We start from the raw sequence: 57,384 nt of genomic DNA, 5'->3' as shown, positions 1-57,384 counted from the left end.
CAGAACGTCGGTAAGCACGCCGCCTACAGATGCAGCGGCTTGCCGTGCGTGGCCAGCGCCGCCTCCTTCACCGCCTCGTTCAGGCTGGGATGGGCGTGGCTGGTGCGCGCGACGTCCTCCGATGACGCCCCGAACTCGATCGCGAGGGCCAGTTCGGCGATCAGCGTGCCCGCGTCCGGGCCCAGGATATGCGCGCCGAGGATGCGGTCGGTCGCGGCGTCGGCGAGGATCTTCACGAACCCGTCCGTCTCGCCCATCGCGCGGGCGCGGCCATTGGCGGTGAAGGGGAACCTGCCGGCCTTGTACGCGACCCCGCGCGACGTCATCTCTTCCTCCGTCGCGCCGACCGAGGCCACCTCGGGCGATGTATAGACGACACCGGGGATCGCCTCGTAGTTCACATGGCCGTGCTGGCCGGCGAGCGTCTCCGCCAATGCCACGCCCTCGTCCTCGGCCTTGTGGGCGAGCATCGGCCCCGCGATCACGTCGCCGATCGCCCAGATGCCGGGCACCGACGTCGCGAAGCCGTCCGTGGCCTTCACCCGGCCGCGCTCGTCGAGCTGCACGCCGACCTCAGCGAGGCCGAGGCCCTCGGTGTAGGCGCGCCGTCCGATCGCGACCAGGACGACATCGGCGGCGATCTGCTCCGCCTTGCCGCCCTTCGCCGGCTCGACCGTCAGCGTCACGCCATCATTGCCCTTGCGCGCGTCGGTCACCTTGGTGCCGAGCCGGAACGCCATCCCCTGCTTGGCGAGGATGCGCTGGAACTGCTTCGCGACCTCGCCGTCCATGGTCGGCACGATGCGGTCGAGGAACTCCACCACCGTCACCTGCGCGCCGAGGCGGCGCCACACCGAGCCGAGCTCCAGCCCGATATAGCCGCCGCCGATCACCACCAGATGGCCGGGCACGTGATCCAGCTCCAGCCCGCCGGTCGAGGTGACGATCACCCGCTCATCCACCTCCACCCCCGGCAGCGGCACCGATTCCGAGCCGGTGGCGATGACGATGTGCTTGGCCGCATAGGTCTCGCCGGCGACCTCGACCTTGCCCGGCGCGGCGATGCGGCCCTTGCCCTTCAGCCAGGTGACCTTGTTCTTGCGGAACAGGAACGCGACGCCATCGACGTTCGCCTTCACCACCTCGCCCTTGCGCGCCTGCATCCGCGCGAGGTCGAGCGCGACGCCCTCGACCTTGACCCCGTGCCCGGCGAGCGCATGCCCGGCCTCGGCGAATTTCTCCGAGGATTGCAGCAGCGCCTTGGACGGGATGCAGCCCACGTTCAGGCACGTTCCGCCGAGGGTCTCGCGCAGCTCCACGCAGGCCACCTTCAGCCCAAGCTGCGCGGCGCGGATCGCGCAGACATAGCCGCCGGGGCCGGCGCCGATCACGATGACATCGAAGGACGTGTCCGCCATGTGCGGGTGGCTCCTGTCGGGTGGGGGTCGCAGACTATCCGGACGGCGGCTTCGGCGGAACCGGGGTCGGTCCGCCGGCCGTTGCGTTGCGCCCCGATCCTTGTCACGCTCGCGGCGTGGTCGCGTCGGCGGAACCCGGCGCGCCCGCAACGAACGAAGGGAGGAACCACCGATGCGCACGCTTGCTGCCGGCGCCGTGCTCGCCATGGCCACCGGACTGTTCGCCGTCCCTGCCGCCGCCCAGAACGTCGACATCCAGTACGGCACCACGAGCCCGCCGGGCAACGTGCAGTACTACTCCTCGGAGGAGTTCATCAAGCGCGTGAACGCGCGGATCGGCAGCTTTGGCCGGATCGTGCTCTACCACTCGAGCCAGCTCGGCAGCGACGGCGAGATGCTCCAGAAGCTCCGCCTCGGCACCCAGGACATGTCGCAGCCCTCGACCATCATGTCCTCGGTCACACCCGAGTTCGGCATGTTCGACCTGCCCTACCTCGTGAAGGACCGCGCGCACATGCGGTGCATCGCGCGCGAGATCGTCTGGCCGATCCTCGCGCCGAAGGTCGAGGCGCGCGGCTACAAGATCATCGGCATCTGGGAGAACGGGTTCCGCCACATCACCAACAACGTCCGCCCGATCGTGACGCCGGCGGACCTGCGCGGCCTCAAGATCCGCGTGCCGCAGGGCGTGTGGCGCGTGAAGATGTTCCAGGCCTACGGCGCCTCGCCCTCGCCGCTGCCGTTCTCGGAGGTGTTCGTGGCCCTCCAGACCGGCGTGATGGACGGGCAGGAGAACCCCTATGTCAACGTCGATGCGGGCAAGTTCCAGGAGGTCCAGCGCTACCTGACCGAGACGCGGCACATCTACACGCCGTCCTTCCCGACCGCGTCGCTGCGCAAGTTCCGCGGCTATCCGGAGCCGGTGCAGCGCGCGATCCTGGAGGAGGCGGCCGCCGTGCAGGACTGGACCTACGAGCTCGCCGAGCGGCTCGAGACCGAGGTGCGCGACAAGCTGATCGCGGCGGGGATGCGGTTCAACCAGTCCGACCGCGACGCCTTCGTCGCCGCCAGCAAGCCGGTCTACGATCAGTTCGCCGCCGAAGTGCCGGACGGGGCCGCGCTGATCGAACGGGCGCTCGCGCTCGCCAACGGCTGCTGATCCGCGCGACCGTGCGGGAGGCAGCGGTGCGGGGCTGCGGATACGCCGCCCCGGGCGCGACGTGATGGCCGCGCTTGCCGGCGCGCGGAGCGTCCTCGAACGGATCCTCGTCGCGTTCTGCGTGCTGCAGACGGCGCTGCTCGCCCTGCTCGTCTGCGCCGCCGTCGTGCTGCGCAAGCTCGGCGCCCCGCTCATCTGGTACGACGAAATCGCCTCGATCCAGCTCGCCTGGTTGACCTACTACGGCGCGGCGCTCGCGGCGCTGCACCGGGCCCATCTCGGCGTGCCCTCGATCGTCGCTGCGCTGCCGCGGGGCCCCCGTCTGGCGCTGCTGATCGGCGGCGAGGCCCTGGTGATCGGCTTCTTCGCGCTGGTCGCCTGGTTCGGCTTGCAGGTGATCGTCATCCTCGAGGGCGACACCCTGATCTCCCTGCCCTGGGTGCCGGTCTCGTTCACCCAGTCCGTGATCCCGGTCGGCGCGGTGCTGTTCGTTGTCGCCGAGCTGCTCACCTTCCCCGAGCGCCTCGGCGAGGCCTGGCGCGGCGAGGCAAGCGTCGATCCAGAGCGCTATTTCGAGGAGCGGCGGCCGTGACCACCCTGGTCATGCTCGCCGCCCTGTTGGTCCTGGTGCTGACCAATGTCCCGATCGCGGTCGCGCTCGGGATCGTCGCGATGGGCGGGCTCTGGTACGCCCACGGCTTCGACAACCTCGTGATGAGCGCGGTCACGCTCTACGAAGGTGCGCGCAACTTCCCGCTGCTGGCGATCCCGCTGTTCACCCTCGCCGGCGCGATCATGAACACCTCGGGCATCTCGCGCCGGCTGATCGCCTTCACCTCGGCGCTGGTGGGGTTCGTGCGCGGCGGACTGGCGATGGTGAACATCGCCGCCTCGATGTTCTTCGCCGAGATCTCGGGCTCGGCGGTGGCGGACGTCGCCGCCCTTAGCTCGATCCTGATCCCGGCGATGAAGAAGCGCGGCTACTCGAAGGAGTTCGCTGCCGCGGTGACCTCCTCCTCCGCCTCGCTCGCGATCATCATTCCCCCTTCGATTCCGATGATCCTCTATGCGGTGATGGCCGACACCTCGGTGGTGCAGCTCTTTGTCGCCGGGATCGTGCCGGGCATCCTCGGCGGATTCATGCTGATGGGGCTCGCGTACTGGTTCGCGGTGCGGCTGAACTTTCCGGTCGAGGAGGTGTTCCGCCTGCGTCAGGTGTGGACCTCGCTCAAGGATGCGGGCTGGGCGCTGACCCTGCCCTTCATCATCCTCGGCGGCATCTTCGGCGGCTACGTCACCGCGACCGAGGGCGGCGGGCTCGCGGTTGCCGCGGCACTCCTGATCGGCGGGCTGATCTACCGCGACCTCGGCCTGCGAGAACTCTATGCCGGGCTGAAGGACGGCGCGATCCAGACGGCGGTGGTGATGCTGCTGGTCGCCACCTCCGCACTGCTCGGGCAGTACCTCACCCAGGCGCAGGTGCCGCAGGCGTTGACCCAGGCGATCATCAGCCTGACCCAGAACCGCTACGCCGTGCTGGCGCTGCTGAACCTGCTGTTCTTCGTGCTTGGCTTCTTCCTGCACGGGGCGGCGGCGATCATCCTGATCGTGCCGATCGTGCTGCCGATCGCCCATGCGGTCGGCATCGATCCGGTGCATTTCGGGCTGATCGTCACGCTCAATCTCGCGATCGGCCAGCAGACCCCGCCGGTGGCGAGCGTGCTGATGACCGCGTGCTCGATCGCCAAGGCGGATGTCTGGGCGGTGACGCGGATCAATGTGTGGTTCATCGGCGTCCTGATCCTGTTGCTGCTGCTGGTCACCTATGTGCCGGCGGTGTCGCTGACGCTGGTGGAGGTCTTCTACCGCTGAGACAGGAGACCACTCCGGGACTTGTCGGCCTGCACGGGCGTGCGAGAGTGGCGGCCGATCCGCCGCAGATGGACGCTGCATGCGCTACTCCGCCCTCGCGCTCCTCCGCGGCGCGCTCACCGGCCAGAGACACTGGACGCCCGCCTGGCGGGAGGCTCAGCCGAAGCCCGCCTACGACACGCTGATCGTCGGCGGCGGCGGGCACGGGCTCGCCACCGCCTACTACCTCGCCAAGGAGCATGGCATCACGAATGTGGCGGTGCTGGAGAAGAGCACCATCGGGTCCGGCAATGTCGGGCGCAACACGACCATCATCCGCTCCAACTACCTGCTGCCGGCGAATACGCATTTCTACGAGAAGTCGCTCCAGCTCTGGGAAGGGCTGGAGCAGGACATCAACTTCAACGCCATGGTCAGCCAGCGCGGCGTGCTGAACCTGTATCATTCCGATGCCCAGCGCGATGCCTATGCGCGGCGCGGCAATGCGATGCGCCTCGCCGGCGTGGACGCCGAACTGCTCGACACGGCCGCCGTGCGCGCGATGGTGCCCGGGCTCGACATGGACAACGCGCGTTTCCCGGTGAAGGGGGGCCTGCTGCAGCGGCGCGGCGGCACGGTGCGCCACGACGCGGTCGCCTGGGGCTACGCGCGCGCGGCGGATACGCGCGGTGTCGACATCATCCAGAACTGCGAGGTGACCGGGATCGATGTGGTGCAGGGTCGCGTGACCGGGGTGCAGACCACGCGCGGGCCCATCCGCACGCGCCGCATCGGGCTTGCGGCTGCCGGCAATTCCTCGCGCGTCGCCGCGATGGCCGGGCTCCGTCTGCCGATCGAGAGCCACGTGCTCCAAGCCTTCGTCAGCGAGGGGATCAAGCCGGTGCTCGACACTGTCGTCACCTTCGGCGCGGGGCACTTCTATGTCAGCCAGTCCGACAAGGGCGGGCTCGTCTTCGGCGGCGACATCGACGGCTACAACAGCTACGCGCAGCGGGGGAACCTGCCGGTGGTCGAAGAGGTGATGGAATGCGCGGTGGCGCTGTTCCCCGCCTTCTCGCGCCTGCGCACCCTGCGTCAGTGGGGCGGCATCATGGACATGTCGATGGACGGCTCGCCGATCATCGGCACCACGCCGATCGACGGGCTCTTCCTCAACTGCGGCTGGTGCTATGGCGGGTTCAAGGCCACGCCCGCCTCGGGCTGGTGTTTCGCGCACACGATCGCCACCGGCGCGCCGCATCCGCTGAACGCGGCCTTCACGCTCGATCGTTTCCGCACCGGCGCGATGATCGACGAGAAGGGTGCGGGTGCGACGCCCAATCTGCACTGATGCGGGTTCCCTGCCCCTGCTGCGGCCCGCGCGGCAACGAGGAGTTCACCTATCTCGGCCCCGCCGGGCTCGCGCGCCCGGCGCCGGACGCGTCCGACGAGGCGTGGCACGCCTACATGCATGAGCGCGACAACCCGGCCGGGCCGCATCACGAGCTGTGGTGGCACGGCCAGGGCTGCCGGGCCTGGATCGTGGTGACGCGCGATACCCGCACGCACCGGATCGAGGGCGCCGTCCTGGCGCGCGACCCGGAGGCCACGCCATGACCGGCGCGGCCGCGCAGCCGTTCCGTCTTGCCGCCGGCGGGCTGGTCGACCGCACACGGCCGCTCTCGTTCACCTTCGACGGACGGCGGCTGACGGGCCATGTCGGCGACACGCTCGCCGCCGCGCTGCTCGCGAACGGGATCCACCTGGTCGGGCGGTCGTTCAAGCTGCACCGGCCGCGCGGCATCGTCTCGGCAGGGCCGGAGGAGCCGAACGCGCTGGTCGAACTGCGCAGCGGCGCGCGGCGCGAGCCGAACACGCGCGCGACCACGATCGAACTCTTCGACGGACTCGCCGCCGCCAGCCAGAACCGGTGGCCGTCGCTGCGCGTCGATGCGATGGCGGTGGCCGGGCTGTTCGCGCCGCTGCTCGCGGCCGGGTTCTACTACAAGACCTTCATGTGGCCGGCCGCGTTCTGGGAACGCGTCTATGAGAGGCTGATCCGCCGCGCCGCCGGGCTCGGCCGGGCGGCCGAGGCGCCCGATCCGCCCCGCTACTAGCCGGAGTATCTGCACTGCGACGTGCTGTTGATGGGGGCGGGCCCCGCGGGTCTAACGCCGGCGCGCGCGGCCACGCGGGCCGGCGCGCGCACGGTGCTGGTCGAGGAGGATTGGCGTCTCGGCGGACGCGCGCTCGCCGAGGCCATGGAGATCGACGGCATGCCGGCCGCGCGCTGGGTGCAGACGGTCGAGGACGAAGTCGCCGCGGCACCGCGCTGCCGCATCCTGCGCCGCACCGCCGCCTATGGGTTGTTCGATCACGGCGTGGTCGGCGCGGTGGAGCGCGTGGCCGACCATCTGCCCGAGCCGCCCGCGCATCTGCCGCGCCAGCGCGCCTGGCGTATCGTCGCGCGACGCATCGTCGTCGCGGCAGGCGCGATCGAGCGGCCGATCGTGTTCGCCGGCAACGACCGCCCGGGCGTGATGCTCGCCGGCGCCGTGCGCGCCTACCTGCACCGCTATGCCGTGCGGCCGGGACAGCGCGCCGTGGTGTTCACCGCCGGCGACGACGGCTGGCGTACATTACCCGCGCTCGCAGCTGCCGGCGTCGAGGTCACCGCCGTCGTCGATCCCCGCACCGAGATCGCGCCGCCGCTGCGCGCACTCGCCGATCGGACGGGCGCGCCGCTGATCACCGGCACGGTGGTCGGCACGGTCGGCCGCCAGCGCCTCGCCGCGGTCGATTGGCGCGATGCGCGCGGCGAGGTGACGCGCATGCGCGCCGATCTGCTCGCGGTCTCCGGCGGCTGGAACCCGTCGATCCATCTCGCCTGCCATCTCGGCGCGCGGCCGCGCTGGGATGAGAGGGCGCGCGGCTTCCTGCTGGAGACACCGCCCGAGGGCGTGTCGCTTGCCGGCGCTGCCGCCGGACACGGGACGCTCGCGGCCGCGCTCGCCGACGGGCTCGCGGCTGGCGAGACCGCCGCGCGCGACTGCCGCTACACGCCGACACCCGCGCAGCCGCCGCGCGCGGAGGACGAGCCGCGCGACGGTGTCGCCCTGTTCCACGTGCCCTCGCGCGGCAAGGCCTTCGTCGATCTGCAGAACGACGTCACGGCCGATGACATCGCCCTCGCCCATCGCGAGGGCTACCGCGCGGTCGAGCACCTGAAACGCTACACCACCCTCGGCATGGCGACCGACCAGGGCAAGACCGCCAGCGTGCCCGGCATCGCCATCATGGCGGAGCTGACCGGGCGCGGCATCGGCGGCACCGGCACGACGACCTTCCGCCCGCCCTGGACGCCTGTCGCGATCGGCGCGCTCGCCGGCCCGCATCGCGGCCGCCACTTCCGCCCGACGCGCCGCACCCCGACCCATGCCTGGGCCGAGGCGCAGGGCGCGAGCTTCGTCGAGGTCGGACCGTGGCTGCGCGCGCAGTGGTACGCGCGGCCCGGCGAGACGCGCTGGCAGGACAGCGTCGCCCGCGAGGTGCGGACGGTGCGCGAGGCGGTCGGCGTGTGCGACGTCTCGACCCTTGGCAAGATCGAGGTGGTGGGACCGGACGCCGCCGCGTTCCTCGATTTCGTCTATGCCGGCATGGTCTCCACGCTGCGCGTCGGCCGCGTCCGCTACGGGCTGATGCTGCGCGAGGACGGGTTCGTGCTGGATGACGGCACGGTCGCGCGCCTGGCCGAGGACCGCCTCTTCCTCACCACCACCACCGCGAACGCGGGCCGGGTGATGCAGCATCTCGAACACGCGCACCAGGTGCTGCGACCGGAGCTGGACCTCGCCATGCTCTCGGTGACGGATGCCTGGGCGCAGCTCTCGATCGCCGGGCCGCGCTCGCGCGACCTGCTCGCCGCTCTCCTCGATCCCGACGTGGACATCACCGACGAGGCGCTGCCGCACATGGCGCTGACGACCGCCAGCGTGGGCGGCGTGCCCGTGCGCGTCTATCGCCTCTCCTTCTCCGGCGAGCGCGCCTACGAGATCGGCATTCCGCCCGACTACGGCACGGCGCTGATCGAGCGAATCATGGCGGTCGGTGCACCGCTCGGCATCGCGCCCTACGGCACCGAGGCGCTCGGCGTGCTGCGCATCGAGAAGGGCCACCCCGCCGGCGGCGAGCTGAACGGCCACACGACGGCGGCCGATCTCGGCCTCGCGCGGCTCGTCTCCACGCGCAAGGACTGCATCGGCGCGCGCATGGCCAAGCGACCGGCGCTCGCCGATCCCGCCCGCCCCGCGCTCGTCGGGCTCAAGCCGCGCGACGGGCGCAGCGAGATCCGTGCCGGCGCACATCTGCTCGCTCCCGGCGCCGCGGAGACGACCGACAACGGCGAGGGCTACGTCACCTCGGCCTGCGTCTCGCCCACGCTCGGCCATCCGATCGCGCTCGCGCTGCTGCGCCGCGGCCCGTCCCGCATCGGCGAGACGGTGCGCGTGTACGACCCGCTGCGCGGCGGCGACACGCTCGCCGAGGTGTGCGCGCCCGTGTTCGTCGATCCAGAAGGAGGGCGCACCCGTGGCTGACCTCGCCCGTCTCCAGGCGCTCGATGGCGTCGCGCAGCCGGGCCGGTCGGGCCGCCCGGACGGCGAGCACGGGGTGCGGCTGTCCACCCTCGACGGCGAGGGCTTGGTCGCGCTCGCGCCGCGCCGGGGGCGGCGCGACGAGCTCGCGGCGCGGCTCCGCACGGCGTTTGGCGTCGGCCTGCCCGATCCCGGCCGGGCGACCGCCGGACCCGATGGCGTGGCGGTGCTGTGGGGCGGGCTCGGCCAGTACCTCGTCATGCTGCCTGCGGACGGGCTGCGCGCCGCGTCACGGCTCGCAGCGGTGATCGGCGATGCCGGGGCGGCTACGGCTCTACCCGGCGCGCGCACAGTGATCATGGTCAGCGGACCCGACGCGACCGAGGCACTGTCACGCCTGCTGCCGATCGACCTCGACGCGCAGGCGTTTCCGCCGGGCAGCGTCGCGCACACCCTCGCCGGCCATGTCAGCGTACTGGTCTGGCGGCGCGAGGACGACATGGTGCTCGGCTGCAACCGTTCCTTCGGCGCCGAGCTCTGGCACGCCTGCATCGAGGCCGGATGCGCCTTCGGAGTCGTCACATGATCCGGACTCGCCGGAGACATCGAACCTCTGGCACCATTCACCGCAATCCGCAGAACGGGGGAGAAAAGCGATGACAACCCGACCCACACGACGCTGGACGATCGGCGGCGCGATCGCCGCCTGCCTCGCCTTCGCCGCGCCGCTGCCTGCCGCGGCGCAACAGGCGGGCGACACGCTCAGCCGCATCCTGCGCGAGGGCGTGCTGAAGGTGGGCGTGCGCGCCGACTACCGGCCCTGGGGCTTCCGCAACCCGGCCGGCGAGTTCGTCGGCATGGAGATCGAGATGGCGAAGGACGTCGCCGCCACGCTCGGCGTGCGGCCCGAGTTCGTCCCCGTGGTGGCGGCGAACCGGATGCAGTTCCTCGCCCAGGGGCAGATCGACCTGATGATCGCGACGATGTCCGACACGGCCGAGCGCCGGCGCGTGGTCGGCATCGTGCACCCGAACTACTACTCCTCGGGCTTCAACGTGCTGTTGCCCAAGCAGGTGGCCTCGACCGACTGGACCGCATTGCGCGGCCGCCAGCTCTGCGCGATCCAGGGGGCGTGGTACAACCGTCCGGCGACCGAACGCTACGGGGTGGACATCCTCGCCTTCACCGGGATCGCCGAGGTCGAGACCGCGCTGCGCCAGCGCCGCTGCGTCGGCTGGCTCTACGACGACAACTTGATCGCGGTGATGATCGCCTCCGGCCAGTGGAACGACTTCCACATGCCGCTGCCGAGCCAGAGCGACACGCCCTGGGGCCTCGCCGTGCGGCTCGACGATCTCGACAAGCCCTGGGGCCGGTTCATGTCCGGCATGGTCGCGCACTGGCACCGCTCGGGGAAGCTGCTCGCCTGGGAGAAGGAAGCCGGGATCGCCGAGAGCGCGTTCCTGCGCCGCATGCACGAGGCGCTGAAGGATCACGTCCAATAGCGCAAGGGGGGCGGGGGCATGATGCCCCCGCTCATGCATCTTGGACCTGATCGAGTCCGTCTTCCGGGGGCTGAACGAGTCCGCCGGGATCAACCTCACCATCCTCTACGACCCGTTCGACCGGTCGCGGTTCTGGGCGGGCTTGCTGATGACCGTGTACCTCGCCGCGACCTCGGTGGTGGCGAGCGTGGTGCTCGGCGTGCTGGGGGCGGCGGCACAGAAATCGCCGTTCGCGCCGCTGCGCTGGCTGACCGACGCCTATGTCGCGTTCTTCCGCAACACCCCGCCGCTTGTGCAGATGTACTTCTTCTTCTTCGGCCTCGGCTCGATCACGCCGAGCGTGCCCGATGATCTCGGCTTCCCCACGCCGCTGATCGGCAATGTCGCCTGGGCGATCGTCGCGCTTGCGCTGTTCGCCGGGGCGTTCAATGTCGAGATCTTCCGCAGCGGCGTCGAGGCCGTGCCGCAGGGCACCGCGGAGGCCGCCACCGCGCTCGGCCTCACCCGCCTGCAATCCTATCGCCTCGTGGTGCTGCCACTCGCGTTCCGCATCTGCCTGCCGGCGCTGAACAACAACCTCGTCAACCTGGTGAAGACGACCACGCTCGCCTACGCGATCGGCGTACCGGAGATGCTGTACGTGTCGAACCAGATCTGGTCCGACGCGCTCAACGTGCCGGAGATGATGACGACGCTGCTGATCCTCTATATCGGCCTGGTCACGCTGCTGGTTTGGGCGATGCATCGCTGGGAACGCGCCTTGCGCCTGCCGGGGTTCGGCGAGCGATGACGCGCGCGCCGGACGGCAAGGCAGCCGGCTTCGCGCTGCTGCTCGTGCTCGCGGGCTCCGCCTGGGCGCAGGCCGCCACGCCGGCCGCCGACGGGGTCCTGACGGCGCTGATCCGCTGGGCGCCGCTGATCGGCCAGGGCTTCGTGCTGAACGTGCTGATCAGCGTGATCGCCATGGCGGTCGGCACGCTGCTCGGGCTGTTCCTCGGCCTCGGCCAGGTCGCGCCGTCGCGCTGGCTCTCGCGCCCCTCGGTCGTCGCGACGCAGTTCTTCCGCAACGCGCCGTGGCTCGTATTGCTGTTCTACTGCATCTTCATCCTGCCGTTCCGCGTCACCGTTCTCGGCACCACCGTTGACGTGCCCAACTGGCTGCGCGCGACCGCCGGGCTGACGCTGCCGGTGATGGCGAACGTCTCTGAGATCGTGCGCGGCGCGGTGCAGTCGGTGCCGTCCGGGCAGTGGGAGGGGGCGGCGAGCCTCGCGCTGTCGCGGCGGCGGACGCTGTGGCTCGTGATCCTGCCGCAATGCGTCAAGCGGATGCTGCCGCCCTGGATGAATCTCTACGCCATCCTGCTGATGTCCACGCCGCTCGCGAGCATCGTCGGGGTCGAGGAGGCGCTGACCATGACGCGCAACGCGCTCGGCGCAGAGCGGCGGAGCGAGCTGCTGATCCCGTTCTATGGTGCGCTGCTGGTCGCGTTCTTCTGCGCCTGCTGGCCGGTCGCGCTGGCGACGCGGCGGCTCGAGGCTTGGGCGGGGCGCGAACGGACGGCGTGAGAAGGGAGTGGTAGCGGCGGGCAGACTTGAACTGCCGACCCCGGCATTATGAGTGCCGGGGTGGGTGCCTCCGCGTAATTCCGTGACGTTCCGCAGGATCGCGCTAACTCTTTGTATTTTCTATGGTTAGACCCGGCCCTCTTGCCGCACGCCTCCGCACGAATCCGCTTGCGTTCGCACCGCGCGTCCGGTCAATGTCCGGTCAGAATGCACCACGGCACTTTGGTGCATGGGGCGCGAAGCCCGTCCGGTCAGAGAGGAATTCCGCATGAAGGTACTGCGCGAGGGTCCGGTGCGGATCACCAAGCAGACGATCGACGCGGTATGGCGACGGCGCGCATCCGGCCAGCGCGTCGTCATCACCGACCTTCCCTGCCGCGGGCTGGCGTTGATCGTGAATGCGCAGTCGATGTCGTGGGTCTACAGCTACAAGCCGCGCGGGATCGATTCCACAACCGGCCGCCGGTTTCCGACCAAGAGCGTCACCATCGGCAGCCCAGAGACGCATGCGCCAGAGGCCGCACGCAGCGCGGCCGGTCAGCTGAAGGGCCAAAACAAGGCTGGCATTGATCCCGCTCAGCAGCGTCGTGCCGTTATCGCCGCGGCCGCCGAGCGGCGCGCCTTAACCGTCGATCGCTTGGCGGACGACTATGCGAAGCACCTTCCAGCAAGGGCGAAGCTCCGAGGCGCCGGACGGGTGTCGCCCGACTACGCCGCTCGAGAAGCCGCTCGCGTGAAAGCCGCGGTCGCCAACATGAACGCATCGGGCAAGGGCGTCGCGGACCTGACGGATCGCGACATCCGCATCCTGCTCAAGGCTACCGCCGGCGAGCCAGGAGCGGCACGACATCGCTTCGGTGCGCTCTCGCGCTTTCTCGACTGGTGCCGCGATGAAGGCTACGTCGCAGCCAACCCGTGTCTCGCGATTGGGAAGGATCGCCGCCCCAAGCCAATACCCGCACGCCAACATGTGTTGCGTCTCGCCGAGCTTGCAGAGCTCTGGCACGCCGCGGGAAGGGCAGAGAAGCTCGCGACGGCGCAGCGTGACCTTCTGCGGTTCCTGATCGCCGTGCCGTGCCGGCGTTCGGAGGCGGCTTCGCTCGATTGGGCGCATCTCGATCTGGACGCCGAGCAATGGTCGCAGCCGGGAACGTTGACGAAGAACGGCGATCCTCACCGCTTTCATCTTCACCCATTGGCGCTGGCGATCCTACGCGAGCGTTGGGTGGGCGCAGAACGCCCGAAGGCAGGCCTTGTGTTCCCTGCGCCAAGGTCAGGTGATCGACTCACGACCTTCTCTGCACTCAAAGGAGCAATCGTTGCGGAGTCCGGCACGGGCGACTGGCGCCTGCACGATTTTCGCCGCAGCTTTGCGACCGCGCTCGGAGAGGCCGGAGTTGCGGAGCCCGTGATCGACGCGATCCTGAACCACAGGCAAAGCGCAACCCGCGGCGGTGTGCTCGGTGTCTATCAGCGCGCGCAGCGCTGGCCGGAACAGGTGACCGCGATGAAGCGCTGGGGCGTGATGCTCGAGAACGCAATGGCTGCGGAGCCGTTACCGACGGGAGACGTGGTACCGTTCCGCGGCGCGATGGAGCAGATGCGGACCTGACGCCGTGACCTGCCGGACCGAACCAAGTGTTGCGGGCGGCCGGCAGCTCGAAGGTGCGAGGGACGGCCCGCCCCCCCGGTGGCTCAAGTCAGATCAGCGGGTCCCATCCGTGAGGACCGACACCACGAATTTTTCGGTGGCCGCAGCGGCCGAGAATGGGCAGTCCGTACCAGATGCCCCCTCTCGCGGACATCGCTCTTCGCACAGGACGGACGATCATGTTGATTTCGCGTGGCTTTCTGGAGTGGCCATCGGCTGTGTACCGTGTGTCGATGGTGCTCATGAAACGGCCGTCCAGGTAACGCAGCAGCAGGTGAGCCGACGAGGAATCGACGGCCTGGTCCGAACTGCGCCGTTGGGCGGATTCACATGCAGGACAGCGTTGGTGGGCATCCGTTGTCGATCGTATATTGCCAACGTGCCTGTGACGCCCAGGGGGGGCGATTCGCAGAGAGTGCCCATAGCTGGCACGAGCAGGTCCGGATTTGCCGGACGTTCTGCCCGCGTTGGGCTACGCCAGTGAGCTGTAGGGCATGTCGGATCCAATCGAACCGATCATCCTGCTCATCGAGGAGCTCTGGGGGAGCTGCCTCCCCGACCCAGCCCGTACTGTGGTCGCAACATGCCTGGAGGGGGCGATCGAGAATGCTCGCACCGAGAACGGGCTGGATTTCCTTCCCCGTGCCGAGATCCGGCGAGAGATCATTGCCCTGCAACGTTTAGCCAGTCGGACACGCGCTGGTTGGGATCCACGGCGGGAGGGTCTCAAGCGCCCGAGCGACGACACGCTCATGTGGCTGGGGCAACCTCTCGACGCTTGGACGACCGCCGACGGTCGCCGAGCAACTGTCGCTGCCGCACAGAGAGCGCGTCTCGACTCGTTTAACGGGATGCGCAGCGGGCCCGGTCGCCGACCCAACATGGCAAAGCGCGGGCTCGGAGCCGCTGTCTACGACCTCTTTGCTACGATCAATCATGAATTCAGCGACGCCACGTCCTCAGCGACCGCACGGGCGAATCTACAGCCAACCAGCACACCGAAGGGCCCCTTCGTCCGACTGCTTCAGGCATGCTTTCGGGCCGCAGGACTCCCACCAGGCAACGCGAAGGCAATCGCGGCAAAAATTATCTCTCAGAACCATCGCGACAGCCGTGACCATTGGGAATTGCGTGACGAACGAGAACAGGAACGCCGCAAATTGATGCGTAAGCGTTCGATTTCCGACAATTAGGTTGAGACTGTCGCACCAGTACGCGGCTGTGCGGGATGATGCGGGCCATAGAGTCCACGAACGGAGAGCCCGATGACTGCGTCTCCCCTCATCCCTCGTCGCCACGAAGCGCGGCAATCTGCGGTCGACTGGGCGCGCCTGCCGCCCAATCCCAATCCCGATCAGCTGCCACGGTTCGCCACACGCAAGCAGCTGGCCGTGATCCACCAGCGCTATTTCGGACCTCTGAGTCCGCGAACTCTTGAGAGGCTGCCGATCCCATATCGCCGGGTGCGGGGGATGCCCGCTCTGTATGACGTGAGGGAGTTCCTCGCCTGGGCCGAGCGGCGTATGGCTGGCGCGGCGCGGCTTATCGGCGGCAGCCAGCGAAGCCCCGTGCCAGACCGTGATGTTGGATAAGCAACCGCCGGGCGCAGAGCGCGGCCCGGCGGAGAGAACGCGCAAGACTGTGCTGACACCGAGTCTGTAGCGCATCTCTCGCTGTCGTTCCAGCGTCACGCGCGTCCGGTTCCCGCGATCGGGAGCCAGCCATGTACTTTCGCAGACCCATCGAGCTCACAAGCCTCAACGACCGCGCAGGAGACCTTGCGGAGCAGCTGCTCGGCGCGCCGACGCAGCGCGGCCGCAGCGAATGGCGCTGGGGCCGGCGTGGCTCGTTCGCGCTGGTGGTCGCGGGCGAGCGTCGCGGCCAGTGGTTCGACCACGAAGCCGGCGCGGGCGGCGATCTGCTCGCCCTGGTGCAGCGTGAGCGCCGTTACACCTTCCCCGAGGCGTTGGCGTGGGCGCTGACGTGGCTCGGCAATGCGCCGCACCTCGCTTACCCGCCACAGCGCGAGGCGCGTCAGCGGCCTTCCCTGAGTCAGCCCGAGCCCGGCCCGACGGTGGAGTGCGCGCGCCACCTCTGGCGCGAGAGCACCCCGGCGCGGGGCACGATCGTCGAGCGCTACCTCGCCGGCCGCGGCCTCGCTCTGCCCGAGCCGCCCGACGATGCGCGCGTGCTGCGCTTCCATCGCGCCTGTCCGCGGCGCACGCCGGAGGACGAAGCACGGATCGAGCACCACCCGGCGATGCTCGCGCTGATGACCGACCCGCTGACCGGCAAGCCGTGCGGGCTGCACCGCACCTTCCTCCGCCCGGACGGCTCGGATCGGCTGCGCGACCGCAAGGGCAGGGCGATGCTCGGCGCGGTCGGTGTGGTGCGCCTCTCGCGTGACGACGACATGACACTCGGGCTCGGCATCGCCGAGGGCATCGAGACGAGCCTGAGCGTGATGCAGCGCTTCGGCTGGCGGCCGGTGTGGGCGGCGACCAGCGCGGGCGCGATCGCGCGCCTGCCGGTGCTGCCGGGCGTCGAGGCGCTGACCATCTTCGCCGACGCCGATGGTGCCGGGATCGCGGCGGCGCAGGCCGCGGCCGCGCGCTGGCGCGAGGCCGGGCGCAGCGTGCGCATCCTCCGCCCGCCCGCCGGCGACTTCAATGACCTGGCGACGGAGCGCGCGGCGTGATGGACGGCGAAGCAACCCCGGCCCGCATCAGCCCCGAGGCGCTCCTGCGCGACGTTGGTGTCGCTGAGGAACTGCCGGCGACCGCCTGCGCATCGGACATCAGAGCGCCCGATCTCAAGGAGGAGGTCACGCGTCTCGCGAGACTCGATTCGATCACCTATGACCATGAGCGCAAGGCAGCAGCGAGGCGCCTCGGCATCTCCCGCGTGTCGTCCCTGGACGACCTCGTGAAGAAGGCTCGAAAAGGGCAAAGCCAAGCGACCGATGGCGTCCAGGGCAGTCCGTTGGAGATCAAGGACCGCGAAGCCTGGCCGGAACCCGTTAAGGCCGGCGAGCTACTCGGCGAGGTGAGTGATTTCCTCTGTCGCCACGTCGTCATGAAGCCCGAGGAAGGGGATGCCATCGCGGTCTGGTGCCTCTGCACCTATCTCAGCGCCGCGTTTGATCATGCGCCCAAGCTGCACTTCACCAGCCCGGAGAAGGGAAGCGGCAAGACCACCCTCCTCGACCTCATCCAACTGGTGGTTCAGAGGCCGCTGCTGGCCGGCGGGATCACCGCCTCGGCCTTGTTCCGTTCGATCGCGCTGGCAAGACCGACGCTACTCCTCGATGAGGCCGATGCCGTGCTGCGCGACAATGAGGACCTGCGCGCAATCCTCAACGTTTCGCATCGCCGCGACGGTAGTGTGATCCGCAGCGTCGGCGACGCCCACGAGCCCCGGGTCTTTCCGTGCTACGCGTTCATGGCGATCGCCGGCATCGGCACGCTGCCCGGCACCGTTGCCGACCGGTCGATCGCGATCCGCCTCCACCGGGCTGCCCCGCATGAGCGGCCCGCGCGCGTCATGCGGGCGACCAGGCACGATGGGACAGGGCTCGGCGCCCGCCTCGCCCGCGTCGCCCACGAAATCGCACCGCTCCTGGACGAGGATCCGTCGCTGCCTGGGATGCTGTCGAACCGCGCTGCCGACAACTGGCGACCCCTCTTTGCCGTCGCGCTCGCTATCGGTGGCGGCTGGCGCGAGCGGCTGACCGCGGCCGTGCGCGCTTTGTCAGGCCAAGGGCATGACGCCACGTCGGCGGGAGTCGACCTCCTTGCCGATATCCGGTCCCTCTTTGTCAGGAGTTCGGACACGCGGATGACATCCGAAGACATCTGCAACGGCCTTGCGGAGATGGAAGATCGTCCCTGGCCGGAGTGGAAGGCAGGGCGCCCGATCACAGCAACGCAACTGGCGCGCCTGCTCGGACCCTTCGGGATCAGACCGACCACCGTCCGGGCCACGGCGACCCGAGCCAAAGGGTATCACCGCGATGCGTTCGAAGAGGCATGGCAGCGGTACCTACCGCCTTCCTCCAGGCCCGAGCCGTGACACCGTGACACGCAAGGAAGACCTGATACTTCCGGCATGTCCAACACGTGACAGGCCCCATCCGATGGTCCCGCCTGTCACGGCTCGCGTGCGCGGCCGAAACCAGTGTTTGCCTCGCATGTCACGCCGTCACGGCTCGCAGCCGCGGACGCCAGCCGAAGAGCCGCAGAAGGCCCCGCGGAGATCCCCTTCGACATCCAACGTTGGCCCAGACGCCTCTGGCATGGCGTCGCCACACTCACCACCCCTGGCGCATCCATTCGTCGATGTCGCGCGAGGAGAGGACCTTCTCCGTGTATTCCCAGTCCAGCCCGTGGTCGTCCGCCACGTCGCGGAGATAGCGCAGCTCCATCGGCGGCTTCGCGGTCTGCACCCGCTGCGAGAAGTTCTGCACCGCGGTCCGGTCCTGCAAGACGGCCGCGATCCAGTCGTCCTCGAAGGCGTCCGGCAGTTGGCCCAGCACCGAGAAGATGTCCCCGAAGCGGTGCGACAGAGCCGCATAGACTTGGTCCTCGACCGTGCCGGCATAGCGCAGGTTCAGCACATGGACGTTGTCCCGGATCTGACCGATCCGCTGAACACGACCCTTGCGCTGCTCGAGCCGCGACGGGTTCCACGGCATGTCGATGTTCACCTGCGCGCCGAGACGCTGGAGGTTCAGCCCCTCGCAGGCCGCATCGGTCGCGCAGACCAGCCTGATCTCGCCATCCTGGATCCGCCGCTTGATCTGCTCCCGGGAAGCCGTCCGCCGCTCCGCCGCGCGCTGCACGAACGAGGCAGCCCCACCCGCATAGAGCGCGACCGGCTCGTCGGGAAAGGCGGCGCACAGAGCCTCCAGCACCCACTCGGCCGTGGTTCGGTACTGGCTGAAGATGATCGCGCCGTTCTGTTCGAGCCAGCGACGCTCCCGCAGGAAGTGCAGCACCACCTGCACCTTCGGATCGACGTCCGAGCCGGCCACCACTGCCGCGAGGTTCCGTTCGACCTCGCGCAGATACTGGATCTCCTGAGGCGCAGGCGGTACGGCGTCCGCGGGCACACGCTCGTCGCCGATCTCGTCCTCCGGCAGCAAGGGGGTGTCGAGCCGGCCGAGCAGGTGCCGGGCCGTGTCCAAGCCGGCCTGCGCCGAGGAGCCGATCCGACGGAGCAGAATCGTCTTGAGGAACCCCGCGCCGGGGAAACGCTGGGCGTAGAGCCGGCTGAAGTTCTCGGCCGCCTCGTAGGCCGCCTTGAACGCCAGGCTCATCTCGAGGCCCTCGCCGCTGAACAGCCACTCTGGCAGACCATCGTCGGGCCGCGGATGCGCCACGACGCCGATCCGCTTCAGCAGCCCACGCTCCTCCAGCATCGGACGCGTGCGGCGCACGACCCGACGGACGATCGGGTTGTGACGTTCGGCGAGCGTGCGGAACTCGTTGAGGAAGTCGGTGCGGAGGTCCGAGCTCAGATCATCGAAGCGGGGGCCGACCACGACCTGTGTGCTCAGGCCCGCATCGCTGCGGATGTCGCGGAACACGGCGTGCTCGCTGGCGGGCGGCAGCGGGTTGCGGAACAGCCCCCAACGGTTGGTGTCGTTCATCGGCCAGGGCCGATCGCCGGTGAGGAACCCAATCGACTCCTCGCGCAGCCAGTCGCCGCCATCGAACGGCCGGCCGAGCACCTGCGGCGCACCCTGGTTCAGCGCGGTCAGCAGGTCCCACAGCTCCACCGCGGCGAGCTGGATCGGTGTCGCCGTGCCGAGGATCACGTTGGTCGCGTTCGCCGCCACCGTGCGGAGAAAGTCGAGCAGGTTGTTCGGCTTCGCGGCATCGCGCCCGCTCTGCCCGCGCGAGGCGCGCGCCTTGTGCGCCTCGTCCAGGATCACCACGCCGTAGGACTTCTTCGCCAGCGCCCCGCGCTCGGCCTCGTCGTCGCCGTTGACGATCAGCCCGGTCGAGACGATGCCGATCCGCCACGGGCAGCGCGCGACCAGCGTCGGATCGCCCTTCTGCGTCAGCGGCCGCCGCTCGCCATCCACCCAGCACTTCTTCTGCGTCGACCACACGGCCGCCGGCACGCCGAGCTTGTCCTCCAGCTCCTCCTGCCACTGCCAGATCAGCGTCGCCGGCGCCAGGATCAGCACCGGCTTGTCGTCGAGCAGCGACAGCACCAGCGCTGCCGCCGCCATCGACAGCGTCTTGCCGAGCCCCACGTCGTCGGCGAGCAGATAGCGCGCCTTGCCGTGCAGACGGCGATCCTCGACGCAGGTCTGCACGAAGCGCTTCTGCCAGGGCCGCAGGATCTGTCCGCCCTTGTAGATCGGCCGCTCGGCCAGCACGGCGTCGGCCGGCACCTCGCCGGCCGCATCGCGCGCCTGCTCGATCGAGCGGTACTCGATCCGGTTCGCCATCGCCGCGACGTGCTTCACCACCGCATCGGGCAGATCGACACCCTGGCGCCAGAAATGTTCGAACTCCTCGCGCACCCACTCGGCCGCGTCCGGGTCCTCGTCGCCCCACAGGATCTCGTAGGCGTGGCGGAAGCCGGACGCCGAATCATTCACGCTGCCGACGAAGGCATAGACCCGCCCGTCCGCGTGCTCGATCACCCCGGCCTTGCCGTGCACGAACACGTTGCTGGTGTCGCGCGGCACCACGCGCACCTTCATCCGGCCCGAGGCGAGCAGGTCGTGCAGCCGGCGATAGCGTTCGCGCGCCAGCAGCAGGTCGATCCCGTCCTCGGTCGCCTGCCAGGACGACACCAGCGTGCGCGCAAGCGCCTCCTGCCCGTCGCGCGCCGCCTTCGCCACCGTCACGTCGAACGGATCGAGGTCGCCGTTGCACACCACCCGGATTTCGCCCACCGTCTCCAGCGCCTCGCCCACCACCTCCAGCAGCGAGGAGCGGAAATAGCCGGCGATGCGAAGGTAGCGCGTCGCACCGGCGAGCCGCGTGGTCAGGACCGGGCCCAGCGCCTCACGGCGCGAGGAGAAGCGCTCGATCGACAAGTCTCAGGCGGCGGTGGTTTCGCGCAGCGGCAGGGCGACGGTCTCCAGCTTCGTCAGGTCCAGCCGCTTGGAGGCGAAGTCGATGTCGAACCCGACCACATCGCCCTTCTCGTCCAGATCGACGTTCAGGCCCTTCGCGACCTCGCGCGTCTCGGTGCCCGGCTTGGGCTTCAGCTCGATGTAGAGACTGTCGGTCTCGGGGTAGTAGTGCAGCTTCATGGCGGCCCACCCTGGAAGTCCCGGTCGAAGAAGGCGTTGTGGATGGTGATCCCGTCGCCCAGTGTAACCACGCGGAGGATGCGTGTCCTGCCGTCGCGCGGGTCCGTGACCGTGCCCCAGAACCGCACCCGCCCGTCGCCCTGATCCTCGCGCCGCAGCGGGTTGGCGATCACCGCCTCGCACCACGCGGGGTCGATATAGGGGCGCTTGCGCAGCACCTGCTCAAGGAAATAGCGCGTCGCCGGCATCCGCCTATAGCCGGTCGAGCTTCAGCGCCTCGGCGAGCTCATGCGCCGCCGCGCTCTCCTCCGTCCGGGTGCGGCGCGTCTTCAGCGCGACATAGTCGGCGAGCGCGATCAGCTTCTGCCGCCGCGGCCAGTAATCGGCGGCGTATTCGGTGCGCAGGATCGTCACGCCCCGCCTGGGGTCGCGATCGCCGCCCTCCATCGTCTTCCAGATCGCGAACAACACCTGGCGCAGCTGCGTACCCCCGAAGCCCTCGCCCTCCAGCATCCGCCCCTTGAGGTCGGCCGCACCGGCGAGCGCGGCGGCGTTGGCGGTGGTGGAGGCCATCAGCTCGGCGTAGCCGCCGAAGGCGAAGCTGCGCGCGAAGTTCTGGAAGTCGGCGACCTTGGCCGAGCCCTTCGCCTCCATGTCCAGCATGCGCACGTAGAAGCGCTCGGCCGCGCCGAGATCGCGCCACATCTCGCGCGGGAACCCCTCCGGCACCAGCAGGGCATTCGCCACCTGCGCTGCGTAGTCCACCAGGTCGCGCAGCATCGTCGTCTCGCCCTTGGCGAGCTTGCGGTAGAGATCGCGGTCCAGCGGCTGGCGGTCGATCGTGGCATAGGCGGTGACGACCTGAAGGGCGGCGGCATAGGCGGCGAGCGTGAGGTCGCCGTCGGTGTAGAGCGTCTCGGCGTTGCTGCGCTCGTGCCAGGCATCGTCGAGCGCGTTGAGCCGGGCGAGCTGCGCGCGCACCGCGTCCTCGATCTCGGCCTCGATCTCCATGCGCCGCGCGTTCGCTGCACCAAGGCGCTTGCGCAGCACCAGGTTCACCGTGCCCTGGACGTAGTTGCCCTCCTTCAGCGCGCTTTCGGTCTCTGTGACGACGTTCCAGGCGGCGGTGACACGGAGGCCAGCGGCCCAGAGGATGGCGCCGAGATCGGCCCAGACCCCCGCATCCTGGTGGGTGAACATCACCACCTGCAGGCCGTTGTCGGGCATGTGGCGCGTCATCGCGGCATAGGCGGCGACCATGTCGCGGCGGAACTGCTCGTCCCTGCCCTTGATGGCGAGGTCGCGGCACGAGTCCCAGGTCCAATCGTCGAAGGGGGGCGGCGGGTTCTTGCGCAGCCACGCGATGAAGAACTCGGTGATCTCGTGGTAGTTGACCGCGTCGGCGTAGGGTGGATCCGTGATAAAAATGGCACAATACTCATTTACTTCTTTTGCATCTATAGGAAAAATCTTTGTTTCTGCACCTATTTCTTTCATTCTACGAAATATTTCTGAGCTCAAGCGTTGTAGCTCCGAAGAAGAATAGATGCACCAGTCCATCATGGGTGTAAGAGCTTGATTCGCAAACACATTTGTCGGCGCTTCAAGATTCTTTGTTGTTGCCCAACCACAAAGTCTTGTAGTTCGATCAGCAAGCTTAGAAAAAATAATCGCGTTCAGTGCACTCTTGGAGGCTCCAAGGGTCGAGAAGAGTATAAGATCTCGCGGTGAGAAGAGTTGGTGCCAGTAGCACCACCCACGCGTTCTAATCGGCTCGTCGGTCTTGTCTCCCGGCTGGATCGACATGTCCGGCACAAGACCCGCCTCCTGCCAAGCCGCGAGATTCTTGCGTACGATTGCTGCCACCTGCCGCTCGCGTGACTCATCCTCCGGCAGCACGCCGCGGAAGAACGTCTCCTGTCGCCCCCTTCCAAGTGTGTCCTTGGTGATCCACTGGATGCAGTACAGGCGCTCCTGCAAGATGTCGTCGGCGCGGGGAACGAAGTCGTGCTTCTCCCACAGCCGCAACCGATTGCGCGCCGTGCCGTCCGTTTCGCGGTAGTCGCCGCGGATCGTCCTGATCTCGACGCCGGAGCGTTCCGGATTCATCGGGTGCACCAGCCGCCCGTCACGCACCGTTCCCTGGTCCGCTGCGGCCATCTCGTCCGCGGATACGCCGGTATGGATTTCGATGGCATAGTGCTTCGTGTCTGGATGCGGGGCTAGCTTGGCAATCACATTCCGCTGCTTCGAGATGACCCAAGACGAAGCCATCGGCACCATCCACCCCGTCTTAGGGCAGCGTGTCTCCAGGCAGTAGAAATAGGCCTTGGCGCGATTCCCCTCTGCGTCGTGCTCGATGCCCAGCCGCGTGATCTCGGCATCCACCTCTGCCGCGATCCGCTTCTGCTCGACCTCGATCTCCGCCCGTTTCTCGGGCGCGGCGCCGATGATGTTGAATGCGCCCCAGGTGAGCATGCAGGCGATCGGATTGAGGTCGGATGCATAGACGTCGCAGCCGATGCGGGCGGCCTCGAACGGGATCGAGCCGGCGCCGCAGAACGTGTCCGCCACCTTCGGCCGATGGCCGAACCGGGCGAAGCCGAGCTGCTCGACCAGCTCGGGCAGGCTGCGCGCGGCCGTGCCGAGGTGGCGGTTCACCGCCGGCCAGATCGGCGCGAGAAGTTCGGCCTCGTCGGACTCCTCGGGCCGCTTCACGTGCTTTAGCCGCTCGGCATAGGGCAGCGTCGCGAACGCCTCGGCGATGTGTGCCTGACGCTGCGCCACGGTCAGGTCCTCGCGCCAGATACGGCGCCGCCCGCGCTCCTCGGTCACCAGTTCGGCATGGTCCGGGAACAGCCGCACGAACTCGGCCGGGCTGCCGGTGAAGCGCCGGCCGAACGCGGTATCGTCCATCGCCATCAGCCGGAGGAAGATGTCGAGATCGGCGGTGGCATCCTCGGTCGCCGGCAGCAGGCAGCCCAGCACCACCGCGCGCACCAGGATCAACGGCTTGCGCCCCTTCCAGTACGAGCCGAGCGCGGTCAGCGTCTGGCCGGCGCCTGCCTTCCGCTCCTTGTACGCCTCGGACGAGAGCCGTCCGACCGGGAACTGCCGCTCGATGAACGCGGGCGCGTCCTTCAACGAGCGCGGCGCAAGCCCGGGCGCGGTGGCGGCGTCGCTGCCCGCCGTCATTCGGCCGGCACGGGGGCGAACAGGAAGCCCGGATCGTCGGCCTTCCGCCCGCGCGTCTTCTTCGGCGGAACGAACTCCGCATTCGGGCGCGGCTCCAGCGTGCCGCGGCCGGTGACGGCGCCGAGATGGAACGCATCCGAGCGCGTGCCGAAGCACAGCGCCTGGCGCAGCGCGCCGCGCCAGCCCATGCCGGCCTGGTGCGCGAGCCCGGTGGCCGCCGCGGTCATGGTGTAGAGCCACCACCGCTCCTCCGGCTTCAGCCCGAGCCAGTTGCGGATCGCGACCGCGATCTCCTCCGGCCGCACATCCGGCAATTCGACTGTCCAGAGCAGCACCAGAAGCTCCTTGCCGAACAGCCGCTGCACGGCGGTCTCGTCCGCGCCCCAGCGGCCGGCCGGCTTGTTCTCGGCCTTGAGGCGACGGTTGAACTCAGCCCGCGCCTCGGGCGAGACGGCATCCCACACCGCGCGCGAGGCCTCGCAGCGCAGGATGGTCTCGGGCGCCCAGTGCGGCTCGCGGCTGGTGGGCGGGCGGCCGAACACCTCGAACACCTGCACCACGGCGTCGCGGCCCCTGGTCAGGCGCACGAGATAGGCGTGCTCCTGGTAGATGTCGGCGCAGTCGAAGGCGGCAGGGGCGGTGGCCATGGGCGTCACTCCTGCGTCCAGGCGACGCGATCGAAGTCGAGATCGAAGGCGTCGCAGAAGGCCATCAGGTCACGGCCGGAGGGAAAGGCAAGGGCGTCGAGCCGAAGTTTGACCGTGGGGGCCGGGGCGGCCAGCAGCGCGACGAGCTCCTTCACCTTCTGGTCGAGCGCGGCGGCAGGAACGGGCACGTCGCGGCCGAGCCGCAGCGTCAGGAAGTCGTGCTCCGAGCGCGTGCCGTTCACCTCGACTGTGCCGCCGTGCAGCGTGGCGCCGGGGATCTTCGCGAGCCGGTCGAGGGCGAGGAAGGCAGAAGCGGTGTCGGCCGGCTCGAAGCGCGAGGTCATGGTGACCGGGGCATCGGGCTTCAGCGGCACCTTCGGCGTCGGCGCGCGGCCGCCGGCGTCGTCCATGCCGGTGCCGAGTGGGGCGGTCTCCTCCTCGCCGAACTGGCCGTTCAGCTCGGCGATGACGCGCAGCCGCTTGGCGTCCGGCGGCGCGTCGATCTCGCCATGCGGCACCTCGGGTGCCTGCCTGGGGTCGGAACCGTCGAAGCTCGCGCGGATGGTCGCCGCGCGCGGCATCGCCAGCAGCGCGACGCGGTAGCCGGTGGAGACGCGCCTGACGTCGGGCTTCACGCGGATCGGTGCGCGCCACTCGGCCGGCTCGCCGGTCCGGGCAACACCCTTGGAGTCGACGCCGAGGAACCACACGGCCGGGGCGGCGGTCTCATACACCCGGCCGTCGAGCTTGCGGTCGGTCGTCGGATCGGGCGGCCCGCGTTCGGAGACATAGACGATGTCGGCCTCCTCCAGCGTGACCATGATGCGGAACGTTCCGGTCGTCATCGGGTCCTGCGCGAAATCGTCCTGCCGCGCGATCACGCGCGTCACGCGCTCCCACTTCTTGGCGACCAGCCCGTCCTTCTCGCGCCAGAAGCCGCGCTGCGCGGCGGTGCGGATGAGCTGATCGAGCCCGCCCCTGGGCAGCCAGAACCAGCCCGGCCGCACCGCGGCGTTGCGGCGGAGCGAGGCGGCCTGCACCGCATCGGCGTCGAACAGGATCTCCTCGGCGTCCTGCCGCAGCGTGTCGAACTGCGCATCGAACTGGTCCGACGGGACGAACTTCCCGCGCTTGGTCAGCGTGTCGATGATCTGCTGCTCGCCGGAGTAGTCGTTACGGTCGAACTCCATGCGGAAATCGTCGACCCGGCGCAGGGATCGCGTGACGGGAAACACGATCGTCTTGAAGGTCTCGCGCAGCGCGCTGGTGAATCTGCCGGCCACGGAGTCGCGGATCGTCTCCAGCTCCGCCATCTGTGGTGAGCTTTTTCCGTGCTGTTGGCGAACGCGCTCCTCAACGCGGTCGATGGCGCGAATCAGGCGAGCGCCCTCGCGCAGCGTCTTGAGTGCGTTCTCGTCCGCAGTCAGAACAAGAACGCGGTTCTGCAAGTCCTGCCGATTCCACCAATCGACGAAGTCCGGCGGCAGCTTGTCGGCCGGACGCTCGAGAATTATCAAAGTCGGACGGTCGTCGTTGAGGTCAATCTCGTCGGGGCCCGGCAGGACCGCCATGCGGTCGGAGTAGAGCGCGCCGGTACGAGGTTCGAAGACCTCCCTCAGCTTGTCCCGTAGCGTCAGGTCGACCTGTTCCGCCGCCAGGTTCTCGGCGACAGAGATCACCTCGCCGATCATGTTGGCCGTCTGACCAAAGAAGATGCGCTCGTCGGTACCTTTGAAACGATACCAAGCCTTGCCAATGAGCTTTTCCAGCGCAGTCTTGATCTCCGACACATCGAGCAGCGGATCGACCAGCGTTTCGATCAGCTCACCCTCCGTCAGGCCGCGCAACGGCGACTCGGCGGCCGACAGCGAGGACATCAGCAGGACCTTCGCGACGGCGGACGCGGTGGTGTTGCCGTCCGCCGCGTCGATCTTTTCGGCGAGCGCATTGCCGCGATCGGCGATGTCATGGGCGATCGCATTCGTGTAGGCAGAATTGATCTTGCGGATCTCTTCGAGTGTGGCCTGGTCGTTGAAGTCGAGGTGATGCAGCCCGATGAGGAACGGGCTGCCGTTGCTCGCCATCGCCCCGCGCACGGCATGGCGCAGCAGACGGATCAGCGCACGCGTCTTCTGGTAGCCGCGGTTCTCGGCGAAGCGGGCGACGATGTCGCGGATCGAGGGATGGAACGGGTAGGTCTCGCGGATCCGCTCGATGAACGTCTCCGGCGTAGTTGGGATCGTATCGACCCGCTTCGCCTTCTGAAGCGTGCTCACATAGGCCTGGGCGACCGCGTCGATCTTCTCGGGCGCAGGCAGGCTGTCGAACAGCCGCTTGCGCACGATCGCGAACACCTCGCCGGTGTTCTGCTGCACCGGCGTGATCGCCTGCGCGTTGCGGTCGTAGTGCTTGGTGAGGTTCTCGATCAGCGTCCGCAGCTGGCCGGAGCCGTCGAGATAGACGTCGTCCTTCAGGTTGGTGACGACGACGCAGGCGCGCGGACACCGCGGTAGAGCATTGAACAGCCGCTCCAGCGCCCCGATCGTCAGGTCGCCGAGCGTGGTGGACCCGACCGGCTCGCCCTGCGCCATCTGAAGGTAGCTCGGCAGCTCGTCGAGCAGGATCAGCACAGGGTCAGTGCCGAGCACCTTGACCCATTCATCGACGCCCGGTGTCTTCGCGCCGTTGCGCCAGAACGGCGCCATGACCTCGCCCCAGCCGAGCTGCTCGGCGATGTAGCCCCAGAGCAGCGTGTCGGGGTTCTGATGGCCGTTGAAGATGACGACCTTCGCCGCGCCGAAGTCCTGGCCGCTGGCGTAGCTCGGCACGACCTCGCGGCGAAGGCCGGGGTCGGAGGCGAGCAGGCCGAAGGCGATCAGGCTGTGCGTCTTGCCCCCGCCCATGGCCTGGGTGAGGTAGAAGGCCCCGTCCTCGGACCGGCCCGCGAGCCGATCGAAGCCGCGGTTCACCAGCAGCTTGAGGCCATCGGTGAAGTGGTTGCGGCGGAAGAATTCGCGACCGTCGACCTTGCCGGAGGCAAAGTCCTCGATCTGGGCGACTTGCTCGACCAGGCTGTCGCTGACTACGACAGAACTTGGCGTGCAGAGCTGTTTGACGGACTCGATCGGCATGGCACGGGTTTAATCACAAGCTGCGGATCTGCGAGAGGTCAATCGTGGCGACCGCTTTCGGGCCAATAGATACCGTCTCGGGGGAACGTCGGATTCCCCAGCGAGAACGCGACAGATCAGGCAGCTCGTCCGGTCAATGTCCGGTCAACATCGCCCAAGAGACCGGACACAAGTGTTGTGCTTCGGTCGAACGCCCTGAAATTCTTGGGGAAACTTGGTAGCGGCGGGCAGACTTGAACTGCCGACCCCGGCATTATGAGTGCCGTGCTCTAACCAGCTGAGCTACGCCGCCACAGTTTCCTTCGGTCGGCGCGCAGCCGCCACACCAGCCCTGCGCGCCCGTCAGGCGGCGGGAGATACGTCCCGCGCTGCCGCGCTGTCAACCGAAGCAGCCGCGATGATCCCGCCGCCCAGCACCCGATCGCCATCGTAGAACACCGCTGCCTGGCCAGGCGCGACCGTCGCCGGCGCCGCGAGCGCGATCCGCGCCCGGGCGCCGTCCCAGGCGACTGTCGCCGGCTTCGGCGCCTCGCGGCCGCGCAGCTTCACGGCGCAGTGGAGAGGCTCGGCAGGTGGGTCGATCAGCCAGGCGACCTCGCCCGCCACCGCCTCGCGCCGGCCGAGCGCGGCGCGCGACCCCACCATCACGCGCCGACGGGCGGCGTCGATCGCGACCACGTGCATCCGCTCGCCGCCGCGCCAGGACGCAGCCCCCAGTCCCCGCGCCTGACCCACGGTGTAGCGCACGATCCCGTCATGCCGGCCCAGCACCGCGCCGTCCTCGGCCACCACCTCGCCGGGCTCCGCCGCCTCTGGGCGGAGCCGCGCCACCACGTCTGCGTAGCGGCCCGAAGGCACGAAGCAGATGTCCTGGCTGTCCGGCTTCTCGGCGACCGGCAGACCCAGCCGCACGGCCTCCGCGCGTACCTCGGCCTTGGGCAGTTCGCCCAGCGGAAAACGCAGGAACCCGAGATCCGCGCGGTTCAGGGCGAACAGGAAGTAGGACTGGTCGCGCGCCGCATCCGCCGCGCGATACAGTGCCGGACCCTCCGGCGCGGGCTCGATCCGCGCGTAGTGACCGGTCGCCAGCGCCTCGGCGCCGAGGTCGCGCGCGAGCAAGAGCAGGTCGGTGAACTTCAGGTGCTGGTTGCATCGGAGGCAAGGGATCGGCGTCTCGCCGCGCGCGTAGGTGTCGGCGAAGTCCTGGATCACGGCCCGCCGGAACCGCGCCTCCATGTCCAGCACGTAGTGCGCGATCCCGAGCCGGTCGGCGACCCGGCGGGCGTCGTGGATGTCCTGGCCGGCGCAGCAGGCCCCCTTCCGCCCCACGGAGGCGCCGTGGTCGTAGAGCTGCATGGTGACGCCGATCACCTCGTGCCCGGCCTCGGCCATCAGGCCGGCGGCCACCGAGGAGTCGACCCCGCCGGACATGGCGACGACGATCCGCATCCGTCCCAGGTGCGCCGCAGAGGCCGGCACGTCAAGCGTCCCCCTTGGCGTCGGACCGCTTGTAGGGTCTCTATCGCGCCGATCCAAGGGACCCCGATGACCGCCCCGTCCGCCTGACCACTCCCCCATGCTCTCCGCCATCCCCCTGGTGGTGCTGTTCGCCACCGCCTTCCTGCTCTCGCGCGCCTATATCGCGACGGATGCGGGCGAGCGGCTGCTCGACTCCGTCGAGCGCCTGACCGGTCGGCGCTGCCGCGGGCTGCTCCTCGGACATCTGTCGCTGTCGGCTGCGCTCTCGACGATCCTGCCGAATGCCGTCACCGCGCTCGCGCTCACGCCGATGATCCCGGTGCTGGTGGACCGCTTCACCTTCCCGGATGACCGGACGCGCCGGCGCGTCACGACCGGCTTCGCCGCGGCGACCATGTGGGGCGCGAATATCGGCGGCATGGGCAGCATCGTCGGCAGCCCGGCGAATGCGCTGCTGCTCGTCTATGTGCGCGCGACCGAGATCGCGGGGGCGGAGCGGCTGAACTTCCTCACCTGGGCGATGTTCGGCATCCCGACGGTGCTGCTGCTCTGCACCATCACCTTTCTGCTGCTGCGCGTCATGCTCCGTGCCGAGCTCGCCGCCGCGCTGCGGATCGAGGGCACGCGGGAGCCGTTGCCGGTGCATCGCAGCCAGGCGCAGCGGCGCGTGTTCCTGCTGACCGCCGCCTTCCTCGCCTTCTGGACCACGAGCACCGGCCTCACGATGGGGCTCAGGCTGCACGACGCCTACCCCGCCGCGGCGAGCCTCGCCTTCGGTGCCTGGTTCTGCCACGCGCTGATGGTGCGGCGCGCGAACGGCGAGCCGCTGCTGCCGCTGCGCTCCGCCGTCGGCCGCCTGCCCTGGCGCGGCTTGGCGTTCATCGCGCTGGCCGTGACGGTCTCGCTCGGTGCGACGCGCGTGCTCGGACTCGATCGCGCCGTGGGCCACATGGTCGCGCTTGCCGAGGGCCATGGTCTCGCCTCGTGGGAGATCATGCTGGTGCTGATCCTCGCGGTCGGGCTGCTGACAGAGGTGATGAGCAACACCGTGGTCGCTCTGGTGTTCTTTCCGGTGGTACACGGTGCCGCCGTCGCGCTCGAGGTCGAGCCGGTCGCCGCGCTCGTCGGGGTGAGCCTGATGTCGACCGTGCCGTTCATGTCGCCGACCGGGGCGCCGTCGAACGCCGTCGTCCTCGGCGAGACGCGCGGCATCGACTACCTGCTGATCGTCCGCCTCGGGCTTGGACTCGAACTGTTCACTGCCTTCGCGCTGACGATGGCCTCGCTGCATGTCTTTCCGCGTGTGCTTGGCCTCGCGGGTTAACGCAGGAGATCAGGCGGGTTCCGCGGGTCGTAGCTCTGCGGCGCGTTCTGCTCGCGGATCCTGAGCGCCGGCCAGAGAAGCACGGCGCCACCGAGCATCACCCACAACGCCCGCTCCTCGCCGGCGCCCAAGAACAGCACAAGCGGCAGCAGCACGAACACGGCCCCGCCCACGACGAGGGCAGCGGTGAGGCTGGCCATGCGGCCCTTGCCGTAGCCCGAGTGGAACGCGATGCCGGAAGCACCGCTCGCGATCAGCCGCTCGTGGAAGGCGCGGATGAAGGATCGGAAGCGCGGTATCCGGCCAGCATCGGCAAGCCCGGCCGGGTTGACGGTCATGACGATCACGCGCGTGCCGTCGCAAAAGGCGATGATGCACTGGCCGATCGCGCCTCGGCCGATCAGGTTCGAGCTGATCGTCACCGAGGCGATGTCACGGTAGCGGCGGCTCACCCAGCGTCCCGCGCGGGTGAAGAGCAGCGCCTCCTCCCTCGGGGCGACGCCGACATCATCGAAGCGCATGACGATGCGCCGCTCACCGTCAGTGACGACGAGGTCGAACACGTCGGCCCGATCGGGCTTGATCTGCTGATCCAAGATGCCCCCGGCATGGCGATCCCGGCATGATGCACGACCAGCAACGGATGCACATGGCCCTATCCCGCCCCGTCCTCGCGCCCTAACTTGCGCTCCCGTAAGGACGGAGAGCGATGACACCCGAGCTCCATCGGCGGCCGATCGCCGCACGCAACCTTGCCGTGACCGGCGCCGTCGCCGGCTGGCTGATCCACCGTAGCACGTCGCCGGACGCAATCTCCGCGGCGGGCATGCTCGCGGCGATCGTCGCGGGGTGCGCCTTCGCCGCGACGGCATGGGTCGAGACCGGCGCGGGTGCGCTCTGGGTGGCCGGTGCCGTGCTGGTGCAGCTGCGCCTGCTCGCCAACCTGCTGGACGGGATGGTCGCGGTCGGGCGCGACATCGCCTCGCCCCGCGGCGAGCTCTGGAACGAGGTGCCGGACCGGGTCTCCGACACCGCCGTGCTGGTGGGGCTGGGTGTCGCTGGCGGGAGCTGGGCGCTCGGGCTCGCCGCCGCGCTTGCCGCGATGGCGACGGCCTACGTCCGCGCGGTCGGCAAGGCCGCCGGCGGCCCGAGCGACTTCCGCGGACCGATGGCGAAGCAGCAGCGCATGGCGATCGCGACGCTGGTGGCGCTCTGGTGCGGGCTCGCGCCGGCGTCGTGGCAGGTGAGCTGGATCGGTCTCAGCCTTCCCGCGCTCGCGCTGGTGGTGATCACCGCCCTGTCCATCGTCACGGCCGGGCGGCGGCTGGCGGGCATCGCGCGGGCGCTCGCGCGATGAGCGCCTGGGCAACGACCGCGTTCGCGCATCCGGTGACGGTGTGGATCGTTGCGGCAACCGCCGGCGTGGTCGCGGCCGCGGCGCTGGTGATCGCGGCGCTGTCGGTGACAGGCAGGGCGCCGCCGGCGCTGCGACGGGAACTCTGGCTGAGGCTCGGCTCGTGGTGCGTGCTGCTGCCGCTGATGATCGGCCCGGTCCTGGCGGGCCGGGTCTGGACGATCGGCGCGGTCACGGCTCTCTCGCTCGCCTGCTACCGCGAGTATGCGCGCGCGACCGGATTGTTCCGCGATCATCTGCTGTCGTTCTGCGTCGTGATCGGCATTCTGGCGGTGAACTTCGCTGCACTCGATCACTGGTACGGGTTCTTCATGGCGCTCTGGCCGCTCACCATCGGCGTGCTGGTGGTCGCCTCGATCCCGCTCGACCGGCCGTCCGGCTACATCCAGCGCGTCGCCCTCGCGGTGTTCGGCTATGCGCTGTTCGGCGCGGGGCTCGCGCATCTCGGCTACATGGCGAACGACACCGGCTACCGTCCGATCGTGCTGCTGCTGCTGATGGCAGTCGGGCTCAACGACGTCGCGGCGTTCACGTTGGGCAAGCTGATCGGCGGACCGAAGCTGCTGCCCGCGACCAGCCCGAACAAGACCATCTCGGGCGCGCTCGGCGCGGCCACGGTGACGACCGCCCTGGTCGCGAGTCTGGGTTGGTTCATCTTCCAGGGGAAAGCGATTGCGAACCCGGTCTGGCTGACCGCGCTCGGGCTGATCGTCGCACTCGGCGGCCAGGCGGGCGACCTCACGCTCTCCTCGATCAAGCGCGATCTTGGCATCAAGGACATGGGCGTGGTGCTGCCCGGCCATGGTGGCATCCTCGACCGGTTCAACTCGCTGCTTCTGGTGGCACCCGCGGTGTTCCACTTCATCACCTACTTCGTCGGCTTCGGGCTGGATCGGCCGACCCGCGTGATCACCGGCCTCTGATGGAGTGGAAGCTCCGCCCGGCACGTGATCTCGGCCTGCCGGCTGCGGCGCGGCTGCGCAGCCTGAACCGCGAGCCGGGGCTGATCGGCGTCGCGGTGAACGCGCTCTGGCGACAGCTGGTGCGGTTCTACCTCCGGCTGTTCCATCGGCTCAGCGTCACCGGCATGGAGCATCTGCCGACCGCGCCGCCCTTCGTGCTGATCGCGAACCATGCGAGCCATCTCGACGCGCTGACACTCGCCTCGGTGCTGCGCGGGCCGTCGGCGCGGAACGCGCGGGCGCTCGCGGCGGGCGAGACCTTCTTCGGCTCGGCGGGTGTGGCGATGATCGCGGCCTACGCGATCAATGCGTTCCCGGTCTGGCGCGGGCGCACACGCCAGGGTGATCTCGCCACGCTGCGCGCGCGTCTCACCGAGGATGCGCTCGTCTACATCCTGTTCCCGGAAGGCACGCGCACGCGCGACGGCACCATGGCGCGGTTCCAGCCGGGGATCGGCGCGCTGGTCGCGGGCACGGAGGTCCCCATCGTGCCGTGTGTCATCGAGGGCGCCTTCGCCGCCTGGCCGCCGCAGCGTCGCTGGCCACGTCCCGGGCGATTACGGCTCGCGATCGGCCCTGCCCTGCGGTTCGCAGACGTGGTGAACGAACGCGCCGGCTGGATTGCCGTGGCGTCCTCCTGCGAGTCGGCGGTGCGGGCGCTCGGCGACGATCTGCGGAGGGGGGTGTGGGGGGGCGACCGGCGTCCCCCCCCACCGTTATAAAACCCGTTGGGGCACCCACCTGGTGGGGCGGGTGCGGCGGGGGGGGGGGGGGCGGCCCCCCCCCCCCCCCCCCCCCACACCTTAAGAAACACCTTTGGGTCACCACGCTGGTGGAGCGGTTCCAGACCAACTGGCCGCGACAGATCGGGTTGCGGAGGACGCCACCGCAGAAGCGCGGCGTGCCGCGAATCGTGGTGGCTGTAGCAGAGCCGGCAGCGTGGCCATGGCGGATGCGCCCCTCCTTGCCGCGGTGGGTCTTGTCGGCGAGGTCCTTCAGATAGAGCGTGCCCGTGGTCCTCTTCAGCCCGACGTCGAGCTCCGGGACCTCACTCTCGGCGAGGGAGACGATGCGTACGCCGGCGAACCGCGGCAGCAGTCCCAGCGCAGTATGTTGCGATAGGGTTATGGTATGCCGGTCCAGAGCCCGGCGAAGAACGCCGCGGCGTTGGTGCCAAGCGTACGGGTGCGGTAGCCACCCTCTTGCACCACCAGCGTCGGCAAGGCGAGGGCGGCGAGCCGAGCGCCCATGCGGCGGAAATCGGCAGGCCGGTGGCGCCAGGACCCAGTCGGGTCACCAGCGGCGGTGTCGAACCCGGCGGCGATCACCAGGAAGCGCGGCGCATGGCGTGCGATCCGCCGGCAGGCGATCTCCAGCGCCTCGGTGAACTGCGCGGGGCTAGCGGCCTCAGGCAAGGGCAGATTCAGGTTGTAACCGGCACCAGCACCCTCGCCACGTTCGTCGCGGAAGCCCGAGAAGTAGGGATAGGCGATCGCGGGGTCGCCATGGATCGAGATCGTCAGCACGTCCGACCGTGCATAGAAGATGTCCTGCGTGCCATTGCCGTGGTGGTAGTCGATGTCCAGCACCACGCTACGCCCGAACCGGCTCAGCAGTTCCGCCGCGATCGCGGCGTTGTTGAAGTAGCAGAAGCCGCCGAAGGCGCGCCGCTCGGCGTGGTGTCCGGGCGGGCGCACCAGCGCGTAGGCGAGCCGGTCGCCGCCGAGCACGGCCTCGGCGGCGGTCAGCGCGCAATCGACCGCCTGCCGCGCGGCCTTCCAGGCATTGCCGGTGATCGGCGTGAAGGTGTCGATGCAGAAATACCCGGCACGCAGCGCGAGATCCTTGGGCGGTCGCGTGGCGTTGCGGATCGGGAACACGTAGGGATAGACGGCCCGGCCCTCCCCCACCTCGGCGCAGGCGGCGCGCAGATAGGCGACGAGGCCGCGGTCGTGCACGGCGGTGATCGCGCCGTCCGGGAACATGCGCGCCGACAGGTTTCGGATCGGCACCGCGCGCGGCAGGTGCTCGAGGATCTCGCGCACGCGCACCGGCGCCTCGACATAGCCGCGCTCGCGTACATGGTGGATGTCGTGGCGGTCGTTCACCACCAGCGTCATCGCCGGGCCGGGCGCGAGCCGCGGGGTGGGCAGGGCGCGCGGCGGGCGCGGCATGGCGCGCAGTTGCACGGGATCGTCGCGCACGCTGTCGATCACGCGCGCGATGTAGGCGGGCGAGCAGACGGCGCCGTATTTCCGCGTCAGCACGGCGCGGATCACCGCGCGCGCCTCCTCGCACGGCCACGCATCGCGCCGGTCGAGCAGATCGACCACCAGCAATGGCGGCATCGGCCCGGTCTCACCCGGGATCGGCAGCTCGTAGTCGGTGCCGGCGAGCGGGCGGGCACCGAAGCGTGCGTAGAAGCGCAGCCGGCGGGCGTTTGCCGCGCGCAGAGCCGGATCGGCGACCACGTTCGGATCGTCGGGCAGGCACTCGCACAGCAGGACCGCGGCATTCAGCCCGGCAGCCAGCTCGCGCGCCCGCTGGTAGAGCGCCCCGCCGACCCCGGCTCCGCGTGAACCCTCGCCGCCGGCGATGTAGTCGAGCCAGAGCGCGCCGACATCCGGCATGTGCCAGAGGATCGCCGCGCCGCGCACGCGACCGATCCCGTCCTCGGCGACCAACAGAAAGGGGCGCACCTGGTTCGGGCCGCCCTGGCGCAGCAGGGCGCGCAGCGTCTCGAACTCGCCCGGGCGTGCGGCCGGGAAGGCGGAACGCAGCAGCCGCACCGAAGCCTCGACCGCGTCGCGGTCCGCGCGGGCGGCGTCGTCGGCGACTCGGCGGATGCGGATCATGCACGCTGTGTTAGCACGCGCCGCAGCCATTCCGCTGCGCAGGCGGGCGCCTGCTGCTCCGCATCATCCACGATGTCGTGCTGAGGCCGGATCGCGTGGCGGCGAGGCGGGGGGCCAGCCCCACGGGTGGCGTGCCTGACAGCCAGACGGTGAAGGCGCCGAGCGCGGCGCAGACGGACGCCGGGCCAAGCACCACGTCGCCATAGACGCACATGACCGCCTGATCCATGTCGCCCCTCCGGAATGCATGAAGTATCGTGACCGCAGCTCACCCGGCCGTCACGTGGAAACGGATCGCGGGGGTCCCCACCGATCCGATTCCGCGCTGCGCGGACGCAAGACGGCCCCGTAGGCGAAGGGGCCGCGCGTCGCTGGCCCTCGGGCCAGCAAAGCCACGAGAGAACGCGTCCCTTCCCCCACACGTCCCATCCCGTCACACGCCGCTTGCGCCGACCCACCACTTGCGCCATCCCCCAGCCATGACGACCCTCCGCAGGAACGCTCCCGCGATCCGCGCACCGCGCGGCCCCGCCCTCAACGCCCGATCCTGGAGCACCGAGGCGCCGCTCCGGATGCTGATGAACAACCTCGACCCCGAGGTCGCGGAACGGCCGGACGAGCTGGTCGTCTACGGCGGCATCGGCCGCGCGGCGCGCGACTGGCAGAGCTTCGACACGATCGTCTCGGTGCTGAAGCGGCTCGACGAGGAGCACACGCTGCTGGTGCAATCGGGCAAGCCGGTCGGCGTGTTCCCCACCCACCCCGACGCGCCGCGCGTGCTGATCGCCAACAGCAACCTCGTGCCGGCCTGGGCGAGCTGGGAGCATTTCAGCGCGCTCGATCGCGTCGGGCTGATGATGTACGGCCAGATGACCGCAGGGTCGTGGATCTACATCGGCAGCCAGGGGATCGTGCAGGGCACCTACGAGACCTTCGCCGAGGTCGGGCGACGCCACTACGGAGGCGATCTTGGCAGGCGTTGGATCCTCACCGCCGGGCTCGGCGGCATGGGCGGCGCGCAGCCGCTCGCTGCGGTGTTCGCCGGCGCCTCGATGCTCGCGATCGAGTGCCAGCCGAGCCGGATCGAGAAGCGCCTCGCCACCGGCTATGTCGACCGCTGGGCCAGGGATCTCGACGAGGGGCTGGCGATGGTGCGCGAGGCCTCCGCGCAGCGCGCGGCGATCAGCGTCGCGGTTCTGGGCAACGCGGCCGAGTTGTTCCCGGAGCTCGTGCGCCGCGGCGTGAGGCCCGACGCAGTCACCGACCAGACCTCCGCGCATGATCCGGTGAACGGCTACCTCCCCGCGGGCTGGACGCTCGCCGAATGGGAGGAGCGCCGCGTCTCGGACCCGGCCGGCACCGCGGCGGCGGCGAAACGCTCGATGGTCGCGCATGTCCAGGCGATGTTGGACTGGCACCGCATGGGCGTGCCCGTGCTCGACTACGGCAACAACATCCGCCAGATGGCAAAGGACGAGGGGCTGGCCGACGCTTTCGCCTTCCCCGGCTTCGTGCCGGCCTATATCCGCCCGCTGTTCTGCCGCGGCATCGGTCCGTTCCGCTGGGCCGCGCTCTCGGGCGATCCGGAGGACATCCGCCGCACCGACGCCAAGGTGCGCGAGCTCATCCCCGACGATCCGCACCTGCATCGCTGGCTGGAGATGGCCGAGGCGCGCATCCAGTTCCAGGGCCTGCCGGCGCGGATCTGCTGGGTCGGGCTCGGCCAGCGCCACCGCCTGGGCCTCGCCTTCAACGAGATGGTGGCAACCGGCGAACTCTCGGCGCCGATCGTGATCGGGCGCGATCATCTCGACAGCGGCTCGGTCGCCAGCCCCAACCGCGAGACCGAGGCGATGCTGGACGGGTCGGACGCGGTCTCGGACTGGCCGCTGCTCAACGCACTGCTGAACTGCGCCTCCGGCGCGACCTGGGTCTCGCTGCATCATGGCGGCGGCGTCGGCATGGGGTACTCGCAGCACGCCGGCATGGTGATCGTCGCCGACGGCACCGCGGCGGCGGCGAAACGGCTTCAGCGCGTTCTCTGGAACGATCCGGCGACCGGCGTGATGCGCCATGCCGATGCCGGCTACGACATCGCCATTGCCTGCGCGCGCGAGTTCGGGCTCGACCTGCCGATGCTCGATCGCTGAGGTGCTAGTGGATCCGCGTCAGCGTATGCGCGGTCAGGTCCTGCTCGATCGCGGGGAAGTCGGCGTGGATGCCGCAGGCCGCGAGATGCGCGAACAACGCCTGTACCAGCGCCCTGTTCGCCTTCGGGTCGCTGCTGTCGGGCAGGTGCTCCCAGGCGGCGAAGCCGGTGGCCTTGCCGAGCGTCATGAAGGTGGCGTGACGGATCGGCTTCGGCTCGCGCGGCGTGTCGCCCTGCTGGCGGATCGCCTCGCGCCGCTCCTGCGCGGCGCGGGCCCGGCCGGCCATCGCGCGTTCCAGGGTTCGGCCGGCCGATTGGTTGGATACCGCACCGATCGCCATCAGACGCACATGCGTCAGCCCGTCGAGCGCTCCCGCCGTCTTCGGGAACACATGATCGATGTTGAAGCCGCTGGCCGGGCGCCCGGCCAGCCCAAGCCGCGTGCGCGCGAAGACGTCGAACAGGTCGCGGTAGCCGGACGCCTGCGGGTCGACCCAGAGCTCGGGCTCGCTGCCGTCGACCCAGACGAAGGCCCGTGCGACCGGCTCGGAGCCGAGAGTCTCAAGCCGGCCGTTGCTGCGCGGCATGGCCGGATGCGTCCTCGTTCGTCGGAACGGATCGATGCTCGTGACGCCGATCCAAGCCTCACCCGGCGTGCGCGGGCACTGCCGGTCCAGCCCCATCTGCCGGACCAGGGCGCGCACCTGTTGCCGCAGGGGCTCGGGTCCATCCTTCATGGGACCAGACTAGCATGACGAGGCAGCGCCATGCGTGAGGCAGCGCACATCGCCCGTCCGATCCGGCCCGGCCGGACAGAGCTGGCCTGCTGGCGCGCCGTACGCGACGGCGCCGCGATCGCGCTCGCGGAGGGCTGGCATACGCCGGTGCAGGCGGCGGCCGAGGCGGTCGCGGCAGCGGTCGCTCGCGGCGAACCCGTCTACGGCGTCAACACCGGCTTCGGCAAGCTCGCCTCCACCCGCATCGTGCCCGACGCACTCACCCAGCTCCAGCGCAACATCGTGCGCAGCCACGCTGCAGGGACGGGCCCGGCGCTCGCCGACCGCGTCGTGCGGGTAACCCTCGCACTCAAGGCCGCAAGCCTCGCGCGCGGGCATTCCGGCGTGCGGCCGGAGGTCATCGAGGCGCTGCTTGCTCTGCTCGCCGCCGATGTGCTGCCGGTGATCCCGGCGCAGGGCTCGGTCGGCGCCTCGGGCGATCTCGCCCCGCTCGCCCATCTCGCGCTCGTGCTGATCGGCGAGGGCGAGGCCCGGCTGCCCGACGAGCGGATCGTTCCGGGCGCGCAGGCGCTGCGCGCCGCCGGCCTCGGCCCGCTGGTGCTCGGCCCGAAGGAGGGGCTGGCGCTGCTCAACGGCACGCAGGTCTCAACCGCGCTCGCGCTCGACGCACTGTTCGCGATCGAGGACGCCTTCGCCGCCGCCCTCGTCACCGGTGCCTTGAGCGTGGACGGCGCGCGCGGTTCCGACACGCCGTTCGATCCGCGCATCCAGGCGGTGCGCGGCCATGCCGGCCAGGCGGACGTCGCGGCGGCGCTGCGCGCGCTGCTCGCCGGCAGCGCGATCCGCGAGAGCCACCGCGTGGGCGATCCGCGCGTGCAGGACCCCTATTCGCTGCGCTGCCAGCCGCAGGTGATGGGCGCGGTCCTCGACCTGATCCGCAGCGCCGCTACGACGCTGGCGACGGAGGCGAACGCGGTCTCCGACAATCCGCTCGTGTTCGCCGAGACGGGCGAGATCCTCTCGGGCGGCAATTTCCACGCCGAGCCGGTGGCCTTCGCCGCCGACATGCTCGCCCTCGCGGTCGCCGAGACCGGCGCCCTGGCCGAGCGCCGCGTCGCGCTGCTCACCGACCCGATGATGACCGGCCTGCCCGCCTTCCTCGCCCCCGAGCCCGGGCTGCACTCCGGCTTCATGCTGGCGCAGGTGACGGCCGCCGCGCTGGCCGCCGAGAACAAGGCGCTCGCCGCGCCGCGCAGCACCGACACGATCCCGACCAGCGCGAACCAGGAGGATCATGTCAGCATGGCCACGGGGGCAGCTCGGCGGCTCGGCGAGATGGCTGGCAACCTCGCCGCGATCGTCGGCATCGAGGCGCTGCTCGCCGCCCAGGCGGTCGAGTTCCACCGCCCGCTGCGCTCCTCCGACACGCTCGAGCACGCGATCGCGCTTTTGCGCGCGCGGGTGCCGCGCTGGACCGAGGACCGCGCGATGGCGCCCGACATCGCTGCCGCGCGCGCGCTGGTCGAGGACGGCACGCTCGCCTCCCTCTGTCCGCTCGCGCTTCCCTCCAGGCCCGGCTGACGGCGGCGGCGAAAGGGGCTGGCCCGCGGCCCGGGCCGGTCTATCATCCGCCGCCGATCGGGCGGAGGCGCCGGGACGGCGGCATGACACGGGGGACGAGAATGAAGCGACGCAACGTGATGACGGGGGCCGCGCTCGGCGCAGCCGCGCTCGCCACGCCTGCCCTGGCGCAGGGTCGGATGGAGTGGCGGATGGTCACCTCCTGGCCGATGAACCTGCCGGGACCGGGCACGGCGGCGACCAAGCTCGCCGAGCGGATCAGCGCGCTCTCGAGCGGACGGCTGACCATCCGGCTGTTCGCGGCCGGCCAGATCGTGCCGGCGCTCGGCGTGTTCGACGCTGTGAGTCAGGGCACCGCCGAGCTCTATCACTCGGTGCCGGCCTACTGGCTCTCCAAGCTGCGCGGCATCGGCTTCTTCGGCAGTTTCCCGTTCGGGCTGACCGCGCAGGAGCAGTCCGCCTGGATCAACCACGGCGGCGGCCAGGCGCTCTACGACGAGGCCTATGCGCGGTTCGGGCTCAAGCCGTTCCTGTGCGGCAACTCCGGCCCGCAATGGATGGGCTGGTTCCGGCGCGAGATCCGCAGCGTCGACGACTTCCGGGGCCTGCGCTTCCGCACGGCGGGGCTGGGCGGCGAGATGTACCGCCGCGCCGGCGCGACCGTGGTGACACTGCCCGGCGGCGAGATCTTCCAGGCCCTCCAGTCCGGCACGATCGACGCCGCCGAGTTCATCGGCCCCTGGTCGGATTCGCCGCTCGGCTTCCACCAGGTGGCGAAGAACTACTACTGGCCCGGCGTGCAGGAGCCGTCCTCGGCCGAGGAGTGCGGGGTGAACAAGGCGGCCTATGACCGGCTGTCTGACGACCTCAAGCTCGCGATCAAGGTCGCCTGCCAGAGCCTGCATGACGAGGTGGTCACCGAGTACGACCATCGCCACGCGGTGACCCTGCGCCAGCTCGTTGCCCAGCACGGCGTGCAGGTGCGCGAGGCGCCGCGCGACCTGCTGATCGCGCTCGGCCACGCCGCGGGCGAGGTGGTGAAGGAGCTGCGCGACGACCAGGACGCGCTGACCAAGAAGATCGCCGAGGCCTACATCGCCTTCCGCAACCTCTCGGCCGAATACATGGTCTACAGCTACGCGGGACAGTTCAACAGCCGCGCGCTGCCGATCCGCTGGAGCTGACGCGCGCCGGGCCGGGGCGTTGCCCGGCCCGTCCGCCGGACACGGGGAACGCCATGAACCGACGCACTGCTTTTCGCGCGGGCGCCGCGGCTGCGGCCACCGCGCTCGCCGCGCCTGCGATCGCGCAAGCGCGCATCGAGTGGCGCATGGTCACCGCCTGGCCGCGCAACCTGCCCGGGCCGGGGACCCAGGCTCAGCGCGTGGCCGACCGCATCACCCAGCTCACGGGAGGGCGCATCACCGTGCGCCTGTTCGCCGCCGGCGAGATCGTGCCGCCCTTCGGCGTGTTCGACGCGGTGAGCCAGGGCACCGTCGATCTCTACCACGCCACGCCGCATTTCTGGTTCAGCCGCTCGCGCGCCGCCGCGATCATCGGCAGCTTCCCGTTCGGGCTCACCAACAACGAGCTGATCGCGTGGCTGCGCTACGCGGGCGCGCAGGAGCGCTACGACGAGCTCTATGCGCGGTTCAACATGAAGCCCTTCATCTGCGGCAATTCGGGTCCGCAATGGACCGGCTTCTTCCGCCGCGAGCTCGCCAGCGCGGACGACTTCCGGGGCCTGCGCTTCCGCGCCGGCGGGCTGATCGGCGCGGTCTATCAGCGGCTCGGCGCGGCGGTGCAGCAGATGCCGGTGGGCGAGGTGTTCCAGGCGCTCCAGGCCGGCACGATCGACGCCGCCGAGTTCGCCGGCCCCTGGTCGGACGGGCCGCTCGGCTTCGGCCAGGTGGCGCGGTTCTACTACCAGCCCTGCGGCCAGGAGCCGTCCGCCAGCCTGGAGACGGTGATCCACAAGCCGCGCTTCGATGCGCTGCCGGATGATCTCAAGCTCGCCGTCCGCTTCGCCTGCGAGAGCATGAACGAGGAGGCGATCGCCGAATGGGACCACCGCAACCCGCTGGCACTGCGGGAGATGGTGGAGCGCCAGGGCGTGCAGGTCCGTGCGGTGCCGGAGCCGATCGTCAAGGCGATGGCCGAGGCGGCCTGGGCGGTGATGCGCGAGCTCCGCGAGGACCAGGACCCCCTGAACCGCGCAATCATCGAGTCCTACATCGAGTACCGCAACCGCGCGGTCGCGTTCGCCGGCCTCGCCTATACCCCGACCAACGCCGGCCGCGCCCTGTTGCCGTGGGCGTAGTCGCCGCACTCGCCCGCGCGCTCGACCGTGTCACCGACACGGTCGGACGCGTGGTGATGTGGCTTGCCGTGCTGCTCGTGCTGGCGCAGCTCGCCGTGGTGCTCCTGCGCTACGGCTTCTCGACCAGCTTCATCCAGCTCCAGGAGAGCGTGATCTACGCCCACGCGACCCTGTTCATGCTGGGGATCGCCTTCACCATGCTGCACGAGGGCCATGTGCGCGTGGACATTCTCTACGCCGACATGACGCCGCGGCGACGCGCCTGGATCGACCTGATCGGCGTCATCGTCGCCGTGATGCCGTTCGGGCTCCTCGTGCTCTGGACCTGCTGGCCCTTCGTCGCCGCATCCTGGCGCATCCGCGAGGGCGCGATCGCCTATGGCGGTCTGCCGTTCCAGTTCCTGCTGAAGTCGCTGATCCCGGCCATGGCGGTGTTGCTGCTGATCGCGGCGGTCGCGCATCTCTGCCGCTGCCTGCTGACGATCGTTGGCCGCCGCCCTGATCACCGCGAGGGCGCACGCGTCGCGGACGCGGCCTGAGCATGGGCAGCCCGCTCGGCGGCGTTCTCGACATCCTGATGTTCGCCACGCTCTGCGCGGCGATCCTCACCGGCTTCCCGGTGGTGTTCATCCTCACCGGCACGGCGCTGCTCTACGGCGCGCTCGGCTGGGCCTTCGGTGTCTTTTCGCCCGCGCTGCTCGGCGCGCTGCCGCCGCGCATCTTCGGCACGATGACGTCGGAGGTGCTGGTCGCGATCCCGCTCTTCGTCTTCATGGGCATCATGCTCGAGCGCTCGAAGATCGCCGAGGACCTGCTCGAGACCATGGGGCGGCTGTTCGGGGCGGTGCGCGGTGGGCTTGCGGTCAGCGTCTCGGTGGTCGGTGCGCTGCTCGCCGCCTCCACCGGCATCGTCGGCGCGACGGTGGTGACCATGGGCCTGATGGCGCTGCCGGCGATGCTGCGCAACCGATACGATCCAGGCTTCGCCTGCGGCACGATCTGCGCGGCCGGCACGCTCGGCCAGATCATCCCGCCCTCGACCGTGATGGTGATCCTCGGCGAGATCATCTCGGCCGCCTATCAGCAGGCGCAACTCGCCCAGGGGAAGTTCTCGATCATGACGGTGAGCGTCGGCCAGCTCTTCGCCGGCTCCCTGCTGCCGGGGCTGATGCTGGTCTCGCTTTACGTCCTCTATCAGCTCGCCCTCGCCTGGCTGCGCCCCGAGGTCGCGCCTGCACTGCCCCCCGATGCGCGCGGCACAGTGACACGCGGCGAGATCCTCGGTGCGCTGATCCCGCCGATCGTGCTGATCGTCTCGGTGCTCGGCTCGATCCTCGGCGGCATCGCCACGCCGACCGAGGCGGCCTCGGTGGGTGCCGCCGGCGCGACCCTGCTCGCCGCGCGCCGGCTCTCGCCCGCCTGGTGGCCCTCGATCCTCGCCTTCGCCTCGGTGGTCGGTCTCGTCACCCTCGCCTCGCTGTTCGACCTCCGGCTCGGCCGTGCCGCCGCCACGCTCGCCGAGCGCGTGGCGATCGGCGGCGCCGCGCTCTGCACCGCGGGGCTCGCGGTCGCGCTCGCGCACGCGCTCTGGCTCACGCTCCGGTCCGGCGTGCTCGCCGGGGTGGCGCGCTCGACCATGACCATCACGGCGATGATCTTCGCGATGCTGATCGGCGCGACGCTGTTCGCGCTGGTATTCCGGGGCCTGGGCGGCGACGACATGGTGCATGCCGCGCTTTCCGGCCTGCCTGGCGGCACGGCCGGCGCGCTCGCTGCCGTGATGGCGGTGATCTTCACGCTCGGCTTCTTCCTCGACTTCGTCGAGATCGCGATCATCGTCATCCCGATCGTCGGGCCGATCGTCCTGCAGATGGACGTCGATCCGGTCTGGTTTGGCGTGCTGATCGCGGTGAACCTGCAGACCTCGTTCCTGACCCCGCCCTTCGGCTTCGCGCTGTTCTACCTGCGCGGTGTCGCCCCGCGCGAGGTGCGCACCGTGCACATCTACCGCGGTGTGGCGCCGTTCGTGGGGCTCCAGCTCCTCGGGCTCGCCATCACCGCATTCTATCCCCCGCTCGCCACCTGGCTGCCGCGCGTGCTCTTCGGACGGTGAACGACGCAGCGCTTGCCGCGTTTCGCCTCGCGCGTCTAGCCTCGCCACGATGGACGGGACGAGACGCGAGACCGACGCCTCCGAGGTGATCGATCTCACCCTTGATCAGCGCGAGGCCTGGATCGAGGCGCGGCGACGCTTCTGGCGGGTGATTGTGCCGTTCCTGGCGGCGGCGCTGCTGATCGGCGCGACCCTCGGCGCGATCACGGTGGTCCACGTGATCAGCCGCAACGACGCGCTCAGGCTGGCCGACGGCCTGCTGGTCGCGCTGGAACAGCGCATCGCGACCGAGGCGCGCGGCTGGCTTGGCCCCGCCGGTCGCGTCGCCATGCTGCTCCAGGAGACCCAGAAAAGCGGCGTGTTCCGCGAGGACGTGATGCTGGCCGAGCCGATCGGCGCCGCCCTGCTGAACAGCGTGCCGCAGATCGCGAGCGTCTATGTCGGCAGCATGCGCGGCGATTTCATCATGCTGCGCCGCAACGCCGAGGGCGGGATCGATTCCAGGGTGATCATGACACGGCCGGAGCGGAGCGTGATCAACACCATGCGCGGGCCGGACGGCAGCGTGCTGCGCAGCACCCTGGACCCGGCGGACGGCTTCGATCCCCGCGCGCGCCCATGGTTCCAGGGAGCGCTCGAGGCGGACGGGCTCTACTGGACCGACATCTACGTGTTTTTCTCGGATCGCGTGCCGGGCCTGACGGTCTCGCTCGCGTTCCGGGACCGCCGCGGCACGGTGCGGGGCGTGTTCGGGGTCGATGTGCGCCTCGACACGCTGAGCGCTTTGCTGGCACAGCTTGATATCGGTGAAGGTGGCCGCGCCATGATCATCGACGGCGCCGGGCGCCTGGTCGCCTACCCCGAGCTCGAACGCGCGGTGCGGCAGGCCGACGACACGCTGCTGCCGGTCCGGGTCGACGAGCTCGGCGATCCCGTGCTGACACGGGCCTTCGACGCGTTCCGCATCGAGGGGCCCGGGCGCCGCCGGATCGAGGTGGACGGCGCAGCCCACCTGACGATCGCCGCCCCCCTGCCCGGCGTGACCGGGCGCGACTGGTCCGTGCTGATCGTGGTGCCGGAGGACAGCTATGTCGGTTTCGTGAGCCGCAACACGCGGATCGCGCTCGCCGCCGCGGCGGTGATCGCGCTGCTCGCGCTGCTGCTCGCGTGGCTGCTGGTGCGCCAGGGGCTGCGCGCCGACCGCACCGCGCAGCGGCTGCGCGAGCGCGGCCGGGCGATGGCGGCGCAGTCGGATGCCTTCGCCGCGCTCTCGACCGTGTCGGCGCCATTCGATCCGGCGGCCGAGGGCGGTCCACGCCAAGTGCTGGAGATTGTCGCGCGGACGCTGGGCGCCCGGCGGGCGAGCCTCTGGCGCCTCGGCGCCGCCAGCCGGTCGCTGCGCTGCGTCGACGCCGTCGATACCGAGGCGGCGTTGCACGCCGCCGGCACGCACCTCCCGCGCGAGGAGATGCCCGAGGCCGTCGCGGCGCTGCTCGCGGGTCCGCTCGACGTCGCCGACACGGCGCAGGAGTCCCGCCTGGCCGCCCTCCATCGCGGCTACTTCACCGCCGTCGGCACCCGCGCGCTCCTTTCGGTGCCGATCCGGCGCGGCGAGGAGACGGTCGGGTTGCTCTGGATCGAGGATCGCGCCACCGAGGCCGAGGGGGCGGTCGCCTTCGCGCGCGCGGCCGCAGCGATGCTCGCGCTCCGCTTCGCGGGCCAGGTGGCGCGGACCCGGCCTGCCGAGGAGCCAGTGCGGCTGGCGGCGGCCGGTGGGGCGGCCGCGCCGGCCGCGCCGCAGCGGCGTATGCCAGGGGACGGATTCCTCGGCGCGGACCGCGACCGCATGTTCATGCAGCGGCTGACCGCGCGCGGCATCGGCGAGCGCGGCTTCGCTGCCGAGATCTTCCGCGGCATCACCGTACTGGTGCTGCGCTTCACCGACCCGCTTGCCCTGGCGGAACGCGCTCCGGACGAGGACGGCTCTCCGCTCGCGGACCACGCGATCCGGGTCCTCCAGGAGATCGCTTCGGCGCACGGCATCGACTATGTCCGGATCCTCGGCGAGTCCGTCGTCGTCGCCGACGGATTCGTCACCGCAGGAGCCGAGCGCGCCGCGGCGGTGGCGTCTGCGGCGCTCGATCTGCAGCAGCAGATCGCAGCGCTATTCCATTCGGCCGAGCAACGCCTCAGCTTCCGGATCGGCATCGATACCGGCGCGGTGATCGGCAGCGTGGTCGGCGAGGATACGCGCACGTACAACATCTGGGGCGAGGCGGTGCGGACCGCGGCCGCGATGGCGGAGTCCGGACCGGAGGCAACCATCCAGATCACCGAGACGACGCGCGCGCTACTCGGCGAGGGATTCCTGATGCAGCCGCGCGGCCGGTTCTGGCTGGATGGCGGCGGCGAACTGGCTACCTTTCTGCTGACGGCACGCGCATGACAGAGGCAGCGGTGGGGCGGCCCACCCGCGGGCCCGTCCGTGGCCTGCTCGCCGGGCTCGGCGATGCCGTGATCGGGACGCTGCGCTGGCCGTGTGTGGTCGCGGCGCTGAGCTTCGCCGTCGGCCGCGCCGCCTTTGCGCCCACCACCTGGCGCCGTCCGGTGCGGCAGGAATTCGTCCGCATGATGCGGATCGCGGGCACCCGTGCGGTTCCGAGCACCTTGGGCGCGGCCGTGCTGGTGGGGATCGCGATGGTGTTCCAGGCGCTCTACTGGCTCGGCGCGGCCGGCCAGGAGCAGCTCGTCGGCACGGTGCTGACCGGGGTGCTGGTGCGCGAGGTCGCGCCCGTCGTGGTCGGGCTGATGCTCGCCGGCCGGGCGGGCACGCTCACCCTGGTCGAGCTCGGCACCGTGCGCGGCAGCGCGCGCTACCACGTGCTGCAATCGTCTGGGATCGATCCGTTCCTGCTCCTGGTCGTGCCGCGCGTGCTCGCCTTCGCGCTGGCCGGGCTGTCGCTGACCATCCTGTTCGTGGCCGGCGCCCTGGTGAGCGGCTGGATGGTCAGCTTCGCGACCGGGTCGCGCGGGGTCGGGCTGCTCGGCTTCCTCGACGACGTGCTGCGCGCGATGGGGCCGAGCGACTTCGCGCTGCTGCCACTGAAGGGCCTCCTGATCGGCGGCGTGGTGGCGGCGATCTGCTGCGCCGCGGCGCTGGGTGCGCCCTGGCTCGCCGCGACGCCGACGCGGCTGATCCCGCGCGGCTTCGCCGCTGCCATCCTCGGCACCTTCGTCGTCTCGGGACTCGTTTCGGTCGTGCTGTAGGGCCCATGGCCGAAGCCGCCCCGGTCCTCACCCTCGCCGAGGCCCGCCTGCCGATCGAGCCGGCCGGCGGCGTGACGGCGCCGCTCACGCTGACCGTGCTGCCGGACGAGCTGGTACTGCTCGATCTCGCCGGGCCGCGGCGCGTCGCCGCCTTCGCCGATGCCATCTGCGGCCTGATCGAGCCGCGCGGCGGGCGGATCGCGTTTCTCGGCCGGGACTGGCGCGAGGAGCCGGCGGAGAAGGTTGATGCGCTGCGCGGCCGGGTCGGCCGGCTGTTCGGTGCCGATCCGTGGCTGACCTGGCTCACGGTGGCGGACAACGTGCTGCTGTCCCCGCTCTACCACACGCGCCTGCCGCGCCAGACCCTGCTGGGCCAGGCCGCGCGGCTCGCGCACCGGTTCGGCCTGCCGGGGCTTCCGGCAGGCTTCCCCGAGACGCTCGCGCCGCGCGATCTCGTGCGCGCGGGGCTGGTGCGCGCCTTCCTTGGCATGCCGCGGCTGGTGGTGCTGGAGAACCCGACCGGCATGGGCGGCACCGCGATCCTGCCGGGGCTGCTCGGCGAGATCCGCGCTGTCCGCGACAACGGCGGCGCGGTGCTCTGGCTCACGCACGACATCGAGGCCGTGGCTGACCGCACGCTGCCCGCGACCCAGCGCTGGCGGCTGATCGGCAACCAGTTCGTGCCGCTCACCGCGCGTGCCGCATGAGAGCGCCCGCGCGCATCCCGCATGTCAACGAGGCGGTGGGCGGGCTGGTGCTCGCGGCGCTGGCGGTGTTGATCGCGGCGGTGCTCCAGGCGGGGGTGCTGGGCCCGCTGCTCCGCCCCGCGCTGACGCTGCGCGTGATCCTGCCGCCGGAGGGCACGGCGGGGCTGTCGGCGGGCGCATCGGTCGAGGTGCTGGGCACGCGCGCGGGCCAGGTGCGCCGCATCGTGATCGACCCACGCCAGCAGCTCTATGCCGATGTGCGGCTCGACCAGGGCATGGACGTGTTCGTCCGCCGCGACAGCCGCGTGTTCATCCGCCGCCAGTTCGGCGTCGCCGGCGCGGCGTTCCTCGAGATCAGCCGCGGCATCGGCGAGCCGCTCGACTGGGACTTCGCGGTGCTTGAGGTGACCCGCGAGCAGGCGCCGACGGAAAGTCTCGGCGAGCTGATCGACGACCTGCGCAACCGGCTCGTGCCGGTGTTCGAGGATGTCGGCCGGATCACGCGGGCGGCGGCGGAGATCACCGAGACGCTCGCGCGCGGCCAGGGCTCGGTCGGTCGGCTGCTGACCGACGACACGCTGGTGCGCGAGCTCGAGACGGCGGCCGCGCAGCTCGACCGCACGCTCGCCGAGACCACTCTGGTGGTCGCGGATGTGCGCGGAGCGGTCCGCTCGGCCGGTCTCGCCACCGAGGGGCTGCCGCGGCTGCTCGAGACCGCCGAGCGCGCGCTCGCGAATGTCGAGACCGCCACGCGCGATCTCGCGCGCGCGAGCCCCGAGGCGCCGCGGCTCGCGCGCGACGCCGCCGCGGCGGGCGCCACCCTGCCCGGGCTGCTGACCCAGGTGCAGCAGGCGACCGCCGAGCTCGACCGGCTGCTGGTCGCGCTGCGCACGCACCCGCTGATCGGCGGCGGGCGCGCGCCGGAGGAACTGCCGCGCGTGCCGGCCCGCGAGGTCCGTCCGTGAGACGGATCGTTCCGCGTCTCGTCACGCTTGCCGCGTGCGGCGGCCCCGCGCCGCCCGAACCGCCCGACCCGACGCTCGCGCGCCAGACCCGGGTCGCCATGCTGGCCTGGCAGCAGGATCGCCCGGCCCAGGCCGCCGCGCTGTTCCGTGACGCGCTCGCGCGCGCCTATGCCCGCGACGACCTCGCCGCGATCGCCGACATCGCCGCCTCGCTCGCGGCCGTCGAGCTTCGGCTCGGCGAGGCGGAGGCCGCGCGCGACATCGCCGCCGGCGCGCGCGCCGAGGTGAACCGGCGCGGCGGCACGATGCCGGCGGAGCTGCCGCTCGCCGAGGCGGCGGCGCGCTGGCGGCTCGGCGATGTGGCGGGTGCGCGTGCGCTCACGGCCGCGATCACGGAGGGCGAGGCAGGCGCGCGCGCGCGCTTCATCGAGGGCCTGATCGCGGCCGATGCGCGCGATGCTCAGGCGCTTGCGACGGCGCGCGCGTCCCTGCCGCCCACCGACGTTCCCGACCTGCTGGCCGACAGCGTCGAGCTCGATGGCCGTACGGCACTGCTGGCCGGCGATGCGGGGTCCGCGCGCGCCGCCCTGCTCCGCGCCGCGGCGCTGCGCCAGGAGGCGCGCGACTACCCTGGCATGGCACGCGCGCTCGCGCTCGCGGGCGAGGCCGCGGCCCGCGAGGGACGCGCAGCGGAGGCGGCTGATCTCGCGCTCCGCGCGGGCGGCACCGCTGGGGCCCACGGCGATGCGCGCGCGGCCGGGCAGTGGGTCGCCCAGGCGGGGGGGCTCGCGCGCGCGGCCGGCAGCGCGGACGTGCTGGCCGCCGCCGAGGCCGAGCAGCGGCGCCTCGCCGTGCGCTGATCACATGGCGACGATCTTGCCGGGGTTCATGATGCCGAGCGGATCGAGTGCCTGCTTCACCGCGCGCATCACCGAGAGCGCCTCGCCGTGCTCGGCCGCCAGGAACGGCATCTTGCCGTAACCTACGCCGTGCTCGCCGGTGCAGGTGCCGTCCATCGCCAGCGCGCGCAGCACCAGCCGCTCATTGGCCGCGGAGGCGCGCGCAAACTCGTCCGGATCGTCCGGATCGAGTACGAAGACGAGGTGGAAATTGCCGTCGCCGACATGCCCGACCAGCGGCGCGAGCAGTGTGTTCTCGGCGAGATCGCGCTTCGTCTCGAGGATGCAGTCGGCGAGCCGCGAGATCGGCACGCAGACATCGGTGGGCCAGCCCTTCGAGCCCGGGCGCAGCGCAAGTGCGGCGTAATAGGCCTCGTGCCGCGCCTGCCAGAGCCGGTTGCGCGCCTCGGCCTCATGGGCGAAGGCGAAGGCCGAGCCGCCGTGATGCGACGCGGTCGCCTGCACGGTCTCGATCTGCTCGGCGACCCCCGCCTCGGTGCCGTGGAACTCCAGGAACAGCGTCGGCGCCTCCGGGTAGGCGAGCTTCGAGTAGCGGTTGCAGGCCGCCATCTGCACCTCGTCGAGCAGCTCGATGCGCGCGAGCGGCACCTGCATCTGCATCGTCTCGATCACCGTGCCGACGGCCGCCGCCATCTCGGGGAACGAGCAGACTGCGGCGGCGATGCGCTCGGGCACCCCGAACAGCCGCAGCGTGATCCCGACGATCACGCCGAGCGTGCCCTCGCTGCCGACGAACAGGCGCGTGAGGTCGTAGCCGGCGGCGGATTTGCGCGCCCGCCCGCCGGTGCGGATCAGCCGCCCGTCGGCGAGCACGACCGAAAGCCCGAGCACGGCCTCGCGCATCGTGCCGTAGCGCACCGCGTTGGTGCCGGAGGCGCGCGTCGCCGTCATCCCACCGATCGAGGCATCCGCACCGGGATCGATCGGGAAGAACAGGCCGGTGTCGCGTAGATGCACGTTGAGCTGCTTGCGCGTCACGCCGGGCTCGACGGTGCAGTCGAGATCCTCGGGGCTGACGCGCAGCACCCGATTCATCCGCGAGAGATCGAGCGATACCCCGCCGCGCAGCGCGGCGACGTGGCCTTCGAGGCTCGTGCCGGTGCCGAACGGAATGACCGGGACGCGATGGTCGGCGCAGAGCCGCACGATCTCCCGCACCTCTGCCACCGTCTCGGCGAACACCACCGCGTCGGGCGGAGCCGGCGCGTGCCAGGACTCGTCGCGCCCGTGCTGCTCGCACACAGCGGCGGCGGTGGAGACGCGCGTGCCGAAGCGGTCGCGCAACGCCGCGATCACGGGGTCGCGGCGGCGCGGATCAAGGGACTGGACGGAGGCGGGAGCGACCATCGCGGCACCATAGGCGCGGCGCCGATCCTGCGCCATCGTGGGCCGAGCCACTGGAGACGCGCCATGCGCCTGCTCGTCGTCAACAGCAACACCACCGACTCCGTGACCGGGCGGATCGCCGCCGAGGCGCGGCATGCGGCCGCCCCGGGCACCGCGGTGACGGCGGTGACCGCGCCATTCGGCCTGAAGCTGATCGTCACCGCCTCGGACGCGCAGGTGGCGGGCACGGCCACGCTCGCCGCGCTGGGTGCGGCGCGGGGGACTTACGACGCCGCGATCATCGCCTGCTTCGGCGACCCGGGGCTCGAGGCGGCGAAGGAGCGCGCGGGGGTGCCGGTACTCGGCATCAGCGAGGCGGCATTCCACGCGGCGGCGATGCTCGGCCGCCGCTTCGGCGTGGTGAGCTTCACCCGCGCGCTGCAGCCCATGTACGAGGACTGTCTCGCGCGGCACGGCCTTGCCGGCCGCTGTGCGGGGTTCCGCTCGGGGTCGGCGTTCTCGGGCGACCCGGGCACGGTGGCCGAGGACCGCGCGGCGATGGTGCTGGAGCTGGTCGACGAGGCGGCGCGGCTGGACGGCGCCGACGTGGTGATCGTCGCCGGCGGTCCGCTCGCGGGGCTCGCGCGCACCCTCGGGCCGCGCGTGGCGGTGCCGCTGATCGACGGCGTCACCGCCGCGGTGGCGCTGGCCGAGGCGCTGGTGCGACTGGCGCCGACCGTGCCGCGGCGTCCGCCCCGCGAGCCGGCTGGCCTCGATCCTGGGCTCGCCGCGCTGTTCGCGTAGCTCAGCGGCGCTTCCATGCCTGGGTGCGGCGCGTCAGCACCGCGTCCACCAGCACATGCAGCCCCTTCACCGCAGCGGAGGTGAGCAGGATGACGGTCGCCATCGCCGCCGCCGCGCTGGCGAATCCAGCCTCGTCCATCTGCACGACCGCGACCGAAGCGGTCATGGTGTCAGGCGCATACAGGAATACCACGGCCGAGACCGTGGTCATCGCGTTGACGAACAGATAGATCACGACGTCGAGGATCACCGGCAGCGACATCGGCACGGTCACCACCGCGAAGGTACGCCAGATCGGCACCTTGAGGCTCGCCGAGACGGACTCGAACTCGGGATCGAGGCTCTTCAGCTGCGTCATGCTGGCGAGGTGGCCGACGGTGTAGAAGTGCACCAGCGAGTTCAGCACCAGGATGCCGAGCGTGCCGTAGAGGAAGCCGAGCGGATTGGCCGGCGCGTTGAAGAAGAAGATGTAGGCGATGCCGAGCACGAGACCCGGCACAGCGAGCGGAATGATGGCGAGGAAGCGGACGATGTCGCGCACCTTCCCGAGCACCTTGGCGCGGTCCATCGCATAGGCGAACACGAACACCAGTGGCGCGCCGATCAAGGCGGTCCAGAACGCGAGCTGCACGCTGTTGATCCAGCTGCCCCAGCCGGCGCTGATGAAGTTGCCGAACGCGTAGTTGGCCAGCGTCAGTGACAGGTTCCAGGGCCAGAACGTGATCAGGCTACCCCAGGCGGCGATGCCGACGATGGTCAGCAGCAGCGCCGAGACCAGCACGCAGAACGCGAACAGCGGCCAGTCCCGCCGCGGCCGCTGCTTCGGGATGTAGGGCACGGCGCGCGCGCCCACCACCGCCACCTGGCGGCGCTGCGCCCACTGGTCGGCACCGAAGGCGAGGATCGCCGGGATCATCAGCACCACGCCGACCACCGCGCCCATCTGGAAGTTCTGCTGCCCGATGACCTGCTTGTAGACCTCGATCGCGAGCACGCTGAATGACCCGCCGATCACCTTGGGGATGCCGAAATCGGTGATGACAAGCGTGAACACCACGAAGGCGGCCGAGACCATGCCGTAGCGCGCGGTCGGCAGGGTCACGGTGCGCATCACCCGGATGCGCGAGGCGCGCAGCGCCTCGGCCGCCTCGTAGAGCCGCGCATCGGTACCGGAGAGCGCGGTCACGAGGATCAGCAGCGCGTGGGGGAAGGTGTAGAACACCTGCGCGATGATGATGCCGAGCGGCCCGTAGATCGTGCCGCCGAACAGCCAATGCCGCAGGAAGCCCTGGTTGCCGAACAGGTAGATGAGCGCAAGCGCGGGCAGCAGGCTGGGGGCGAGGATCGGGATCAGCGCGATCGCACGGAACACGCCCTTGCCCGGCATCGCGCTGCGCGTCAGCGCATAGGCGAACACGAACGCGGCCGGCACGACGAGCAGCGTGATCAGCCCGGCCGTCCAGAGGCTGTTCCAGAGGCTGCCCGCGAGTGCGGGCGTCTCGACATAGCGCAGATAGTTGGCAAGGCCGACGAACCGGCCCCGCTGATCCTCGATGCTCTTCAGGAACAGTGTGCCGAGCGGCAGCACCAGCGCGACCGCGAGGAACAGGCAGGCGAGCAGGACGATCGCGGCGAGCAGCCGGTCATCGCCCGACCAGGCGCGGCGGACCGGCAGGGCGGCGGCGACCGCCATCACGGATCGCGCGGGAACAGCAGGATCCGGTCCGGCGGAACCACCACCTCGATCCGAGCGCCAGGGCGGAGCTGCAATCGGCGCAGCGCCGTGTCCTGCACCTCCGCGGTGAGCTGCACGCCCTGGGCGTCGAGTGCCGCGCGCGCGATCGAGCCGAGGTACTCGATGCCGCGCACCGTCGCGGCGAGCCGCGTGCCGGCATGCCGCGCATCCTCCGGCAGCACGTCCTCCGGCCGAAGGCAGAGCTGCACGGGCGACCCCGGAGCAAGCCTGGCCGCAGCGTGCGCGGCGAAGCGGACGCTGCCCACTGCGACCGCGCCGCCCTCGACCACCACGCCCGGCAGGGCGTTCATGCGGCCGACGAAGCCCGCGACGAACAGCGTGTCAGGATGCCGATACACGGTATCCGGCGCGCCGACCTGCTCGATCCGGCCGCGATTCATCACCACCACGCGGTCGGCGATCGACAGTGCCTCCTCCTGGTCGTGCGTGACCATGATGGTGGTGATGCCGAGGCGGCGCTGCAGCGCCTTGATCTCCTCGCGCAGATGCGCGCGCACCAGCGCGTCGAGCGCCGAGAGCGGCTCGTCGAGCAGCAGGAGGCCGGGGTCCATCGCGATCGCACGGGCAAGTGCCACCCGCTGCTGCTGCCCGCCCGAGAGCTGCGAGGGGTACTTCCACGCCTGGTCGGCAAGTCCCACCAGCGACAGGAGCTCGCGCACGCGCGCCTCGATCTGCTCGCGCCGCCGGCCGAGCGAGACGAGGCCGTAGCCGATATTCGCGCTCACCGTCATGTTCGGGAACAGTGCGTAGGACTGGAACACGATGCCGAAGTCGCGCGCCGAGGGCGGCAGCGCGGAGATGTCACGGCCGGCCTGCACGATCCGCCCCTCGTCCTGCGGGTCGAGCCCGGCGATGGCGCGGAGCAGCGTCGTCTTGCCGCAGCCCGAGGGGCCGAGGAAGCAGACGAACTCGCCGCGGCCGACCGTCAGTGAAACATCGTCGAGCGCGACGAAGGACCCGAACCGCTTGGTGACGCGCTCGACGGTCAAGGAGGGCTCGATCGCCGGGACGGTCCCGGCGACCAGGTCCATCATGCGCGGCGCGACCGGCGTGTCCACGCCAGGATCAGTTGCGCGGCGCGGACTTGCCGTCGAAGCGCCGTCCCCACTCGGCGAGGATGCGGTCGCGGTTGGCCGCGACGGTGGCGAAGTCCACATCCGCGAGGCGCTGGGCGAACTCCGGCGGATAGTTCTGCACCGTCGGCTGTACATCGGTGCGGCCGAGCAGCGCGTAGTAGCGGCCATAGAGCTCCATCGCCTGCTTCGACACCGCGAAATCCATCAGCAGCTTCGCCGCGTCCAGATTGCGCGTGCCGCGATGGATCGCAGCCGCCTCCAGGTCGAATCCCACGCCGTCGGACGGCACAATGATGTCGATCGGCGCGCCCTGGTTCTTCAGCGCAACCGCGCGCATGTCGAAGGTGATTCCGATCGCGTACTCCCCGCGCGCGGCGTTGTTGCACGGTGCACTACCGGAATGCGTGTAGACGGCGATGTTGTCGTGCAGCCGCGTCATGAAGTCCCAGGCTGGCGCCTCGCCCTTGGTGCCCAGCCAGCCGGCGACCGTCAGCAGGCCAGTGCCGGAGGAGGCCGGGTTCGGCATCGCGATCAGACCGCGATAGGCGGGGTTCAGCAGGTCGTTCCACGAAGCGGGTTTCGGCAGAGTGCGCTGCTGCGCGACCACGGTGTTGAAGCAGACCGCGGCGACGAAGGCATCGAGCCCGACCCAGCTCATTGGGCTCCTGTCGCTGCGGAACTGCGGGCGCAGTGCCTCGGCCTCTCTCGGCGTGTAGGGCTCGAGCATGTTTTCCGCCTCGAGCCGGATCAGGCTGAACGCAGAAAGCCCCCAGATCACGTCAGCGCGCGGGTTCTCCTTCTCGGCAAGCAGTCGCGTGGTGACAATGCCGGTGCTGTCGCGCACCCACACCACCTCGATGCCCGGCACGGAGCGTTCGGCCGCCTGCTTGAACACCGGCAGCTGGTCGTTCTCGAAGGCCGTGTAGACCGTGAGCCGCGTGCGCTGTGCCTCGGCGGAGGTGGCGAAGGCGAGCGTGCAAGCGGCGGCGAGCAACAGTCGGCGCATGTGGCGGTCCCCAGGGTTGATCGTTGCCGATGCGGCGAGGCCCCCGCCCCACCGGAGCTGGACCATCCCATGGAGTCCGCGACAGGCTCGTGACGGCTGTGTTGCTGTTCGATGACGTTCACGCGACGCGCAGTGCCGCAAGCAGATGCGGCCGCCAGCGCGAGAGCGGCGGGGTGGCGAGCCCCACCACCTTGGCTGCGTCGTCCCAGCGGCGCAGCGCCACGGCATCCGCCGCGCCGGGCAGGGCTCGGAAGGCCCGGCACTCCTCCGTGCTCATGGGTCCGCCCTGCAGGCCGAGACTCCGCGCAGAGGCGGGCGACAGGGTCGCGGCGTAGTCGGGCTCGGTCGCGACCAGGTAGCGCTTCGCTGCGACGTGCAGGTGCACCGGCGCCGCCGCGACGGGAAGGAAATGCCGCGCAGCCCAAGCCGCGCCAATCTCCTCATGACGGCCGTCGATCCCGTGCGCGGCAATGTCCTCCGGCAGGCCGTGCAGAAGATGGCCGATATCGTGCATCAGCGCGGCGGCGATCAGCACGGCCGGCGCGCCCGCCTGCTCGGCAAGCCACGCCGACTGGAGCGCGTGCGCGCGCTGGCTGACGCCCTCGCCGTAATGCGCCGCGCCGGGCGCGCCG

The 57,384-nt window shown here is 70.3% G+C and carries 48 protein-coding genes and 1 tRNA gene (1 of these 49 only partly in view); 31 read left to right on the top strand and 18 right to left on the bottom strand.

The window, feature by feature from the left end; all coding sequences use genetic code 11:
• Together ACTIFU_RS03640 and lpdA are read right to left on the bottom strand one after the other, a co-directional pair.
• Positions 1-18 carry the start of a hypothetical protein gene (locus ACTIFU_RS03640; protein ID WP_439576928.1) on the bottom strand. Its footprint begins 657 nt before the window's first position, so only the first 18 of its 675 coding nucleotides appear in the window; its start codon is at positions 16-18; its stop codon lies off the left edge, out of view.
• A 5-nt stretch (positions 19-23) separates the two neighbouring features.
• Positions 24-1,418, bottom strand: a complete 1,395-nt coding sequence (lpdA, locus tag ACTIFU_RS03635; RefSeq protein ID WP_439576927.1) for a dihydrolipoyl dehydrogenase — start codon at positions 1,416-1,418, stop codon at positions 24-26.
• A 172-nt stretch (positions 1,419-1,590) separates the two neighbouring features.
• On the opposite strand from lpdA, the gene ACTIFU_RS03630 reads away from it, so the two are divergent.
• From ACTIFU_RS03630 to ACTIFU_RS03560, 15 genes are all read left to right on the top strand, one after another.
• Positions 1,591-2,577, top strand: a complete 987-nt coding sequence (locus ACTIFU_RS03630; protein ID WP_439576926.1) for a TRAP transporter substrate-binding protein — start codon at positions 1,591-1,593, stop codon at positions 2,575-2,577.
• A 64-nt stretch (positions 2,578-2,641) separates the two neighbouring features.
• Positions 2,642-3,169, top strand: a complete 528-nt coding sequence (locus tag ACTIFU_RS03625) for a TRAP transporter small permease (protein ID WP_439576925.1) — start codon at positions 2,642-2,644, stop codon at positions 3,167-3,169.
• Positions 3,166-4,449 (top strand): TRAP transporter large permease, encoded by a 1,284-nt coding sequence (locus ACTIFU_RS03620; RefSeq protein ID WP_439576924.1) that lies wholly within the window; start codon positions 3,166-3,168, stop codon positions 4,447-4,449. Before ACTIFU_RS03625 ends, ACTIFU_RS03620 begins: the two co-directional genes overlap by 4 nt.
• Before the next feature lie 79 nt (positions 4,450-4,528).
• The gene (locus ACTIFU_RS03615) at positions 4,529-5,779 is read left to right on the top strand and encodes a sarcosine oxidase subunit beta family protein (RefSeq protein ID WP_439576923.1); all 1,251 of its coding nucleotides are present in this window, start codon (positions 4,529-4,531) and stop codon (positions 5,777-5,779) included.
• The gene (locus ACTIFU_RS03610) at positions 5,779-6,045 is read left to right on the top strand and encodes a sarcosine oxidase subunit delta (RefSeq protein ID WP_439576922.1); all 267 of its coding nucleotides are present in this window, start codon (positions 5,779-5,781) and stop codon (positions 6,043-6,045) included. The genes ACTIFU_RS03615 and ACTIFU_RS03610 overlap by 1 nt, the downstream gene beginning before the upstream one ends.
• Complete coding sequence (locus ACTIFU_RS03605; RefSeq protein WP_439576921.1) at positions 6,042-6,545, top strand: 2Fe-2S iron-sulfur cluster-binding protein; 504 nt, start codon at positions 6,042-6,044, stop codon at positions 6,543-6,545. The genes ACTIFU_RS03610 and ACTIFU_RS03605 overlap by 4 nt, the downstream gene beginning before the upstream one ends.
• A gap of 30 nt (positions 6,546-6,575) precedes the next feature.
• Positions 6,576-9,023 (top strand): glycine cleavage T C-terminal barrel domain-containing protein, encoded by a 2,448-nt coding sequence (locus ACTIFU_RS03600; RefSeq protein WP_439576920.1) that lies wholly within the window; start codon positions 6,576-6,578, stop codon positions 9,021-9,023.
• On the top strand, positions 9,016-9,606 hold the full coding sequence (locus ACTIFU_RS03595; RefSeq protein WP_439576919.1) for a sarcosine oxidase subunit gamma: 591 nt from the start codon (positions 9,016-9,018) through the stop codon (positions 9,604-9,606). Before ACTIFU_RS03600 ends, ACTIFU_RS03595 begins: the two co-directional genes overlap by 8 nt.
• 70 nt (positions 9,607-9,676) lie before the next feature.
• Positions 9,677-10,525, top strand: coding sequence for a transporter substrate-binding domain-containing protein (locus tag ACTIFU_RS03590; protein ID WP_439576918.1), 849 nt, complete (start codon positions 9,677-9,679; stop codon positions 10,523-10,525).
• Between the two features lie 40 nt (positions 10,526-10,565).
• The gene (locus tag ACTIFU_RS03585) at positions 10,566-11,315 is read left to right on the top strand and encodes an amino acid ABC transporter permease (RefSeq protein ID WP_439576917.1); all 750 of its coding nucleotides are present in this window, start codon (positions 10,566-10,568) and stop codon (positions 11,313-11,315) included.
• Positions 11,312-12,091 (top strand): amino acid ABC transporter permease, encoded by a 780-nt coding sequence (locus ACTIFU_RS03580; protein ID WP_439576916.1) that lies wholly within the window; start codon positions 11,312-11,314, stop codon positions 12,089-12,091. The genes ACTIFU_RS03585 and ACTIFU_RS03580 overlap by 4 nt, the downstream gene beginning before the upstream one ends.
• A 268-nt stretch (positions 12,092-12,359) precedes the next feature.
• Positions 12,360-13,703: a tyrosine-type recombinase/integrase gene (locus tag ACTIFU_RS03575; RefSeq protein WP_439576915.1), complete on the top strand. Its 1,344-nt coding sequence runs from the start codon at positions 12,360-12,362 to the stop codon at positions 13,701-13,703.
• 533 nt (positions 13,704-14,236) lie between these two features.
• Positions 14,237-14,935 (top strand): hypothetical protein, encoded by a 699-nt coding sequence (locus tag ACTIFU_RS03570; protein ID WP_439576914.1) that lies wholly within the window; start codon positions 14,237-14,239, stop codon positions 14,933-14,935.
• A gap of 530 nt (positions 14,936-15,465) precedes the next feature.
• Positions 15,466-16,440 (top strand): DUF7146 domain-containing protein, encoded by a 975-nt coding sequence (locus ACTIFU_RS03565; RefSeq protein WP_439576913.1) that lies wholly within the window; start codon positions 15,466-15,468, stop codon positions 16,438-16,440.
• Complete coding sequence (locus tag ACTIFU_RS03560) at positions 16,440-17,813, top strand: DUF3631 domain-containing protein (RefSeq protein WP_439576912.1); 1,374 nt, start codon at positions 16,440-16,442, stop codon at positions 17,811-17,813. The genes ACTIFU_RS03565 and ACTIFU_RS03560 overlap by 1 nt, the downstream gene beginning before the upstream one ends.
• Before the next feature lie 238 nt (positions 17,814-18,051).
• Here the strand turns inward: ACTIFU_RS03560 and ACTIFU_RS03555 are convergent, their stop codons facing one another.
• The 8 genes from ACTIFU_RS03555 to mnmA all read right to left on the bottom strand — a co-directional run bounded on the left by ACTIFU_RS03555 (position 18,052) and on the right by mnmA (position 29,440).
• Positions 18,052-20,799: a helicase-related protein gene (locus ACTIFU_RS03555; protein WP_439576911.1), complete on the bottom strand. Its 2,748-nt coding sequence runs from the start codon at positions 20,797-20,799 to the stop codon at positions 18,052-18,054.
• A 3-nt stretch (positions 20,800-20,802) separates the two neighbouring features.
• Positions 20,803-21,018: a DUF2283 domain-containing protein gene (locus tag ACTIFU_RS03550; protein WP_439576910.1), complete on the bottom strand. Its 216-nt coding sequence runs from the start codon at positions 21,016-21,018 to the stop codon at positions 20,803-20,805.
• On the bottom strand, positions 21,015-21,266 hold the full coding sequence (locus ACTIFU_RS03545; protein ID WP_439576909.1) for a hypothetical protein: 252 nt from the start codon (positions 21,264-21,266) through the stop codon (positions 21,015-21,017). Before ACTIFU_RS03545 ends, ACTIFU_RS03550 begins: the two co-directional genes overlap by 4 nt.
• Before the next feature lie 4 nt (positions 21,267-21,270).
• A complete protein-coding gene (locus ACTIFU_RS03540) occupies positions 21,271-24,213 on the bottom strand; it encodes an anti-phage-associated DUF1156 domain-containing protein (protein WP_439576908.1) in 2,943 nt (980 codons plus the stop codon).
• Positions 24,210-24,860 (bottom strand): DUF3780 domain-containing protein, encoded by a 651-nt coding sequence (locus tag ACTIFU_RS03535; protein ID WP_439576907.1) that lies wholly within the window; start codon positions 24,858-24,860, stop codon positions 24,210-24,212. Before ACTIFU_RS03535 ends, ACTIFU_RS03540 begins: the two co-directional genes overlap by 4 nt.
• 5 nt (positions 24,861-24,865) lie before the next feature.
• Positions 24,866-27,991: a DUF499 domain-containing protein gene (locus ACTIFU_RS03530; RefSeq protein ID WP_439576906.1), complete on the bottom strand. Its 3,126-nt coding sequence runs from the start codon at positions 27,989-27,991 to the stop codon at positions 24,866-24,868.
• Between the two features lie 215 nt (positions 27,992-28,206).
• Positions 28,207-28,283 (bottom strand) — tRNA-Met (locus ACTIFU_RS03525).
• A gap of 50 nt (positions 28,284-28,333) precedes the next feature.
• A complete protein-coding gene (gene mnmA, locus ACTIFU_RS03520) occupies positions 28,334-29,440 on the bottom strand; it encodes a tRNA 2-thiouridine(34) synthase MnmA (RefSeq protein ID WP_439576931.1) in 1,107 nt (368 codons plus the stop codon).
• 127 nt (positions 29,441-29,567) lie between these two features.
• Between mnmA and ACTIFU_RS03515 the strand changes: the two genes are divergently transcribed.
• Entirely contained in the window at positions 29,568-30,794 is a 1,227-nt protein-coding gene (locus ACTIFU_RS03515; RefSeq protein WP_439576905.1) for an SLC13 family permease, read from the top strand.
• Here the strand turns inward: ACTIFU_RS03515 and ACTIFU_RS03510 are convergent.
• Complete coding sequence (locus ACTIFU_RS03510; protein ID WP_439576904.1) at positions 30,791-31,390, bottom strand: hypothetical protein; 600 nt, start codon at positions 31,388-31,390, stop codon at positions 30,791-30,793. The two genes, ACTIFU_RS03515 and ACTIFU_RS03510, sit on opposite strands and share 4 nt — an antisense overlap.
• Before the next feature lie 113 nt (positions 31,391-31,503).
• Between ACTIFU_RS03510 and ACTIFU_RS03505 the strand changes: the two genes are divergently transcribed.
• Genes ACTIFU_RS03505 through ACTIFU_RS03495 form a run of 3 tightly spaced genes read left to right on the top strand, consistent with a single transcriptional unit; the run spans position 31,504 to position 33,892 of the window.
• A complete protein-coding gene (locus ACTIFU_RS03505) occupies positions 31,504-32,151 on the top strand; it encodes a CDP-alcohol phosphatidyltransferase family protein (protein WP_439576903.1) in 648 nt (215 codons plus the stop codon).
• Positions 32,148-33,131 (top strand): phosphatidate cytidylyltransferase, encoded by a 984-nt coding sequence (locus ACTIFU_RS03500; RefSeq protein ID WP_439576902.1) that lies wholly within the window; start codon positions 32,148-32,150, stop codon positions 33,129-33,131. The genes ACTIFU_RS03505 and ACTIFU_RS03500 overlap by 4 nt, the downstream gene beginning before the upstream one ends.
• Positions 33,131-33,892: a lysophospholipid acyltransferase family protein gene (locus tag ACTIFU_RS03495; RefSeq protein WP_439576901.1), complete on the top strand. Its 762-nt coding sequence runs from the start codon at positions 33,131-33,133 to the stop codon at positions 33,890-33,892. The genes ACTIFU_RS03500 and ACTIFU_RS03495 overlap by 1 nt, the downstream gene beginning before the upstream one ends.
• A 402-nt stretch (positions 33,893-34,294) precedes the next feature.
• Here the strand turns inward: ACTIFU_RS03495 and ACTIFU_RS03490 are convergent, their stop codons facing one another.
• Positions 34,295-36,025, bottom strand: a complete 1,731-nt coding sequence (locus ACTIFU_RS03490) for an acetylpolyamine amidohydrolase (protein WP_439576900.1) — start codon at positions 36,023-36,025, stop codon at positions 34,295-34,297.
• Positions 36,026-36,504: 479 nt separating this feature from the next.
• Here ACTIFU_RS03490 and hutU point away from each other — a divergent pair, with 479 nt between their 5' ends.
• On the top strand, positions 36,505-38,175 hold the full coding sequence (gene hutU, locus ACTIFU_RS03485) for a urocanate hydratase (protein WP_439576899.1): 1,671 nt from the start codon (positions 36,505-36,507) through the stop codon (positions 38,173-38,175).
• A gap of 4 nt (positions 38,176-38,179) precedes the next feature.
• Here the strand turns inward: hutU and ACTIFU_RS03480 are convergent, their stop codons facing one another.
• On the bottom strand, positions 38,180-38,761 hold the full coding sequence (locus ACTIFU_RS03480) for a hypothetical protein (RefSeq protein ID WP_439576898.1): 582 nt from the start codon (positions 38,759-38,761) through the stop codon (positions 38,180-38,182).
• 180 nt (positions 38,762-38,941) lie between these two features.
• Here ACTIFU_RS03480 and hutH point away from each other — a divergent pair, with 180 nt between their 5' ends.
• From hutH to ACTIFU_RS03430, 10 genes are all read left to right on the top strand, one after another.
• Entirely contained in the window at positions 38,942-40,492 is a 1,551-nt protein-coding gene (hutH, locus tag ACTIFU_RS03475) for a histidine ammonia-lyase (protein ID WP_439576897.1), read from the top strand.
• A 101-nt stretch (positions 40,493-40,593) separates the two neighbouring features.
• Positions 40,594-41,676: a TRAP transporter substrate-binding protein gene (locus ACTIFU_RS03470; RefSeq protein WP_439576896.1), complete on the top strand. Its 1,083-nt coding sequence runs from the start codon at positions 40,594-40,596 to the stop codon at positions 41,674-41,676.
• Between the two features lie 53 nt (positions 41,677-41,729).
• Positions 41,730-42,812: a TRAP transporter substrate-binding protein gene (locus ACTIFU_RS03465; protein ID WP_439576895.1), complete on the top strand. Its 1,083-nt coding sequence runs from the start codon at positions 41,730-41,732 to the stop codon at positions 42,810-42,812.
• Positions 42,803-43,351: a TRAP transporter small permease subunit gene (locus ACTIFU_RS03460; RefSeq protein ID WP_439576894.1), complete on the top strand. Its 549-nt coding sequence runs from the start codon at positions 42,803-42,805 to the stop codon at positions 43,349-43,351. Before ACTIFU_RS03465 ends, ACTIFU_RS03460 begins: the two co-directional genes overlap by 10 nt.
• Positions 43,352-43,353: 2 nt before the next feature.
• Complete coding sequence (locus tag ACTIFU_RS03455; RefSeq protein WP_439576893.1) at positions 43,354-44,925, top strand: TRAP transporter large permease; 1,572 nt, start codon at positions 43,354-43,356, stop codon at positions 44,923-44,925.
• Between the two features lie 49 nt (positions 44,926-44,974).
• The gene (locus ACTIFU_RS03450) at positions 44,975-47,371 is read left to right on the top strand and encodes an adenylate/guanylate cyclase domain-containing protein (RefSeq protein ID WP_439576892.1); all 2,397 of its coding nucleotides are present in this window, start codon (positions 44,975-44,977) and stop codon (positions 47,369-47,371) included.
• Positions 47,368-48,192, top strand: coding sequence for an ABC transporter permease (locus ACTIFU_RS03445; RefSeq protein ID WP_439576891.1), 825 nt, complete (start codon positions 47,368-47,370; stop codon positions 48,190-48,192). The genes ACTIFU_RS03450 and ACTIFU_RS03445 overlap by 4 nt, the downstream gene beginning before the upstream one ends.
• 5 nt (positions 48,193-48,197) lie before the next feature.
• Positions 48,198-48,899: a hypothetical protein gene (locus ACTIFU_RS03440; RefSeq protein WP_439576890.1), complete on the top strand. Its 702-nt coding sequence runs from the start codon at positions 48,198-48,200 to the stop codon at positions 48,897-48,899.
• On the top strand, positions 48,896-49,864 hold the full coding sequence (locus tag ACTIFU_RS03435) for an MlaD family protein (RefSeq protein WP_439576889.1): 969 nt from the start codon (positions 48,896-48,898) through the stop codon (positions 49,862-49,864). Before ACTIFU_RS03440 ends, ACTIFU_RS03435 begins: the two co-directional genes overlap by 4 nt.
• The gene (locus ACTIFU_RS03430; protein ID WP_439576888.1) at positions 49,861-50,724 is read left to right on the top strand and encodes a hypothetical protein; all 864 of its coding nucleotides are present in this window, start codon (positions 49,861-49,863) and stop codon (positions 50,722-50,724) included. The genes ACTIFU_RS03435 and ACTIFU_RS03430 overlap by 4 nt, the downstream gene beginning before the upstream one ends.
• On the opposite strand, the gene ACTIFU_RS03425 is transcribed toward ACTIFU_RS03430, so the two are convergent.
• A complete protein-coding gene (locus ACTIFU_RS03425; RefSeq protein ID WP_439576930.1) occupies positions 50,725-52,131 on the bottom strand; it encodes an FAD-binding oxidoreductase in 1,407 nt (468 codons plus the stop codon).
• A 63-nt stretch (positions 52,132-52,194) separates the two neighbouring features.
• Between ACTIFU_RS03425 and ACTIFU_RS03420 the strand changes: the two genes are divergently transcribed.
• A complete protein-coding gene (locus ACTIFU_RS03420) occupies positions 52,195-52,914 on the top strand; it encodes an aspartate/glutamate racemase family protein (RefSeq protein WP_439576887.1) in 720 nt (239 codons plus the stop codon).
• Between the two features lies 1 nt (position 52,915).
• On the opposite strand, the gene ACTIFU_RS03415 is transcribed toward ACTIFU_RS03420, so the two are convergent.
• From ACTIFU_RS03415 to ACTIFU_RS03400, 4 genes are all read right to left on the bottom strand, one after another.
• Positions 52,916-54,607: a putative 2-aminoethylphosphonate ABC transporter permease subunit gene (locus tag ACTIFU_RS03415; RefSeq protein WP_439576886.1), complete on the bottom strand. Its 1,692-nt coding sequence runs from the start codon at positions 54,605-54,607 to the stop codon at positions 52,916-52,918.
• A complete protein-coding gene (locus ACTIFU_RS03410; protein ID WP_439576885.1) occupies positions 54,607-55,728 on the bottom strand; it encodes a putative 2-aminoethylphosphonate ABC transporter ATP-binding protein in 1,122 nt (373 codons plus the stop codon). Before ACTIFU_RS03410 ends, ACTIFU_RS03415 begins: the two co-directional genes overlap by 1 nt.
• Before the next feature lie 7 nt (positions 55,729-55,735).
• A complete protein-coding gene (locus tag ACTIFU_RS03405; protein ID WP_439576884.1) occupies positions 55,736-56,752 on the bottom strand; it encodes a putative 2-aminoethylphosphonate ABC transporter substrate-binding protein in 1,017 nt (338 codons plus the stop codon).
• Positions 56,753-56,870: 118 nt separating this feature from the next.
• A partial coding sequence (locus ACTIFU_RS03400) for an HD domain-containing protein (protein ID WP_439576883.1) occupies positions 56,871-57,384 on the bottom strand: 514 nt, incomplete at its 5' end.

It is taken from the genome of Elioraea sp. (assembly GCF_051860475.1).
Lineage (GTDB): Bacteria > Pseudomonadota > Alphaproteobacteria > Acetobacterales > Acetobacteraceae > Elioraea.
The sequence above is the reverse complement of the archived record's forward strand: the minus strand, read 5'-3'. Positions and strand labels throughout refer to the sequence as shown.

Coding starts and splice junctions, on each gene's coding strand:
- ACTIFU_RS03605 (WP_439576921.1), top strand. CDS start 6,042: ATGACCGGCGCGGCCGCGCAGCCGTTCCGTCTTGCCGCCGGCGGGCTG.
- ACTIFU_RS03580 (WP_439576916.1), top strand. CDS start 11,312: ATGACGCGCGCGCCGGACGGCAAGGCAGCCGGCTTCGCGCTGCTGCTC.
- ACTIFU_RS03540 (WP_439576908.1), bottom strand. CDS start 24,213: ATGACGGCGGGCAGCGACGCCGCCACCGCGCCCGGGCTTGCGCCGCGC.
- hutU (WP_439576899.1), top strand. CDS start 36,505: ATGACGACCCTCCGCAGGAACGCTCCCGCGATCCGCGCACCGCGCGGC.
- ACTIFU_RS03590 (WP_439576918.1), top strand. CDS start 9,677: ATGACAACCCGACCCACACGACGCTGGACGATCGGCGGCGCGATCGCC.
- ACTIFU_RS03615 (WP_439576923.1), top strand. CDS start 4,529: ATGCGCTACTCCGCCCTCGCGCTCCTCCGCGGCGCGCTCACCGGCCAG.
- ACTIFU_RS03575 (WP_439576915.1), top strand. CDS start 12,360: ATGAAGGTACTGCGCGAGGGTCCGGTGCGGATCACCAAGCAGACGATC.
- ACTIFU_RS03480 (WP_439576898.1), bottom strand. CDS start 38,761: ATGCCGCGCAGCAACGGCCGGCTTGAGACTCTCGGCTCCGAGCCGGTC.
- ACTIFU_RS03495 (WP_439576901.1), top strand. CDS start 33,131: ATGGAGTGGAAGCTCCGCCCGGCACGTGATCTCGGCCTGCCGGCTGCG.
- ACTIFU_RS03405 (WP_439576884.1), bottom strand. CDS start 56,752: ATGCGCCGACTGTTGCTCGCCGCCGCTTGCACGCTCGCCTTCGCCACC.
- ACTIFU_RS03515 (WP_439576905.1), top strand. CDS start 29,568: ATGCTCTCCGCCATCCCCCTGGTGGTGCTGTTCGCCACCGCCTTCCTG.
- ACTIFU_RS03550 (WP_439576910.1), bottom strand. CDS start 21,018: ATGAAGCTGCACTACTACCCCGAGACCGACAGTCTCTACATCGAGCTG.
- ACTIFU_RS03530 (WP_439576906.1), bottom strand. CDS start 27,991: ATGCCGATCGAGTCCGTCAAACAGCTCTGCACGCCAAGTTCTGTCGTA.
- ACTIFU_RS03440 (WP_439576890.1), top strand. CDS start 48,198: ATGGCCGAAGCCGCCCCGGTCCTCACCCTCGCCGAGGCCCGCCTGCCG.
- ACTIFU_RS03425 (WP_439576930.1), bottom strand. CDS start 52,131: ATGGTCGCTCCCGCCTCCGTCCAGTCCCTTGATCCGCGCCGCCGCGAC.
- lpdA (WP_439576927.1), bottom strand. CDS start 1,418: ATGGCGGACACGTCCTTCGATGTCATCGTGATCGGCGCCGGCCCCGGC.
- ACTIFU_RS03435 (WP_439576889.1), top strand. CDS start 48,896: ATGAGAGCGCCCGCGCGCATCCCGCATGTCAACGAGGCGGTGGGCGGG.
- ACTIFU_RS03600 (WP_439576920.1), top strand. CDS start 6,576: ATGGGGGCGGGCCCCGCGGGTCTAACGCCGGCGCGCGCGGCCACGCGG.
- ACTIFU_RS03630 (WP_439576926.1), top strand. CDS start 1,591: ATGCGCACGCTTGCTGCCGGCGCCGTGCTCGCCATGGCCACCGGACTG.
- ACTIFU_RS03505 (WP_439576903.1), top strand. CDS start 31,504: ATGACACCCGAGCTCCATCGGCGGCCGATCGCCGCACGCAACCTTGCC.
- ACTIFU_RS03535 (WP_439576907.1), bottom strand. CDS start 24,860: ATGGCCACCGCCCCTGCCGCCTTCGACTGCGCCGACATCTACCAGGAG.
- ACTIFU_RS03415 (WP_439576886.1), bottom strand. CDS start 54,607: ATGGCGGTCGCCGCCGCCCTGCCGGTCCGCCGCGCCTGGTCGGGCGAT.
- ACTIFU_RS03610 (WP_439576922.1), top strand. CDS start 5,779: ATGCGGGTTCCCTGCCCCTGCTGCGGCCCGCGCGGCAACGAGGAGTTC.
- ACTIFU_RS03565 (WP_439576913.1), top strand. CDS start 15,466: ATGTACTTTCGCAGACCCATCGAGCTCACAAGCCTCAACGACCGCGCA.
- mnmA (WP_439576931.1), bottom strand. CDS start 29,440: ATGCGGATCGTCGTCGCCATGTCCGGCGGGGTCGACTCCTCGGTGGCC.
- ACTIFU_RS03465 (WP_439576895.1), top strand. CDS start 41,730: ATGAACCGACGCACTGCTTTTCGCGCGGGCGCCGCGGCTGCGGCCACC.
- ACTIFU_RS03560 (WP_439576912.1), top strand. CDS start 16,440: ATGGACGGCGAAGCAACCCCGGCCCGCATCAGCCCCGAGGCGCTCCTG.
- ACTIFU_RS03500 (WP_439576902.1), top strand. CDS start 32,148: ATGAGCGCCTGGGCAACGACCGCGTTCGCGCATCCGGTGACGGTGTGG.
- ACTIFU_RS03455 (WP_439576893.1), top strand. CDS start 43,354: ATGGGCAGCCCGCTCGGCGGCGTTCTCGACATCCTGATGTTCGCCACG.
- ACTIFU_RS03450 (WP_439576892.1), top strand. CDS start 44,975: ATGGACGGGACGAGACGCGAGACCGACGCCTCCGAGGTGATCGATCTC.
- ACTIFU_RS03420 (WP_439576887.1), top strand. CDS start 52,195: ATGCGCCTGCTCGTCGTCAACAGCAACACCACCGACTCCGTGACCGGG.
- ACTIFU_RS03570 (WP_439576914.1), top strand. CDS start 14,237: ATGTCGGATCCAATCGAACCGATCATCCTGCTCATCGAGGAGCTCTGG.
- ACTIFU_RS03545 (WP_439576909.1), bottom strand. CDS start 21,266: ATGCCGGCGACGCGCTATTTCCTTGAGCAGGTGCTGCGCAAGCGCCCC.
- ACTIFU_RS03470 (WP_439576896.1), top strand. CDS start 40,594: ATGAAGCGACGCAACGTGATGACGGGGGCCGCGCTCGGCGCAGCCGCG.
- hutH (WP_439576897.1), top strand. CDS start 38,942: ATGCGTGAGGCAGCGCACATCGCCCGTCCGATCCGGCCCGGCCGGACA.
- ACTIFU_RS03490 (WP_439576900.1), bottom strand. CDS start 36,025: ATGATCCGCATCCGCCGAGTCGCCGACGACGCCGCCCGCGCGGACCGC.
- ACTIFU_RS03625 (WP_439576925.1), top strand. CDS start 2,642: ATGGCCGCGCTTGCCGGCGCGCGGAGCGTCCTCGAACGGATCCTCGTC.
- ACTIFU_RS03445 (WP_439576891.1), top strand. CDS start 47,368: ATGACAGAGGCAGCGGTGGGGCGGCCCACCCGCGGGCCCGTCCGTGGC.